The organism is Achromobacter sp. FW305-C-30-7 (assembly GCF_058783105.1).
Map to the genome: position 1 here is coordinate 1 of NZ_JBYSYI010000001.1, position 53,054 is coordinate 53,054.

General features: G+C 64.2%; 64 protein-coding genes. 47 read left to right on the forward strand and 17 right to left on the reverse strand.

The window, feature by feature from the left end:
* The 13 genes from AC3WOB_RS00005 to AC3WOB_RS00065 all read left to right on the forward strand — a co-directional run.
* Window positions 1-564, forward strand: a 564-nt coding sequence (locus tag AC3WOB_RS00005; protein WP_492273834.1) for an EF-Tu C-terminal domain-related protein, incomplete at its 5' end; no start/stop codon positions are given.
* A 75-nt stretch (window positions 565-639) separates the two neighbouring features.
* The gene (rpsJ, locus tag AC3WOB_RS00010) at window positions 640-951 is read left to right on the forward strand and encodes a 30S ribosomal protein S10 (protein ID WP_003806903.1); all 312 of its coding nucleotides are present in this window, start codon (window positions 640-642) and stop codon (window positions 949-951) included.
* Between the two features lie 446 nt (window positions 952-1,397).
* Window positions 1,398-2,087, forward strand: a complete 690-nt coding sequence (gene rplC / locus AC3WOB_RS00015; RefSeq protein ID WP_013397020.1) for a 50S ribosomal protein L3 — start codon at window positions 1,398-1,400, stop codon at window positions 2,085-2,087.
* A gap of 4 nt (window positions 2,088-2,091) precedes the next feature.
* The gene (rplD, locus tag AC3WOB_RS00020) at window positions 2,092-2,712 is read left to right on the forward strand and encodes a 50S ribosomal protein L4 (protein ID WP_013397019.1); all 621 of its coding nucleotides are present in this window, start codon (window positions 2,092-2,094) and stop codon (window positions 2,710-2,712) included.
* Window positions 2,709-3,005 (forward strand): 50S ribosomal protein L23, encoded by a 297-nt coding sequence (gene rplW / locus AC3WOB_RS00025; RefSeq protein WP_006216557.1) that lies wholly within the window; start codon window positions 2,709-2,711, stop codon window positions 3,003-3,005. The genes rplD and rplW overlap by 4 nt, the downstream gene beginning before the upstream one ends.
* On the forward strand, window positions 3,006-3,833 hold the full coding sequence (gene rplB / locus AC3WOB_RS00030; RefSeq protein ID WP_013397018.1) for a 50S ribosomal protein L2: 828 nt from the start codon (window positions 3,006-3,008) through the stop codon (window positions 3,831-3,833).
* A gap of 12 nt (window positions 3,834-3,845) precedes the next feature.
* Window positions 3,846-4,121, forward strand: coding sequence for a 30S ribosomal protein S19 (gene rpsS, locus AC3WOB_RS00035; RefSeq protein WP_006216555.1), 276 nt, complete (start codon window positions 3,846-3,848; stop codon window positions 4,119-4,121).
* A 3-nt stretch (window positions 4,122-4,124) separates the two neighbouring features.
* Complete coding sequence (rplV, locus tag AC3WOB_RS00040) at window positions 4,125-4,454, forward strand: 50S ribosomal protein L22 (protein ID WP_013397017.1); 330 nt, start codon at window positions 4,125-4,127, stop codon at window positions 4,452-4,454.
* A gap of 9 nt (window positions 4,455-4,463) precedes the next feature.
* Window positions 4,464-5,258, forward strand: coding sequence for a 30S ribosomal protein S3 (gene rpsC / locus AC3WOB_RS00045; protein ID WP_006216553.1), 795 nt, complete (start codon window positions 4,464-4,466; stop codon window positions 5,256-5,258).
* 2 nt (window positions 5,259-5,260) lie between these two features.
* Entirely contained in the window at window positions 5,261-5,677 is a 417-nt protein-coding gene (gene rplP / locus AC3WOB_RS00050) for a 50S ribosomal protein L16 (protein WP_006392071.1), read from the forward strand.
* 11 nt (window positions 5,678-5,688) lie between these two features.
* Window positions 5,689-5,880 (forward strand): 50S ribosomal protein L29, encoded by a 192-nt coding sequence (gene rpmC, locus AC3WOB_RS00055; RefSeq protein ID WP_003806912.1) that lies wholly within the window; start codon window positions 5,689-5,691, stop codon window positions 5,878-5,880.
* Window positions 5,881-5,882: 2 nt separating this feature from the next.
* Window positions 5,883-6,164, forward strand: a complete 282-nt coding sequence (gene rpsQ / locus AC3WOB_RS00060; RefSeq protein ID WP_006216549.1) for a 30S ribosomal protein S17 — start codon at window positions 5,883-5,885, stop codon at window positions 6,162-6,164.
* A gap of 112 nt (window positions 6,165-6,276) precedes the next feature.
* A complete protein-coding gene (locus AC3WOB_RS00065; RefSeq protein ID WP_492273835.1) occupies window positions 6,277-6,780 on the forward strand; it encodes a hypothetical protein in 504 nt (167 codons plus the stop codon).
* Window positions 6,781-6,792: 12 nt separating this feature from the next.
* Here the strand turns inward: AC3WOB_RS00065 and AC3WOB_RS00070 are convergent, their stop codons facing one another.
* From AC3WOB_RS00070 to AC3WOB_RS00095, 6 genes are read right to left on the reverse strand one after another with little or no spacing between them, the layout of a single operon-like run.
* The gene (locus tag AC3WOB_RS00070) at window positions 6,793-7,860 is read right to left on the reverse strand and encodes a branched-chain amino acid ABC transporter permease (protein ID WP_492273836.1); all 1,068 of its coding nucleotides are present in this window, start codon (window positions 7,858-7,860) and stop codon (window positions 6,793-6,795) included.
* A gap of 11 nt (window positions 7,861-7,871) precedes the next feature.
* A complete protein-coding gene (locus tag AC3WOB_RS00075) occupies window positions 7,872-8,882 on the reverse strand; it encodes a branched-chain amino acid ABC transporter permease (RefSeq protein WP_013397014.1) in 1,011 nt (336 codons plus the stop codon).
* Window positions 8,879-9,628 (reverse strand): ABC transporter ATP-binding protein, encoded by a 750-nt coding sequence (locus AC3WOB_RS00080; RefSeq protein ID WP_492273837.1) that lies wholly within the window; start codon window positions 9,626-9,628, stop codon window positions 8,879-8,881. Before AC3WOB_RS00080 ends, AC3WOB_RS00075 begins: the two co-directional genes overlap by 4 nt.
* Window positions 9,625-10,395 (reverse strand): ABC transporter ATP-binding protein, encoded by a 771-nt coding sequence (locus AC3WOB_RS00085; RefSeq protein WP_492273838.1) that lies wholly within the window; start codon window positions 10,393-10,395, stop codon window positions 9,625-9,627. The genes AC3WOB_RS00080 and AC3WOB_RS00085 overlap by 4 nt, the downstream gene beginning before the upstream one ends.
* A gap of 15 nt (window positions 10,396-10,410) precedes the next feature.
* Complete coding sequence (locus AC3WOB_RS00090) at window positions 10,411-11,583, reverse strand: substrate-binding domain-containing protein (protein ID WP_013397011.1); 1,173 nt, start codon at window positions 11,581-11,583, stop codon at window positions 10,411-10,413.
* 12 nt (window positions 11,584-11,595) lie between these two features.
* A complete protein-coding gene (locus AC3WOB_RS00095; protein ID WP_492273839.1) occupies window positions 11,596-12,492 on the reverse strand; it encodes an alpha/beta fold hydrolase in 897 nt (298 codons plus the stop codon).
* Window positions 12,493-12,663: 171 nt separating this feature from the next.
* Between AC3WOB_RS00095 and AC3WOB_RS00100 the strand changes: the two genes are divergently transcribed.
* Window positions 12,664-13,623 (forward strand): AraC-like ligand-binding domain-containing protein, encoded by a 960-nt coding sequence (locus AC3WOB_RS00100; RefSeq protein ID WP_013397009.1) that lies wholly within the window; start codon window positions 12,664-12,666, stop codon window positions 13,621-13,623.
* A gap of 91 nt (window positions 13,624-13,714) precedes the next feature.
* On the opposite strand, the gene AC3WOB_RS00105 is transcribed toward AC3WOB_RS00100, so the two are convergent.
* Entirely contained in the window at window positions 13,715-15,142 is a 1,428-nt protein-coding gene (locus AC3WOB_RS00105) for an NAD-dependent succinate-semialdehyde dehydrogenase (protein WP_013397008.1), read from the reverse strand.
* A gap of 192 nt (window positions 15,143-15,334) precedes the next feature.
* On the opposite strand from AC3WOB_RS00105, the gene AC3WOB_RS00110 reads away from it, so the two are divergent.
* From AC3WOB_RS00110 to rplQ, 19 genes are all read left to right on the forward strand, one after another.
* Window positions 15,335-16,087, forward strand: a complete 753-nt coding sequence (locus AC3WOB_RS00110; RefSeq protein WP_041656915.1) for an aspartyl/asparaginyl beta-hydroxylase domain-containing protein — start codon at window positions 15,335-15,337, stop codon at window positions 16,085-16,087.
* Between the two features lie 353 nt (window positions 16,088-16,440).
* On the forward strand, window positions 16,441-16,809 hold the full coding sequence (gene rplN, locus AC3WOB_RS00115) for a 50S ribosomal protein L14 (protein ID WP_006216531.1): 369 nt from the start codon (window positions 16,441-16,443) through the stop codon (window positions 16,807-16,809).
* A gap of 11 nt (window positions 16,810-16,820) precedes the next feature.
* A complete protein-coding gene (rplX, locus tag AC3WOB_RS00120; RefSeq protein WP_006389623.1) occupies window positions 16,821-17,141 on the forward strand; it encodes a 50S ribosomal protein L24 in 321 nt (106 codons plus the stop codon).
* A gap of 12 nt (window positions 17,142-17,153) precedes the next feature.
* Window positions 17,154-17,693, forward strand: a complete 540-nt coding sequence (gene rplE, locus AC3WOB_RS00125; protein WP_013397006.1) for a 50S ribosomal protein L5 — start codon at window positions 17,154-17,156, stop codon at window positions 17,691-17,693.
* A 12-nt stretch (window positions 17,694-17,705) separates the two neighbouring features.
* A complete protein-coding gene (gene rpsN, locus AC3WOB_RS00130) occupies window positions 17,706-18,011 on the forward strand; it encodes a 30S ribosomal protein S14 (protein WP_006216527.1) in 306 nt (101 codons plus the stop codon).
* 10 nt (window positions 18,012-18,021) lie between these two features.
* A complete protein-coding gene (gene rpsH / locus AC3WOB_RS00135; protein WP_006392029.1) occupies window positions 18,022-18,417 on the forward strand; it encodes a 30S ribosomal protein S8 in 396 nt (131 codons plus the stop codon).
* A 12-nt stretch (window positions 18,418-18,429) separates the two neighbouring features.
* Complete coding sequence (gene rplF / locus AC3WOB_RS00140; protein ID WP_013397005.1) at window positions 18,430-18,963, forward strand: 50S ribosomal protein L6; 534 nt, start codon at window positions 18,430-18,432, stop codon at window positions 18,961-18,963.
* A 21-nt stretch (window positions 18,964-18,984) separates the two neighbouring features.
* Window positions 18,985-19,350, forward strand: coding sequence for a 50S ribosomal protein L18 (rplR, locus tag AC3WOB_RS00145; protein ID WP_013397004.1), 366 nt, complete (start codon window positions 18,985-18,987; stop codon window positions 19,348-19,350).
* 15 nt (window positions 19,351-19,365) lie between these two features.
* Complete coding sequence (gene rpsE / locus AC3WOB_RS00150) at window positions 19,366-19,887, forward strand: 30S ribosomal protein S5 (protein ID WP_013397003.1); 522 nt, start codon at window positions 19,366-19,368, stop codon at window positions 19,885-19,887.
* 3 nt (window positions 19,888-19,890) lie between these two features.
* Window positions 19,891-20,076: a 50S ribosomal protein L30 gene (gene rpmD, locus AC3WOB_RS00155; RefSeq protein WP_006216520.1), complete on the forward strand. Its 186-nt coding sequence runs from the start codon at window positions 19,891-19,893 to the stop codon at window positions 20,074-20,076.
* Between the two features lie 9 nt (window positions 20,077-20,085).
* On the forward strand, window positions 20,086-20,526 hold the full coding sequence (gene rplO / locus AC3WOB_RS00160; RefSeq protein WP_013397002.1) for a 50S ribosomal protein L15: 441 nt from the start codon (window positions 20,086-20,088) through the stop codon (window positions 20,524-20,526).
* 14 nt (window positions 20,527-20,540) lie between these two features.
* Complete coding sequence (secY, locus tag AC3WOB_RS00165; RefSeq protein WP_013397001.1) at window positions 20,541-21,866, forward strand: preprotein translocase subunit SecY; 1,326 nt, start codon at window positions 20,541-20,543, stop codon at window positions 21,864-21,866.
* Window positions 21,867-21,874: 8 nt separating this feature from the next.
* Complete coding sequence (infA, locus tag AC3WOB_RS00170) at window positions 21,875-22,093, forward strand: translation initiation factor IF-1 (RefSeq protein ID WP_003806927.1); 219 nt, start codon at window positions 21,875-21,877, stop codon at window positions 22,091-22,093.
* Between the two features lie 34 nt (window positions 22,094-22,127).
* Complete coding sequence (gene rpmJ, locus AC3WOB_RS00175; protein ID WP_003806928.1) at window positions 22,128-22,241, forward strand: 50S ribosomal protein L36; 114 nt, start codon at window positions 22,128-22,130, stop codon at window positions 22,239-22,241.
* A gap of 43 nt (window positions 22,242-22,284) precedes the next feature.
* Window positions 22,285-22,650, forward strand: coding sequence for a 30S ribosomal protein S13 (gene rpsM / locus AC3WOB_RS00180; RefSeq protein ID WP_006216517.1), 366 nt, complete (start codon window positions 22,285-22,287; stop codon window positions 22,648-22,650).
* Window positions 22,651-22,665: 15 nt separating this feature from the next.
* Complete coding sequence (gene rpsK / locus AC3WOB_RS00185) at window positions 22,666-23,067, forward strand: 30S ribosomal protein S11 (protein ID WP_006216516.1); 402 nt, start codon at window positions 22,666-22,668, stop codon at window positions 23,065-23,067.
* An 11-nt stretch (window positions 23,068-23,078) separates the two neighbouring features.
* Complete coding sequence (gene rpsD, locus AC3WOB_RS00190; RefSeq protein ID WP_013397000.1) at window positions 23,079-23,702, forward strand: 30S ribosomal protein S4; 624 nt, start codon at window positions 23,079-23,081, stop codon at window positions 23,700-23,702.
* A 214-nt stretch (window positions 23,703-23,916) separates the two neighbouring features.
* On the forward strand, window positions 23,917-24,903 hold the full coding sequence (locus tag AC3WOB_RS00195; protein ID WP_006216514.1) for a DNA-directed RNA polymerase subunit alpha: 987 nt from the start codon (window positions 23,917-23,919) through the stop codon (window positions 24,901-24,903).
* A gap of 184 nt (window positions 24,904-25,087) precedes the next feature.
* The gene (gene rplQ / locus AC3WOB_RS00200) at window positions 25,088-25,480 is read left to right on the forward strand and encodes a 50S ribosomal protein L17 (protein ID WP_006389635.1); all 393 of its coding nucleotides are present in this window, start codon (window positions 25,088-25,090) and stop codon (window positions 25,478-25,480) included.
* Between the two features lie 73 nt (window positions 25,481-25,553).
* Here the strand turns inward: rplQ and AC3WOB_RS00205 are convergent, their stop codons facing one another.
* Window positions 25,554-25,991: an HIT family protein gene (locus AC3WOB_RS00205; RefSeq protein ID WP_013396999.1), complete on the reverse strand. Its 438-nt coding sequence runs from the start codon at window positions 25,989-25,991 to the stop codon at window positions 25,554-25,556.
* Window positions 25,992-26,104: 113 nt separating this feature from the next.
* Here AC3WOB_RS00205 and cutA point away from each other — a divergent pair, with 113 nt between their 5' ends.
* Together cutA and dsbD are read left to right on the forward strand one after the other, a co-directional pair.
* A complete protein-coding gene (gene cutA / locus AC3WOB_RS00210) occupies window positions 26,105-26,452 on the forward strand; it encodes a divalent-cation tolerance protein CutA (RefSeq protein WP_013396998.1) in 348 nt (115 codons plus the stop codon).
* An 86-nt stretch (window positions 26,453-26,538) separates the two neighbouring features.
* A complete protein-coding gene (gene dsbD, locus AC3WOB_RS00215) occupies window positions 26,539-28,353 on the forward strand; it encodes a protein-disulfide reductase DsbD (protein WP_167555711.1) in 1,815 nt (604 codons plus the stop codon).
* Between the two features lie 90 nt (window positions 28,354-28,443).
* Here dsbD and AC3WOB_RS00220 read toward each other — a convergent pair whose 3' ends face one another.
* Window positions 28,444-29,292 (reverse strand): IclR family transcriptional regulator, encoded by an 849-nt coding sequence (locus tag AC3WOB_RS00220; protein WP_013396996.1) that lies wholly within the window; start codon window positions 29,290-29,292, stop codon window positions 28,444-28,446.
* 155 nt (window positions 29,293-29,447) lie between these two features.
* On the opposite strand from AC3WOB_RS00220, the gene AC3WOB_RS00225 reads away from it, so the two are divergent.
* The 7 genes from AC3WOB_RS00225 (at window position 29,448) to AC3WOB_RS00255 (ending at window position 37,733) form a co-directional block, all read left to right on the forward strand.
* Entirely contained in the window at window positions 29,448-31,214 is a 1,767-nt protein-coding gene (locus AC3WOB_RS00225; RefSeq protein WP_013396995.1) for an FAD-dependent oxidoreductase, read from the forward strand.
* Window positions 31,211-31,978: an SDR family NAD(P)-dependent oxidoreductase gene (locus tag AC3WOB_RS00230; RefSeq protein ID WP_013396994.1), complete on the forward strand. Its 768-nt coding sequence runs from the start codon at window positions 31,211-31,213 to the stop codon at window positions 31,976-31,978. The genes AC3WOB_RS00225 and AC3WOB_RS00230 overlap by 4 nt, the downstream gene beginning before the upstream one ends.
* A 74-nt stretch (window positions 31,979-32,052) precedes the next feature.
* Entirely contained in the window at window positions 32,053-33,240 is a 1,188-nt protein-coding gene (locus AC3WOB_RS00235) for an ABC transporter substrate-binding protein (RefSeq protein ID WP_013396993.1), read from the forward strand.
* A 32-nt stretch (window positions 33,241-33,272) separates the two neighbouring features.
* Window positions 33,273-34,196 (forward strand): branched-chain amino acid ABC transporter permease, encoded by a 924-nt coding sequence (locus AC3WOB_RS00240; protein ID WP_013396992.1) that lies wholly within the window; start codon window positions 33,273-33,275, stop codon window positions 34,194-34,196.
* The gene (locus AC3WOB_RS00245; RefSeq protein ID WP_492273840.1) at window positions 34,193-35,965 is read left to right on the forward strand and encodes a branched-chain amino acid ABC transporter ATP-binding protein/permease; all 1,773 of its coding nucleotides are present in this window, start codon (window positions 34,193-34,195) and stop codon (window positions 35,963-35,965) included. The genes AC3WOB_RS00240 and AC3WOB_RS00245 overlap by 4 nt, the downstream gene beginning before the upstream one ends.
* A 35-nt stretch (window positions 35,966-36,000) precedes the next feature.
* Window positions 36,001-36,711 (forward strand): ABC transporter ATP-binding protein, encoded by a 711-nt coding sequence (locus AC3WOB_RS00250; RefSeq protein ID WP_013396990.1) that lies wholly within the window; start codon window positions 36,001-36,003, stop codon window positions 36,709-36,711.
* A 137-nt stretch (window positions 36,712-36,848) separates the two neighbouring features.
* Window positions 36,849-37,733 (forward strand): DMT family transporter, encoded by an 885-nt coding sequence (locus tag AC3WOB_RS00255; protein ID WP_013396989.1) that lies wholly within the window; start codon window positions 36,849-36,851, stop codon window positions 37,731-37,733.
* 56 nt (window positions 37,734-37,789) lie between these two features.
* Here AC3WOB_RS00255 and hemB read toward each other — a convergent pair whose 3' ends face one another.
* The 3 genes from hemB to AC3WOB_RS00270 all read right to left on the reverse strand — a co-directional run bounded on the left by hemB (window position 37,790) and on the right by AC3WOB_RS00270 (window position 39,669).
* Window positions 37,790-38,806, reverse strand: a complete 1,017-nt coding sequence (gene hemB / locus AC3WOB_RS00260; protein ID WP_013396988.1) for a porphobilinogen synthase — start codon at window positions 38,804-38,806, stop codon at window positions 37,790-37,792.
* On the reverse strand, window positions 38,803-39,426 hold the full coding sequence (gene yihA, locus AC3WOB_RS00265) for a ribosome biogenesis GTP-binding protein YihA/YsxC (RefSeq protein ID WP_013396987.1): 624 nt from the start codon (window positions 39,424-39,426) through the stop codon (window positions 38,803-38,805). Before yihA ends, hemB begins: the two co-directional genes overlap by 4 nt.
* 114 nt (window positions 39,427-39,540) lie before the next feature.
* Window positions 39,541-39,669: a hypothetical protein gene (locus AC3WOB_RS00270; protein ID WP_255509206.1), complete on the reverse strand. Its 129-nt coding sequence runs from the start codon at window positions 39,667-39,669 to the stop codon at window positions 39,541-39,543.
* On the opposite strand from AC3WOB_RS00270, the gene AC3WOB_RS00275 reads away from it, so the two are divergent.
* The 3 genes from AC3WOB_RS00275 to ccsB all read left to right on the forward strand — a co-directional run bounded on the left by AC3WOB_RS00275 (window position 39,668) and on the right by ccsB (window position 43,942).
* Window positions 39,668-40,369: a c-type cytochrome gene (locus tag AC3WOB_RS00275; protein ID WP_041656906.1), complete on the forward strand. Its 702-nt coding sequence runs from the start codon at window positions 39,668-39,670 to the stop codon at window positions 40,367-40,369. The genes AC3WOB_RS00270 and AC3WOB_RS00275 overlap by 2 nt on opposite strands.
* A gap of 118 nt (window positions 40,370-40,487) precedes the next feature.
* Window positions 40,488-42,566: a cytochrome c biogenesis protein ResB gene (locus AC3WOB_RS00280; RefSeq protein ID WP_013396985.1), complete on the forward strand. Its 2,079-nt coding sequence runs from the start codon at window positions 40,488-40,490 to the stop codon at window positions 42,564-42,566.
* 8 nt (window positions 42,567-42,574) lie between these two features.
* Window positions 42,575-43,942: a c-type cytochrome biogenesis protein CcsB gene (gene ccsB, locus AC3WOB_RS00285; RefSeq protein ID WP_492273841.1), complete on the forward strand. Its 1,368-nt coding sequence runs from the start codon at window positions 42,575-42,577 to the stop codon at window positions 43,940-43,942.
* Window positions 43,943-43,957: 15 nt separating this feature from the next.
* On the opposite strand, the gene AC3WOB_RS00290 is transcribed toward ccsB, so the two are convergent.
* The 5 genes from AC3WOB_RS00290 to AC3WOB_RS00310 are packed head-to-tail and all read right to left on the reverse strand — an operon-like array spanning window position 43,958 to window position 50,872.
* A complete protein-coding gene (locus tag AC3WOB_RS00290) occupies window positions 43,958-44,341 on the reverse strand; it encodes a DUF4150 domain-containing protein (RefSeq protein WP_013396983.1) in 384 nt (127 codons plus the stop codon).
* 46 nt (window positions 44,342-44,387) lie between these two features.
* Window positions 44,388-45,446 carry a pentapeptide repeat-containing protein gene (locus AC3WOB_RS00295; protein ID WP_013396982.1) on the reverse strand — a complete coding sequence of 353 codons (1,059 nt, stop codon included), beginning with the start codon at window positions 45,444-45,446 and terminating at the stop codon, window positions 44,388-44,390.
* A complete protein-coding gene (locus AC3WOB_RS00300; RefSeq protein ID WP_492273842.1) occupies window positions 45,443-48,070 on the reverse strand; it encodes a DUF2169 family type VI secretion system accessory protein in 2,628 nt (875 codons plus the stop codon). Before AC3WOB_RS00300 ends, AC3WOB_RS00295 begins: the two co-directional genes overlap by 4 nt.
* A gap of 2 nt (window positions 48,071-48,072) precedes the next feature.
* Window positions 48,073-48,477: a hypothetical protein gene (locus tag AC3WOB_RS00305; RefSeq protein WP_013396980.1), complete on the reverse strand. Its 405-nt coding sequence runs from the start codon at window positions 48,475-48,477 to the stop codon at window positions 48,073-48,075.
* Between the two features lie 7 nt (window positions 48,478-48,484).
* Entirely contained in the window at window positions 48,485-50,872 is a 2,388-nt protein-coding gene (locus AC3WOB_RS00310; RefSeq protein ID WP_492273843.1) for a type VI secretion system Vgr family protein, read from the reverse strand.
* Window positions 50,873-51,398: 526 nt separating this feature from the next.
* On the opposite strand from AC3WOB_RS00310, the gene tssA reads away from it, so the two are divergent.
* Window positions 51,399-52,448 (forward strand): type VI secretion system protein TssA, encoded by a 1,050-nt coding sequence (gene tssA, locus AC3WOB_RS00315; protein ID WP_492273844.1) that lies wholly within the window; start codon window positions 51,399-51,401, stop codon window positions 52,446-52,448.
* A 39-nt stretch (window positions 52,449-52,487) separates the two neighbouring features.
* Window positions 52,488-53,039 carry a type VI secretion system contractile sheath small subunit gene (tssB, locus tag AC3WOB_RS00320; protein ID WP_013396977.1) on the forward strand — a complete coding sequence of 184 codons (552 nt, stop codon included), beginning with the start codon at window positions 52,488-52,490 and terminating at the stop codon, window positions 53,037-53,039.
* Window positions 53,040-53,054 lie beyond the last annotated feature (15 nt).

The window sequence follows — 53,054 nt, forward strand, 5'->3', positions numbered from 1 at the left end:
GACGGCACGTTCCTGATGCCGGTTGAAGACGTGTTCTCGATCTCGGGTCGCGGCACCGTGGTGACCGGCCGTATCGAACGCGGCATCGTCAAGGTCGGCGAAGAAATCGAAATCGTCGGTATCGTTCCGACGGTCAAGACGACTTGCACGGGCGTGGAAATGTTCCGCAAGCTGCTGGACCAAGGTCAAGCGGGCGACAACGTGGGCATCCTGCTGCGCGGCACCAAGCGTGAAGACGTGCAGCGCGGCCAAGTGCTGGCCAAGCCGGGCTCGATCACCCCGCACACGGACTTCACGTCCGAGGTGTACATCCTGTCCAAGGAAGAAGGCGGCCGTCACACTCCGTTCTTCCAGGGCTATCGTCCCCAGTTCTACTTCCGCACGACGGACGTGACGGGCACGATCGAACTGCCGGCCGACAAGGAAATGGTTCTGCCGGGCGACAACGTGGCCATGACGGTCAAGCTGTTGGCTCCGATCGCCATGGAAGAAGGCCTGCGTTTCGCCATCCGTGAAGGCGGTCGTACCGTCGGCGCCGGCGTCGTCGCCAAGATCCTGAAGTAATCCGGATCACTTAAGCAGCAAACAACCAGCGGGGGTGGCCTCGTCGCCCCCGCCTCTCGTTCTTTAGGAAACGCCATGAAAAACCAAAAGATCCGTATCCGCTTGAAAGCCTTCGATTACAAGCTGATCGATCAATCGGCCGCTGAAATCGTCGACACCGCCAAGCGTACCGGCGCCGTTGTCCGCGGCCCGGTGCCGCTGCCCACGCGTATCCGTCGCTATGACGTCCTGCGCTCGCCGCACGTCAACAAGACGTCGCGTGACCAGTTCGAAATCCGCACGCACCAGCGCCTGATGGACATCGTTGATCCCACCGACAAGACCGTTGACGCCCTGATGCGTCTGGACCTGCCGGCCGGCGTCGACGTTGAAATCGCGCTGCAGTAAGTAAAGCGTATCGGGCCTGCTACCTTCGCCGGCAGGCACGAAAAAGATGGCCGCTTCCTTATGGATGCGGCCATTTTGTTTTTTGGCTGCGTTGCGCGCAACGTTTGCCCAGGGGCGGGCAGTAGTGTTCAACCCGCCTCCGCATGCTGGTTAGCGGGTGCTCACTGCCGCAATCAGGTCCGTCAGGCAGCGCCGCCGCTGCCCACATCCGCCGGGTGTGGCGAAATCGCCCCTTGCAGTGAGGCCAAAGCACGCTAAGTGCTTGTGCTGACTGAAAAAAACATGCTAATATGCCAAGCTTGCCATTTTGTGGCAAGAGCAACTATGGGGAAAAGGCGGGCGGACTCTGCCTGAATTTGAACCAGGTTGAACATAGTCGTAGGGCAAAGGCCGTTACCTTTTGCCTGATTAGCCCCGACCAATCGCAGTCGGGAATGGAGAAAACGATGTCGAATTCGACACCCACGCCCGCCGCTCACCGGCTGGGGCTGGTGGGTCGCAAGGTCGGCATGACCCGCATTTTTACCGAGGAAGGTGAATCCATCCCGGTGACCGTGCTGGACGTGTCGAACAACCGCGTGACCCAAGTTAAGTCGCTGGAAACCGACGGCTACGCCGCGATCCAGGTGGCTTATGGCACTCGTCGTGCCTCGCGTGTGGCTCAGCCGCAAACGGGCCACTACGCCAAAGCCGGCGCTGAAGCCGGTAGCATCCTCAAAGAATTCCGCCTTGATCCCGCTCGCGCCGCTGAATTTGCGGCCGGTTCCGTGATCGCCGTGGAATCGGTGTTCGAAGCCGGCCAACAGGTCGACGTCACGGGCACCACCATTGGTAAAGGCTTCGCCGGTACCATCAAGCGTCACAACTTCGGTTCGCAACGCGCGTCGCACGGTAACTCCCGTTCGCACCGCGTCCCGGGCTCGATTGGTCAAGCACAAGATCCGGGCCGTATTTTCCCGGGTAAGCGCATGGCCGGTCACCTGGGTGATGTCACCCGCACCGTTCAAAACCTCGACGTCGTTCGCGTTGACGTTGAGCGTGGCCTGCTGCTGGTCAAGGGCGCTGTCCCCGGCCACGCTGGCGCCGATATCATCGTGCGCCCGGCCATCAAGGCCCCGGCCAAGAAGGGAGCATAAGTAAATGGATCTCAAGCTCCTGAACGACCAAGGTCAGGCCGCTGCTACGTTCAGCGCACCCGACACCATCTTCGGCCGTGACTTCAACGAAGCGCTGATTCATCAGATCGTGGTGGCTTTCCAAGCCAACGCCCGTTCGGGTAACCGCGCTCAGAAGGATCGCACTGAAGTCAAGCACTCGACCAAGAAGCCCTGGCGCCAGAAGGGTACCGGCCGCGCTCGCGCCGGTATGACTTCGTCGCCGCTGTGGCGTGGCGGTGGTCGGATTTTCCCGAACTCGCCGGAAGAGAACTTCAGCCAGAAGGTCAACAAGAAGATGTACCGCGCCGGGATCCGTTCGATCCTGTCGCAGCTCGCTCGCGAAGACCGCATCGCTGTTGTCGAATCGTTCGATCTGGCATCGCCCAAGACCAAGGACGCAGCTGCAAAGCTGAAGAGCCTGGGCCTGGACTCGGTCCTGATCATCACCGACAGCGTTGATGAAAATGTTTACCTCGCCACCCGCAACCTGCCGCACGTTGCCGTTGTCGAGCCCCGTTATGCCGATCCGTTGTCGCTGGTCCACTACAAGAAAGTGCTGATCACCAAGCCGGCCATCGCTCAACTCGAGGAGATGCTGGGATGAACGCTGAACGCTTGATGCAAGTCATTCTGGCCCCGATCGTGACCGAAAAGGCCACCTTCGTCGCTGAGAAGAATCAGCAAGTCGCTTTCCGTGTCGTGGCTGACGCTACCAAGCCGGAAATCAAGGCTGCCGTCGAACTGCTCTTCAAGGTGCAGGTCGAGTCCGTGCAGGTCCTCAACCGTAAGGGCAAAGTCAAGCGCTTTGGCCGATTCGTTGGCCGTCGTCGCAATGAGCGCAAGGCTTACGTGTCGCTCAAGGACGGCCAGGAAATCGACTTTGCGGAGGTGAAGTAAATGGCCCTCGTAAAAGTTAAGCCGACTTCGGCTGGCCGCCGTGGCATGGTGAAGGTTGTCAGCCCGAACCTGCACAAGGGTGAGCCCTACGCGCCGCTGCTGGAAAAGAAGACCCGTGGTTCTGGCCGTAACAACAACGGTCACATCACGATCCGTCATCGTGGCGGTGGCCACAAGCAGCACTACCGCGTCGTCGACTTCCGTCGCGACAAGGACGGCATCCCGGCAAAGGTCGAGCGTCTGGAATATGACCCCAACCGTACGGCGCACATCGCTCTGCTGTGCTACGCCGACGGCGAACGTCGTTACATCATCGCTCCGCGCGGTCTGGAAGTTGGCGCCACGCTGCTGTCGGGCGTCGAAGCCCCGATCCGCGCTGGCAACACGCTGCCGATCCGCAACATCCCGGTGGGTACGACGATTCACTGCGTCGAAATGCTGCCTGGCAAGGGTGCTCAGATGGTCCGTTCGGCCGGCGCTTCCGCCGTCCTGCTGGCTCGCGAAGGCATCTACGCTCAAGTGCGTCTGCGCTCCGGTGAAGTCCGCCGTGTGCACATCGAATGCCGCGCCACCATCGGTGAAGTCGGTAACGAAGAACACAGCCTGCGCCAAATCGGCAAGGCCGGTGCAATGCGTTGGCGCGGTATCCGCCCGACGGTTCGTGGCGTTGCCATGAACCCGGTGGATCACCCGCACGGTGGCGGCGAAGGCCGTACCGGTGAAGCACGCGAACCGGTCAGCCCGTGGGGCACCCCGGCGAAGGGTTTCAAGACCCGTCGCAACAAGCGGACGAACAATATGATCGTCCAACGGCGCAAGCGCAAGTAAGAGGCGAACACTATGTCACGTTCGATCAAGAAAGGCCCGTTTGTCGATGCTCACCTGATCAAAAAGGTGGACACGGCCGTCGCGGGCAAAGACAAGAAGCCGATCAAGACCTGGTCGCGTCGCTCCACGATCCTGCCCGAGTTCATCGGTCTGACGATCGCTGTGCACAACGGCAAGCAGCACGTTCCCGTTTACATCAACGAGAACATGGTCGGTCACAAGCTGGGCGAGTTCGCGCTGACCCGTACGTTCAAGGGGCACGCCGCGGACAAGAAGGCGAAGAGGTAAGCGATGGAAACTACTGCCATTATCCGTGGGGTTCACATCTCCGCTCAAAAGACCCGACTGGTTGCGGACCTGATCCGCGGCAAGTCCGTCTCGCAAGCGCTGAACATCCTCACCTTCTCGCCGAAGAAGGCTGCCGTCATCCTGAAGAAGGCTGTCGAGTCCGCCATCGCCAACGCCGAGCACAACGACGGCGCCGACATCGACGAACTGAAAGTCACCACGATTTTTGTGGACAAGGCTCAGTCGATGAAGCGCTTCTCCGCTCGCGCCAAGGGCCGCGGCAACCGTATCGAGAAGCAGACCTGCCACATCACGGTCAAGGTCGGAGCTTAAGGAGTCACGATGGGTCAGAAAATTCACCCCACTGGGTTCCGTCTCGCGGTCACCCGTAATTGGTCCTCGCGTTGGTTCGCCGACGACAAGGCCTTCGGCACGATGCTGGCCGAAGACATTCGCGTTCGCGAGTACCTGAAGAAGAAGCTCAAGAGCGCCTCCGTCGGTCGCGTGATCATCGAGCGTCCCGCCAAGAATGCCCGCATCACTGTCTACTCGGCTCGTCCGGGCGTGGTGATCGGCAAGCGCGGCGAAGACATCGAAAGCCTGAAGGCTGATCTGCAGCGCCTGATGGGCGTGCCTGTGCACGTCAACATCGAAGAAATCCGCAAGCCGGAAACCGATGCTCAACTGATCGCCGACTCGATCTCGCAACAGCTCGAGAAGCGCATCATGTTCCGTCGCGCCATGAAGCGCGCGATGCAGAACGCCATGCGTCTGGGTGCCCAAGGCATCAAGATCATGAGCTCGGGCCGTCTGAACGGTATCGAAATTGCTCGCACCGAGTGGTATCGCGAAGGCCGTGTGCCGCTGCACACCCTCAAGGCCAACATCGACTACGGCACCTCCGAAGCCCACACGACCTATGGCGTGATCGGCATCAAGGTCTGGGTCTACAAGGGCGACATGCTGGCTAACGGCGAATTGCCGCCGGAAACCGCTGCCCCGCGCGAAGAAGAACGTCGTCCGCGCCGCGCTCCGCGTGGTGATCGTCCGGACGGTGCTCGCACCGGTCGTCCGGGTGGTCGTGGTCGTGGTGGTCCCCGCAAGGCGGACGCTGCTCCGGCGCCTGAAGGAGAATAACCATGCTGCAACCCTCTCGCAGAAAGTATCGCAAAGAGCAGAAGGGCCGCAACACCGGTCTGGCGACCCGTGGTACCCACGTGTCGTTCGGCGAATACGGTCTGAAGGCCACCGGCCGTGGCCGTCTGACCGCTCGCCAGATCGAAGCTGCTCGTCGTGCCATCAATCGTCACATCAAGCGTGGCGGCCGTATCTGGATCCGCATTTTCCCGGATAAGCCCATCTCGCAGAAGCCTGCCGAAGTCCGTATGGGTAACGGTAAGGGCAACCCGGAGTACTGGGTCGCTGAAATTCAGCCCGGCAAGGTGCTCTACGAAATGGAAGGGGTTAGCGAAGAGCTCGCGCGTGAAGCTTTCCGCCTGGCCGCTGCCAAGCTGCCGATTTCGACCACGTTCGTCGCGCGTCATATCGGTGCTTAAGGAGTACTAACATGAAAGCTAGCGAACTCCGTTCGAAAGACGCCGCCGAGCTCGGCAAAGAGCTCGAAAGCCTGCTGAAGGCACAATTCGGTCTGCGTATGCAGAAGGCCACGCAGCAACTGGCCAACACCAGCCAGCTGCGCAACGTGCGTCGCGACATTGCGCGCGTTCGTACCTTGCTGACCGAGAAGGCAGGGAAATAAAGATGAGCGAAACTCAAAACACCCAAGTGGCCAAGCGCCAGCGCACGCTGGTTGGCAAGGTCGTCAGCAACAAGATGGACAAGACTGTCGTCGTGCTCGTTGAGCGCCGCGTCAAGCACCCCATCTTCGGCAAGATCATCATGCGTTCCGCGAAGTACAAGGCGCACGATGAATCGAACCAGTACAACGAAGGCGATACGGTTGAAATCGCTGAAGGCCGTCCCATCTCGCGCTCGAAGTCGTGGCGCGTGGTGCGTCTGGTTGAAGCCGCACGTATCATCTAAGTAAAGCAGTCCATTGGAACGGTCCGCCGTTCTGATATAAGACGGCAAGGGATAAAACCCTTGCCGTTTTTTTTCGCCCGAACTTTTTGTGTCGAACCCAGGAATCAGGACAATGCGCGGTTTCATGAACGCGGCCCGGCTTGGCTTGTTGATGGCGTGCGCCTGGATGGCGGCGCCTCCGCTTGGCGCGCAAACGCGGCAGGAGTCACCGCCGGCGCAGGATCCCGCGGCCTTGGGCCGGGCCTTGCTCGATGCCGGTCCCGATGCGCGGGTGCGCCTGGACGGGTTGTCGCGTGATCATGCGGCGATCTTTGGTACAGAGGATGCGAATGAGCAAGCGTTGGTGGACCAGGAACGCGCCATCGGGGAACGCAGGGAGCAGATGCGAGTGCTGGAAAAGCTGCTCAGCGAGAAACCTGCGGCTGACCCGCATCCGCCCGCGATGATCCCTTTGAATCCTGGCGCAAACATGACCATGCCGAGCTTGGCGCCGACCCCGTCCGGCTCGCAGCTGAACCGGGGTTCCCTGGACACGCGCCGCAGCCTGGACGAAATGCAGCGGCGAGTTGACGGTTTGCGGCGCGACGCGGATGCGCTGAGTCAACGCGGCCGTTGATGACGGCAGGCTTCAGTGGCGCCCGGCCAGTTCCCGCAGCCGCCCCGCGATGCCCGTAGGGAAGTAGTACACCGACACCACGAACAGGATCCCCAGCCACAGCAGCCACCGATCCGGCTCGAACAACAGCGCCAAGGGCGCCACGCCCGACACCGCATCGTGGATAACGTGCAGGCCGTCCTGCAGATAGCTCTGCGCGAAGACGAACAGGCTGGCGCCCACCACGGCGCCATACATGGTGCCCATGCCGCCTATCACCAGCATCAGCAGGATGTTGAGCATGATCTCGAACGACAGCGAGGTATCCGGGCCGTTGTAGCGCAACCAGAGCGCATACATGGCGCCCGCCAGCGTGGCGAAGGCCGCCGCCAGCAGGTTGGACAGGCTGCGGTACAGCACGGTGCGGTAGCCGATGGCTTCCGCACGGAACGGGTTTTCGCGGATAGCCTGCAGTACGCGGCCGAACGGCGAATTCACGATGCGCAGCAACAGCAGGAACAGCACCACGCAGACCGCGGCGATCAGGTAATAGGTGATGATGCGGCCGTCCACCGTCACGCCGAAGATCTGTTCGGAGAAGGGCCGAAAGGCCGGCCGCAGCATCTGCGGCACCTTGAAATTCAGGCCGTCCTCGCCGCCCGTCAGGTCGGACAACTGCGACACCAATGTCTGAAACGCCGCGGCCACCGCCAGCGTGATCATGGCGTAGAAGATGGCGCGCACGCGCAGGCTGGCCAGGCCGATCAGCAGGGCGAACGCGAGCGATACCACCAGTCCGCCGCCCAGGCCCACGAATACCGCGGCCCAGCCCGGTTCCATGCGTATGCTGGCGATCGCCACGCCATACGCGCCGATGCCGAAGAACATGGTGTGCGCGAAGCTGACGATGCCGGTGTATCCCAGCAGCAGGTCGTAGCTGGCCACGAGGATCACGAACACCAGGATCTTGGCGGCCACCGCCAGCGACTTGGGACCGGGAAAGAGAAAGGGCGCGGCGGCAAGCAGGGCGACGATGGCGATCAGCGCCAGGGCCAGCAGCGTGCTGCGGGGGGGATCGCCGGAGAGCAGGCGTACGGACATGTCGGCGATTCCTAGCGATTCGTGACCGGGTACACGCCCTGCGGACGCCACAACAAGATGGCGACCATCAGCGCAATATTCGAGAACAGGGCGGCCTTGGGCAGCAGGAAGCCGGTGTAGTTGGCCATCAGCCCGACCAGCAGCGCGCCGATCAGGCAGCCCACGGTGGAGCCCAGGCCGCCGATCATGATGACGATGAAGATCAGCACGTTCACCTGCGCGCCCAGTTGCGGCACGATCGATTGCTGATACATGCCCCACAGCACGCCGCCCAGTCCCGCCAGCATCGAGCCGGCGACGAACACGCCCACGAACAGATGGCGGATGCGGTAGCCCAGGCTTTCCACCATTTCGCGGTCCTCGACGCCTGCGCGGATCAAGAGGCCCAGCTTGGTGCGGTTGAGCAGCCACAGCATGCCGCCCAGCACCAGCAGCCCCGTCAACAGGGCGACGATGCGGAATTTCTCGATGGCGGCATCGCCCAGCAGGAAGGCCCCGCGCAGCGCTTCGGGCAGCGGCAGCGAAATCGTCTGTGGGCCCCACAGCATCTTGATGATCTCTTCGCCGATGATCATGCCGCCCATGGTGATCAGGATCTGTTTCAGATGCTGCCCATAGACGGGGCGCACGATCACGCGCTCGAACGCCAGGCCCACGGCGCCCGCGACCAGCATGCCGACGATCATCGCAGGCAGCACGGCGCCCAGGTTGATCCACAGGCTGCCGGATTGCGTCCAATCGGCCATGGCGCCCAGCACCGTGGCAGCCATATAGGCGCCGATGGCGATGAACAATCCATGCCCGAAGTTCAGCACGTCCATCAGGCCGAACACCAGCGTCATGCCGGAGGCCACGATGAAGATGATCATGCCCATGGCCAGCCCCGCCAGGGTCAGGGTGACCCAGGTGGAGAGGGAACCCACCAGGGGCAGGGCCAGCGCGGCCAGGGCCAGCACCAGCAGGACCGGGCGCAGGTCCGCGCGCACGCGCGGCAGCGGGGTATCGATTTCGAGCGTGCTCATTGGTGGCTTCCCAGCGACAGGCCCAGGAGGCGCGTCTGTAGTTCGTCGTCCGAGGCCAGCTCGGCCATGCCGCCCGCGTGGACGACGCGACCGTTGTCCATCACGGCGACGTGATCGCCGACCAGGCGCGCGAAGTTGAAGTTCTGCTCGACCAGCAGGATGGTGGTGGACGCCTGCTTCAGTTCGATGAAGGCGTCGATCATGTTCTGGATGATGGCGGGCGCCAGGCCCTTGCTGGGTTCATCCACCAGCAGCAGCCGGCGCGGCTCGATGATGGCGCGCGCGACCGCCAGCATCTGCTTCTGTCCGCCCGAGAGCTTGCCGGCGGGATGCAGCCAGAACTTCCTCAGCGCCGGAAAGAATCCGAAGATCCACTCCAGCCTTGCGGTATCCAGCTGGCTGGCGTTGCGGGCCTGGCGCGCCGCCAGCAGGATGTTTTCCTTCACCGACAGGTCGGCGAAGATGCCCATGTTCTCCGGCACGTAAGCCATGCCCATGCGCGCCATGTCGGGCGGCGAGGTGCGCGTGCCCGGGCCGCCGACGGGCGCGCCGTCGAAGTTCACCTGGCCTTGCGACGCGCGCCACAATCCCATGATGGTGCGCAGCGTGGTGGTCTTGCCGGCGCCATTGCGGCCCAGCAGCATGGTCACGGCCGCGGGCGGAACGGCGAGATCCACGCCGTGCAGGATGTGGTACGCGCCGATGTGCGTGTGCACGTCCTTCAGTTCCAGCAGCGCTTGCGTCATGCCGGCTTCTCCGTCGGGGTGACGCCCAGATAGGCCTGCTGCACAATGGGCGAGGCGATCACCGTAGCAGGGGCGCCATCGGCCATCAGCTGGCCGTTGTGCAGCACCACGATGCGGTCCGCCAATTCGCGCACCACGTCCATCTTGTGCTCCACCAGCAGAATCGTTTTGCTCGGGTCGTTCTTGATTTCGCGGATCAGCTCCAGCACCACGGGCACATCGTCCACGCTCATGCCTGCCGTCGGCTCGTCGAACATGAATACCTGCGGCTCCAGGGCGATCAGCATGGCGATCTCCAGCTTGCGCTGGTCGCCATGCGGCAGGTCGGCGGCGGACTGGTCGCGGCGCGCGGACAGGCGGGTGCGTTCGAGCAGGGTATCGGCGCGTTCGATCAGGCCGCGATCGTCGCTCCAGGTGCGCCAGAACCGGATCTGGCGCCAGCCCATGCCTTGCTGGCGGGACTGCAAAGCCAGCCGCACGTTCTCGTGCACGCTCAGGCGTGGGAACAGCTGGGTCAGCTGAAAGGCGCGGCCCAGCCCCGCATGCATGCGTGCGGGCGCGGCCAGCGAGGTCAGGTCGCGCCCGTTCAGGCGCACCGTCCCGGCGCTGGCGCGCAGCTGGCCGGAGATCAAGTTGAAGTAGGTGGTCTTGCCCGCACCGTTCGGGCCGACAATGGCGGTCAGGGTGCCAGGCGCATAACTGCAGCTGACTTCGTTGACGGCCACATGTCCGCCGAAACGGATCGTGAGCGATTGGGTTTCCAGCATGGATGGGCAGCGGGATCAGCGTTTGTTCTGGATCGGCACCGACATCTGGTCCGGCGTGATTTCCTTGACCAGGTCCTGCACCGCCCAAGGCACCGACGGATCGTTCTTGATGCGGAAGTGGTACATGGACTGCATGGCCTGGTGGTCCTCGGGGCGGAAGGTCATCTTGCCCTTGGGCGTATCGAAGCTCATGCCTTCCATGGCCTTGATCAGCGTGTCGGTATCGGAGTCGCCCTTGGTCTTGGCCAGCGCGGTCGCGATCGCGATGCCCGAGGCCATGCCGCCCGCGGTGAAGAAGTCCGGCGGCTGGCCATAGCGCTTCTGGTGTTCCGCCACCAGCCAGTCATTGATCGGATTCTTGGGAATGCCGTAGTAGTAATAGGTGGCGCCTTCCATGCCGGCCAGCGACTTCAGCGGCGTCATGGCGGCCAGCGTGTTGCCGCCCGTGGCGATCTCGATGCCGAAGCGCTTGGGATCCAGGTCGGCGATCTTGAACGGATTGCCCGCGCCCGCCCACAGGATGAAGATGATCTTGCGGCCTGGCTTGTCTTTCAGCGCATCGAACAGGCGTTGGGCGCCGGCGGTGAAGTCGGTGGCGTTGGCCGGCAGGTATTCCTCATGCACGATCTTGGCGTTCTTCAAGGCGCCCTTGAATGCCTTCACGCCATCGCGGCCGAAGGCATAGTCCTGCGCCAGCATGGCAATCGAGGTGCCGGCCTGGTCGAAGGCGACTGCGTTGGCGATGGCGTCCTGCGACGAATTACGGCCAGTGCGGAAGATGTACTTGTTCCACTTGTCGCCGGTGATCGAATCCGCCACGGCGGGTTCGACCAGCAGGATCTTCTCGTATTCCTCGGCGATGGGCAGCATGGCCAGCGCGACGCCGGACGAGGTCGGGCCCACGGCGATGTCGGCGTTGTCGTCGGCGTAGGCCGAGGCCAGCTGGGCGCGCGCCACGTCGGGCTTGCCCTGGTTGTCCTTTTCAATGACGCGGATCTTGCGGCCGGCGACCGTCATGGTGCCTTGCGTCGCATATTCCAGCCCCAGCATCAGGCCGTTCTGGGTCTGTTTGGCATAGGCTTCGAGGGGGCCGGTCTTGTCGTAGACGTGGGCCACGACGAAGTCTTTTGCCGCTATCGCGGAATTCATGCAGAGGCCGGCGAGCGCGGCGAGCAGGACGCGTTTCATGGGAGTCTCCTGTTATTGGGGGCGGTGATCCGCCGTGTGGTCCGGCGTGGCAAGGAATAGTCGGATGGCGTCGATCTGGGGGGCGACGTTCAGAGCAGGGGCATGGCCGCAATCGGGGAAGTCGATGCGCTGCGCGCAGGGTCCGCGGCGGGTCATGGCATCGGCAACCTCGGGCAGCAGCAGGTCCGAATCGGCGCCGCGCAGCAGCAACAGCGGCATGCGCAGCGAGTCATAGCCGCTCCAGCGGTCGTAGTCGGCGGGATGGTTGCTGAACTGGCCGACGATGGCCGGATCGTAGTGCAGGGTGATGCGTCCGTCCGGCAGCCGGCGCACCGAGGTTTCGGCCATCCGGCGCCATTGCTCGTCGCTCTGCCAGCCGTAGGGCTTGTAGGCGACGCGCAGCCAGGCTTCCAGTTCCGTGACCGTGTCAAAAGCCGGCGGCGCGCCGACGTAGGCCACGATGCGGTCGATGGCGGCTTGCGGCAGCTCCGGGCCGATGTCATTGACGACCAGATGCGAGATCCGGTCGCGCAAGGTGGTGGCGGCGGCGTGCATGCCGGTGGCGCCGCCCATGGACGTTCCCACCCAGCGCACGCGCGCCAGCGACAACCCGTCCACCAGGGCGCGGGCCAGCGTGGCATAGAAATCCAGCTGGTACTCGGCAACCGGGTCGGGGCTCCATTGCGACAGGCCGCGGCCGATCGCATCCGGGCAGATGATGCGGTAGTCATCCGCCAGCGCCTGGGCCAGGTCGTCAAAGTCGCGGCCGGTGCGGGCCAGCCCATGCCACATGATGACGGGGGGCGCGTCGGCGGCGCCCCATTCGGTGTAGTGCAGCTCGCGGCCTGCGCAGCGCAGGTAGCGCGAAGCCGGCGCGTGGCGGCCGGCCGCTGTGGGCGCTGGTGCCATGAGTCTCCTCCTCCCGGGTTGTCCAGGTTGTGTGCTTATCGGGCTGAATATAGACTTGCGCCAAGCGCGCCTTCAAGGCGCCGGACGCCCCGCAGCAGGGTGAGTCAAGAATATGTAGACGCAGGATCACGAGCGCCCGGCCGCGGCGCCGGCGTCCAAGGAGACCGAGCCATGTCCGATACGGAATTCGCCATTTCGGCCAGCGCCAGCGCTGACCGGCGCGACGAATGGCGCGCGGCGTTGTCGCACGCGTTCGGTCCGTTCGAGGTGCATCGCGGCCGGCCCGACAGTTTCGCCGGACATGTGCGCTACGCGCGCCGGGGCAGCCTGCAGTTCAACGACCTGCATTACCAGGGCCAGAAGCTGGAGCGCACCACCGGCAACGTGTCGCGCCTGGACCAGGAGTTCTATACCTTCGGCCTGCCGCTGGCAGGACCTCTGGCCGTGCAGCAGCAGGGGCGGGAATTCCAGGTTGAACCTGGCTGCGTCTACCTGATGAACCAGAGCCTGCCTTATCAGGCCACGGCGCAGGGTGCGTCGGGTTACCGCAGCCTGAGCGTATCGTTTCCGCGTAGCGCATTGCTGCAGCGCGATTCCCGCATCGGCGCTTTCTACAAGCTGCGCGTCGATGACGGCTCGCCGCGCGGCGCCTTGCTGGCCAGCTACATGGACCACCTGTTCAAGGGCGTGGACGGCTGGTCGGACCTTGAAGCCTCGGAACTCGGCGAGCGCCTGATCGACTTGATCGTGTTGTTCCTGGTGCAGTCGGGTCAGGGGCACGCGTCGGAGTCGGACAGCAGCGTCACGCTGGCGCACCGCCAGCGCGTGCTGGCCTACATCCGCCAGCATCTGGCGGATCCGGCGCTGTCGCCGCAACAGGTGGCGCAGGGCTGCGGCTTGTCCGTGGCTTACCTGCATCGCATCCTGCGCGCGGGCGGCCTGTCGGTGGAATCCTTCATTTTCGATCAGCGGCTCGACAAGTGCCGCGCACTGCTGCTGAATCCGCAGCATAGCCACCGCAGCATCGCCGAACTGGCCTACCAGGTGGGCTTCTCGCATCCCTCGCATTTCAGCCGGCTGTTCAAGCGCCGCTTCGGCATGACGCCGCGCGATCTGCGGGCGAGTTCCTGACGAGCCCTCTGTCGGCTCCGCTTGGCGTTCTAGATGCCAGACAAGAAAAAGCCCCGCAGGGTTGCTGCGGGGCTTTGTGTTGCCGTCAGGGTCAGATGTGCGTGATGAACTTCGTGACCAGGTAGCCGTCGAACGTTTCCAGGCCGCCTTCGCTGCCGATGCCGCTGTCCTTGATGCCGCCGAAGGGCGTCTCGGCCAGCGCGCTGCCGAAATGGTTGATGTTGACCATGCCGGCTTCCAGGCCGTTGGAGACCTTGGTGGCCGTCTGCAGCGAGTTCGTGAACACGTAGGACGACAGGCCGAAGGGCAGGCTGTTGGCGCGGCGCAGCACTTCATCGGTATCCGTGAAGCGGACCACCGGCGCGACCGGGCCGAAGGGCTCTTCGGTCATCAGCATGGAGTTGTCGGGCAGATCGGTCACGACCGTGGGGGCGAAGAAGAAGCCCTTGCGGTCCAGCGGGCCGCCGCCGACCACGACCTTGCCGCCATGCTTCTTGGCGTCGTCGATGAAGGCGCTCATGGCGGGGACGCGGCGCTCGTGCGCCAGCGGGCCCATGTCGGTGCCTTCTTCCAGGCCGTCGCCGACCTTGATGTTCTTCAGCACTTCGGAGAAGCGCGCAAGGAACTGTTCGTAGGCGCCGTTCTGGACGTAGAAGCGGGTGGGCGACACGCACACCTGGCCAGCGTTGCGGACCTTGAACTTGGCCAGCATGGTGGCGGCGCGGTCGATGTCGGCGTCGTCGAACACCAGCACGGGCGAGTGGCCGCCCAGTTCCATCGTGACGCGCTTCATGTGGGCGCCAGCCAGCGCGGCCAGCTGCTTGCCCACCGGCACGGAGCCGGTGAACGACACCTTGCGCACGATCGGCGAACGGATCAGGTAGTCCGAGATCTTGGCGGGCTCGCCCCAGACGATGTTCAGGCAGCCCTTGGGCAGGCCGGCATCATGGAACATGCGGGCAATCGCCATGACAGCGCTGGGCGAGTCTTCAGGACCCTTCAGCACCACCGTGCAGCCGGCGCCGAGCGCGGCGGCGATCTTGCGGATGGCCTGGTTGTACGGGAAGTTCCAGGGCGTGAACGCGGCGCAGACGCCGATGGGTTCGCGCACCACGAACTGGCGCACGTCGGGATTACGCGGCGGGACCACGCGGCCGTAGATGCGGCGGCATTCCTCGGCGTGCCAGTCGGCGTGTTCGGCGCAGGAGGTGACTTCGCCCACGGCTTCGGCCAGCGGCTTGCCCTGGTCCAGCGTCATGTTGCGGCCGATTTCCTTGGCGCGCTCGCGCGACAGCGTCGCGACCTTGCGCAGGATGGCCGAACGGTCCATGGGAGAGGATTTCTTCCACGACTCGAACGCGCGCTGGGCGGCGGCTAGCGCGCGATCCAGATCCGCTTCGGTGGCGTGGGGCAACTGGCCGAGAACTTCCAGCGTGGCCGGGTTGATGACGTCCTGGGTGCGCCTGCCCTCTCCGGCGACGAATTCGCCGTCGATATACAGCGCCAACTGTTCATACATGCCTGTCTTCCCTTGCGAAATAGGAGTGGATAGCGATCACTGTCGCCCATGCCAGTCTAAACCAGCTTGTCCGTGGCGGGGAGGGCCAATGGCCGGCGGCGCATTGGAGCCAATCTGCCGGCGCAAGTCTTGCGTGCCCGCGCCGGCATGGACAAAATGGTGCATCTTTGGCTGTCTATCCGGCTACTCATTGTGCAACCCGTCGATGCGCGTCCGCCCAGCAAGCCCAGTTTCTACTCGCGCGTCTTTTTCCGCTTCATAGATTGGTTGCGCAATCGCATCGCCCAGGCCTCGCTGGTCGGCGACCGTCCCATTTTCGACAACGGCCAGTTTCCCTGGGTAGCCGCGCTCGAGGCCCAGGCGCCTGCCATCCGCACTGAACTGGCGGGCCTGCTCTCCGAGCGCCAGCACCTGCCCGCGTTTCACGAAATCTCGCCCGATGTGGGCCAGATCACCTCGGACGACCAATGGAAGACCTTTGTCTTCATGGGTTACGGCCTGCGTTCCGAACGTAATCTGGCCCGGTGTCCCGCCACGGCCCGGGCGCTGCAGGGGATCCCGGGCATCCGCACGGCATTCTTCTCCATCCTGGAGGCCGGCAAGCGCATCCCCCTGCACACGGGTCCGTACAACGGGGTCCTGCGCCTGCATCTGGGGCTGGTGGTGCCGGAACCGGCCGAGCAATGCTGGATCGAGGTCGGGGGCGAGCGCTACAGCTGGCGCGAAGGCCGGGCGGTGGTGTTCGACGACCTGTACCCGCACCAAGTGCACAACGACACTGCCGGCTTGCGCGCCGTGCTCTTCGTGGACTTCGAGCGCCCCTGCCGCGCTCCGGTAAAATGGCTGAACCGCCTGGTGCTCATGGCCGCGCCGTTCACGGACGAGATCCGTCGCGGCAAGGCCAATCATGACGCCTGGGAGAAGGGCTACTACCGCCAGAAATAGGGGGCGGATAGCCTCGGTCCACCCCTTTCCCAGGGGGAGCGTGGCTTTTGTGGGTTATCCACACAAAGTGCTTGCGCTCAAAAACTAACCACGTTAGAATTATCAGCTTTCCCAGATTGTCGATCGAGTTGGCCCGCGCCTATGCAGGTTAGCCCGACGTGTTGGGGGAATACCCGCAGGATTTCAACCCAGGGTCGTTGCGTTGCCAACCAGTTGCGTGAGTAGGGCGAAAGCTCAAGACATGCCAACACAAAAGCAGGGCGGCAGACCTGACGGGACCAAAACTGGCAGGAATTGCAGTGTTCCCTTGTTGGGAAAACCGTATTTCCAGTTAAGTTGGAACAGGAAAAATCATGATCCAAATGCAGACCACGCTGGATGTGGCCGATAACACTGGTGCGCGTCATGTCATGTGCATTAAGGTGCTCGGTGGCTCCAAGCGCCGTTATGCCGGTATCGGCGACATCATCAAGGTGAGCGTCAAAGATGCGGCTCCGCGCGGACGCGTCAAGAAAGGCGAAATTTACAATGCCGTGGTGGTTCGTACCGCCAAGGGCGTGCGCCGTAAAGACGGTTCGCTGATTCGTTTCGGTGGCAATGCCGCCGTGTTGCTCAACGCCAAGCTGGAGCCCATCGGCACCCGCATCTTCGGACCCGTTACGCGCGAACTGCGTACCGAGAAGTTCATGAAGATCGTGTCGTTGGCCCCGGAAGTGCTGTAAGGAGCCCTACGATGAACAACATTCGTAAAGGCGACGAAGTCATCGTCCTGACCGGCCGCGACAAGAAGCGTCGCGGTACCGTGCTGGCGCGCGTCGATGCCGACCACGTTCTGGTCGAAGGCGTCAACGTCGTCAAGAAGCACGTGAAAGCCAACCCGATGGCTAACAACCCGGGCGGGATTGTCGAAAAGACCATGCCGATTCACATCTCGAACGTCGCGCTGTTCAACCCGGCCACCGGCCGTGGCGATCGCGTGGGCGTGCAAGAAGTCGAAGGCCGCAAGGTTCGCGTGTTCCGTTCCAATGGTGCCGTTGTCGGCGCCAAGGCGTAAGGGGCGATAGACATGTCTCGTTTGCAAGATCTCTACAAGAGCAAGGTCGCTGCCGACCTGCAAGCCAAGTTTGGCTACAAGAGCACGATGGAAGTGCCGCGCATCACCAAGATCACCCTGAACATGGGTGTGTCGGAAGCGGTGTCGGACAAGAAAGTCATCGAGCACGCTGTTGGTGACCTGACCAAGATCGCCGGCCAGAAGCCCGTCGTGACGAAGACCAAGAAGGCTATCGCCGGGTTCAAGATCCGCGAAAACTACCCGATCGGTTGCATGGTCACGCTGCGCGGTCAACGCATGTACGAATTCCTGGATCGCCTGGTGGCGGTTGCGCTGCCTCGCGTGCGCGACTTCCGCGGTATCTCGGGTCGTGCGTTCGACGGCCGTGGCAACTACAACATCGGGGTGAAGGAGCAGATCATTTTCCCCGAAATCGAGTACGACAAGATCGACGCGCTGCGTGGGCTGAACATCAGCATCACCACCTCCGCGAAGACCGACGAAGAAGCCAAGGCGCTGTTGACGGCCTTCAGCTTCCCGTTCCGTAACTAAGGGGCTGATGACGTGGCTAAACTTTCCCTCATCAATCGCGACATCAAGCGCGCCAAGCTGGCTGACAAGTTCGCTGCCAAGCGCGCTGAGTTGAAGGCGATCATCGACGACCAGTCGAAGACCGACGAAGAACGTTACCAAGCTCGGCTCAAGCTGCAACAGCTGCCGCGCAATGCCAACCCGACGCGTCAACGTAACCGTTGCGTGGTCACCGGTCGTCCGCGCGGTGTGTTCCGCAAGTTCGGCCTGACGCGCCACAAACTGCGTGAAATGGCGATGAAGGGTGAAATCCCCGGCATCACCAAGGCCAGCTGGTAGGAGAAACAATATGAGCATGAGCGATCCCATCGCCGATATGCTGACCCGCATTCGCAATGCGCAGCAAGTGGACAAAGTTACGGTGAACATGCCCTCCTCGAAGCTGAAGGCGGCCATTGCCGCTGTGCTGAAGGACGAAGGCTACATCGACAGCTTTGAAATCAAGGGCACCCAGGCCAAGCCTGAGCTCGAGATCACCCTGAAGTACTACGCTGGCCGTCCGGTTATCGAGCGCATTGAACGCGTGTCGCGCCCCGGTCTGCGTATCTACAAGGGCCGTACCAGCATTCCTCAGGTCATGAACGGCCTGGGCGTGGCTATCGTTTCGACCTCGCGCGGCGTCATGACCGACCGTAAGGCTCGCGCCAACGGCGTCGGCGGCGAAGTGCTGTGCTACGTGGCCTAAGGAGAAATTCGAATGTCACGTATCGCTAAGTATCCGGTCGAACTGCCCAAGGGTGTCGAAGCTGACATCAAGCAGGATCAGATCACCGTCAAGGGCCCGCTGGGCAGCTTGACCCAAGCCCTGACTGGCGACGTCACGGTTGCGTTGGACAACGGCAAACTCACGTTTGTCGCCGCCAACGAAAGCCGTCACGCCAACGCCATGTCGGGTACCGTGCGCGCTCTGGTGGCCAACATGGTCACCGGCGTGAGCAAGGGCTTCGAGCGCAAGCTGACCCTGGTTGGCGTGGGTTACCGCGCCTCGATCCAAGGCGATGCCGTTAAGCTGCAGCTCGGTTTCTCGCACGACGTTTTGCACCAGTTGCCGGCCGGCATCAAGGCCGAGTGCCCGACCCAGACGGAAATCGTCATCAAGGGCGCCAACAAGCAAGTCGTCGGTCAGATGGCCGCTGAAATCCGCGCGTACCGCGAACCCGAACCCTACAAGGGCAAGGGCGTGCGTTACTCGGACGAACGCGTCGTCATCAAAGAAACCAAGAAGAAATAACGGCGCACGCAAGGACGAATCATGGACAAAAAAGTTTCCCGTTTGCGTCGTGCGGTTCCGACCCGCCGGAAGATCAACGAGCTGCGCGTTCATCGCCTCTCGATTTTCCGCTCGAACCAGCACATCTACGCCAACATCATTTCGCCGGAAGGCGATCGCGTTCTGGTCAGCGCCTCGACGGTCGAAGCCGAAGTGCGCGCGCAACTGGCCGGCCAAACCGGTCAGGGCGGCAACAAAGCCGCTGCGTCGCTGGTTGGCAAGCGCGTGGCCGAAAAGGCCAAGGCTGCCGGTATCGAACTGGTCGCTTTCGATCGCTCGGGCTTTCGTTACCATGGCCGCGTGAAAGCGCTGGCCGATGCCGCGCGTGAAGCCGGCCTGAAGTTCTAAGCGAGGATCTGTCAAATGGCTAAAGTACAAGGCAAGAACGCCGCGGAAAAAGAGAACGATGACGGCCTCCGCGAAAAGATGATCGCGGTCAACCGCGTGAGCAAAGTGGTCAAGGGTGGTCGCACCATGAGCTTTGCCGCGCTGACCGTGGTTGGCGATGGCGATGGCCGCATCGGCATGGGTAAGGGCAAGGCGCGTGAAGTGCCGGTGTCCGTTCAGAAGGCTATGGAACAAGCCCGCCGCGGCATGTTCAAGGTCGCTCTGAAGAACGGCACGCTGCACCACACCGTGGTTGGCAAGCATGGCGCCGCTACCGTGCTGATCTCGCCCGCTGCTGAAGGTACCGGCGTTATCGCTGGCGGCCCGATGCGCGCTATTTTTGATGTGATGGGTGTGCGTAACGTGGTTGCCAAGAGCCTGGGCTCGAGCAACCCCTACAACATGGTTCGCGCCACGTTGAACGGCCTGCGCGCCTCCATGACCCCGGCTGATGTTGCTGCCAAGCGCGGCAAGTCGGTCGAAGAAATCCTGGGGTAAATCATGGCTCAGAAGCAGATCAAAGTGACCCTCGTGCGCTCGGTGATCGGTACCAAGCAATCGCACCGTGATACGGTTCGCGGTTTGGGCTTGGGTCGCATCAACAGCAGCCGCGTGTTGGTCGATACGCCCGAGGTGCGTGGGATGATCCGTAAGGTGGATTATCTCGTTTCCGTCTCGGAAGCCTAAGGAATCACCATGTCGGATATGCAACTTAATTCGCTGAAGCCCGCTGAGGGCAGCAAGCACGCCAAGCGCCGCGTCGGCCGTGGCATCGGTTCGGGTCTGGGTAAGACCGCCGGCCGTGGTCACAAGGGTCAGAAGTCGCGCTCGGGCGGTTTCCATAAGGTTGGCTTCGAAGGCGGTCAAATGCCGCTGCAGCGTCGTCTGCCCAAGCGTGGTTTCACCCCGCTCGGCCAGCACCTGTACGCCGAAGTCCGTCTGTCGGACCTGCAAGCCCTGCCCATCGACGAAGTCGACGTGCAAGTGCTGAAGGCCGCTGGCGTGATTGGCCAGGCGGTTCGTTACGCCAAGGTCATCAAGTCGGGTGAACTCTCGCGCAAGGTCGTGCTCAAGGGCATTACCGCGACGGCCGGCGCTCGCGCCGCCATCGAAGGCGCGGGCGGCTCGCTTGCTTGATCACGAGGTGACGAGTGGCTAACGCGCAGGCATTGGGCAAAACCGGAGCACGGTACGGCGATCTGAAGCGCCGCCTCGTGTTCCTGGTGCTCGCCCTGGTGGTTTACCGTTTGGGTACACACATCCCCGTACCGGGCATCAACCCGGATGCGCTGGCGGACTTGTTCCGTCAGAACCAGGGCGGGATCCTGGGCCTGTTCAACATGTTCTCGGGCGGGGCGCTCTCGCGCTTCTCGATTTTTGCCCTGGGGATCATGCCGTACATTTCGGCATCCATCATCATGCAGCTGATGTCTGTGGTGGTGCCGTCGCTGGAATCGCTCAAGAAAGAGGGCGAAGCCGGCCGTCGGAAGATCACCCAATACACCCGCTACGGCACGGTCGTGCTGGCGCTGGTGCAGGCTGTGGGCATTTCGGTAGCGTTGGAGTCCCAGCAGGGACTGGTGATCGATCCGGGCATGCTGTTCCGCTTCACGACCGTCGTGACCTTGGTCACCGGCACCATGTTCGTCATGTGGCTGGGTGAGCAAATCACGGAACGTGGTCTGGGCAACGGGATTTCCATCCTGATCTTCGCAGGTATCGTTGCGGGTCTGCCCGCGGCGCTGGCTGCACTGTTGGACCTGGTCCGCACCAACTCGATGTCCGTGCTTTCCGCACTGTTCATCGTGGCTCTGGTGGTGCTGGTTACCGCTTTTGTGGTGTTCGTGGAACGCGGACAGCGCAAGATCACGGTGAACTACGCCAAGCGTCAGGTCGGCAACAAGGTCTACGGTGGTCAAAGCTCGCATTTGCCGCTGAAGCTGAACATGGCAGGGGTGATTCCGCCGATCTTCGCGTCGTCGATCATTCTGTTCCCGGCCACGATCACGAGCTGGTTCTCCAGCAGTGAGAACATGCGCTGGCTTAGCGACCTGGCTGCGGCCCTGTCGCCTCGTCAACCGCTCTACATCACGCTGTACTCGGTCGCGATTATTTTCTTCTGCTTTTTCTACACGGCTCTGGTGTTCAACAGCCGCGAAACGGCGGACAACCTGAAGAAGAGTGGTGCGTTTGTTCCGGGCATCCGTCCGGGCGAACAAACAGCGCGCTACATCGACAAGATCCTGATGCGTCTGACGCTCGCAGGTGCCATCTACATCACGTTGGTGTGCCTGTTGCCGGAATTCTTGGTGATGCGCTGGAACGTTCCTTTCTACTTCGGTGGTACGTCCCTGTTGATTATTGTGGTGGTGACGATGGATTTCATGGCACAGGTTCAGGCCTACATGATGTCTCACCAGTACGACTCGTTGCTCAAGAAGGCTAACTTCAAGGGCGCGGGTTTGCCGATGCGGTAAGCAAAAGAATGTCCAAGGACGACGTCATTCAGATGCAAGGCGAGGTTCTTGAGAACCTCCCGAACGCGACATTTCGCGTCAAGCTCGAAAACGGCCACGTGGTGTTGGGCCATATTTCCGGCAAGATGCGTATGCATTACATCCGGATCCTGCCGGGTGACAAGGTCACAGTGGAGCTCACGCCCTATGATCTGACGCGAGCCAGGATAGTTTTCCGCTCCAAATGAGCGGAACCGGATTACGGAAAATTAGGAGTCAACCATGAAAGTAATGGCATCGGTTAAGCGGATCTGCCGCAACTGCAAAGTTATCAAACGTCACGGCGTGGTGCGCGTTATCTGCACCGACCCGCGTCACAAGCAGCGTCAAGGCTAACTCGGGTTAGCGACTACGCAACAGATTTATTCAAGGAATAGTCATGGCCCGTATTGCTGGCATTAACATCCCGCCGCAACAGCACGCCGAGATCGGACTGACCGCCATTTTTGGCATTGGTCGTACGCGCGCTCGCAAGATTTGCGAAGCGGCAAACGTACCCTTTGACAAAAAGGTCAAGGATCTGAACGACGCTGAATTGGAACGCGTCCGCGAACATGTTGGTCTGTTCACGGTTGAAGGCGACCTGCGTCGTGAAGTACAGCTCTCGATCAAGCGTTTGATCGACCTGGGAACCTACCGCGGTATGCGTCACAAGCGCGGTTTGCCCGTGCGCGGCCAGCGCACTCGCACCAACGCCCGGACCCGCAAGGGCCCGCGTCGTGCTGCTGCGTCCCTGAAGAAATAATCGAGGAACTGGATTATGGCGAAAGCTTCCACCAGCGGCGCTTCGCGCGTGCGCAAAAAGGTCAAGAAGAACGTCTCGGACGGCATCGCGCACGTTCACGCTTCGTTCAACAACACCATCATCACCATCACCGACCGTCAGGGCAACGCACTGTCGTGGGCCACGTCGGGCGGTGCTGGCTTCAAGGGCTCGCGCAAGTCGACCCCGTTCGCCGCGCAGGTCGCTGCTGAAACGGCTGGCCGCGTCGCGCTGGAGTACGGCATCAAGACGCTGGAAGTGCGCATCAAGGGCCCCGGCCCCGGTCGCGAATCGTCGGTCCGCGCTCTGAACGCGCTGGGCATCAAGATTTCGTCCATCGCCGACATCACGCCCGTTCCGCACAACGGCTGCCGTCCGCCGAAGCGTCGTCGTATCTAAAGGGAATCCACATGGCACGTTATATTGGACCCAAATGCAAGCTCTCGCGCCGCGAGGGTACTGACCTGTTCCTGAAGAGCGCCCGTCGCTCGCTGGATTCCAAGTGCAAGCTGGATTCCAAGCCTGGCCAACACGGCCGCACTTCGGGTGCCCGCACTTCCGACTACGGCCTGCAGCTGCGCGAAAAGCAAAAGCTGAAGCGCATGTACGGCGTGCTGGAAAAGCAATTCCGCAAGTACTTCGCTGAAGCCGAGCGCCGCCGTGGCAACACCGGCGAAACGCTGATCCAGCTGCTGGAATCGCGCCTGGACAACGTCGTCTACCGCATGGGCTTCGGCTCGACGCGCGCCGAAGCTCGCCAGCTGGTGAGCCACCGCGCCATCGAACTGAACGGCCACACGGCTGACATCGCTTCGATGCTGGTCAAGGCTGGCGACGTCGTGTCGATCCGCGAAAAGGCCAAGAAGCAAGGCCGCATCAAGGAATCGCTCGATCTGGCCACCAGCATCGGCATCCCCCAGTGGGTGGAAGTCGATACGACCAAGTTGACCGGTACGTTCAAGTCGGCCCCCGATCGCGCTGACGTCGCTCGCGACATCAACGAATCGATGGTCGTCGAACTGTACTCGCGTTAATCAGGCCTGCCGGCGCTACCTTCGCAGTGCGCCGGCGAGCTGGTCTCGCGACCCGTTTGCACGCTCCGCAGCAGCCCGCTTTCCGCTTTTTGGCGGAGCGGGCTTTGCGGTAAGTATCGGCCGGTGTTTTGGCGCCGTCCGCGTTTCAAGTTTCACCCTGTCCATCAGCCTTATCGGTGTAACGAGCCGAGGGTATTGAAAAGGAACACAGTAAATGTCCACTCAAGGTTTCCTGAAGCCGCGCTCCATTGAAGTCGAACCGGTCGGCACGCACCATGCCAAGATCGTGATGGAGCCGTTCGAGCGTGGCTACGGTCACACGCTGGGCAACGCCCTGCGCCGCATCCTGCTGTCTTCGATGACCGGCTACGCGCCGACCGAAGTCCAGATGACGGGCGTGGTGCACGAATACTCGACCATCCCGGGCGTTCGCGAAGATGTCGTCGACATCCTGCTGAACCTGAAGGGCGTGGTCTTCAAGCTGCACAACCGCGACGAAGTGACCCTGGTCCTGCGCAAGACTGGCGCGGGCACCGTGCTGGCCAGCGACATCGAGCTGCCGCACGACGTCGAGATCATCAACCCCGGCCATGCCATCTGCAACCTGACGGACGCAGGCAAGCTGGAAATGCAGATCAAGGTCGAAAAGGGCCGCGGCTACGTGCCGGGCAACGTGCGCGCGCTGTCGGAAGACCGCACCCACACCATCGGCCGCATCGTTCTGGACGCCTCGTTCAGCCCGGTCCGCCGCGTCAGCTACGCCGTTGAAAGCGCCCGCGTGGAACAGCGTACCGACCTGGACAAGCTGGTCCTGGACATCGAAACCAACGGCGTGATCTCGCCCGAGGAAGCGGTGCGCCAGTCGGCCCGCATCCTGATGGACCAGATCTCGGTCTTCGCCGCCCTGGAAGGCGCAGGCGATTCGTACGAAGCCCCGGTCCGCGGCACGCCGCAGATCGATCCGGTGCTGCTGCGCCCGGTCGACGACCTGGAACTGACCGTGCGTTCGGCCAACTGCTTGAAGGCCGAAAACATCTACTACATCGGCGACCTGATCCAGCGTACCGAAAACGAGCTGCTCAAGACCCCGAACCTGGGTCGCAAGTCGCTCAACGAGATCAAGGAAGTCCTGGCCGCACGCGGCCTGACGCTGGGCATGAAGCTCGAAAACTGGCCCCCGCTGGGCCTGGAGCGTCCCTAAGTCTTGCAAGGGTGCCGCGCCTGAAAAGGGGCGGTTCCCGCGGGCAGCCGGCCTTGCGCCGGCTGGTTTGCGAAATCGTCGTAAAATGCACCGTTTTCTACCGGACCGCGGCCTGATTGCAGGTTGATAGAAGAGCCGGCAACCCGATGGCGACAGCCATCTTTAGATTCAAAGGAAACTTATCATGCGTCACGGTAATGGCTTGCGTAAGCTCAACCGCACCAGCAGTCACCGTCTTGCCATGTTCCGCAACATGGCCGTTTCGTTGATCACCCACGAAGCCATCAAGACCACGCTGCCGAAGGCGAAAGAATTGCGCCGCGTCATCGAACCCCTGATCACGCTGGGCAAGGAGCCCACCCTCGCGAACAAGCGTCTGGCTTTTGCCCGTCTGCGCGATCGCGATGCCGTGGTGAAGCTGTTCGCCGAAATCGGCCCGCGCTACGCGGCCCGTAACGGCGGCTACACCCGCGTGCTGAAGATGGGCTTCCGTCAAGGCGACAACGCTCCCATGGCTTTCATGGAACTGGTTGACCGTCCGGAAGTTGATGAAGCCGCTGAGGACAGCGCCGAATAACTTCGGTAGCTCGATAAGCGACAAGGGCGGGTCTTCGGACCCGCCCTTGTTTTTTTTGTGCAGCCGCCGCGCGCTACGAGGCGTGCAGTTCGCCCCGCAATTGCGCCGCCGTTGCGACCAGCGCTGCCGCGTCGGGCTGGGGCGGCATCTTGAAAGTCAGGTCCTGCTGCTCGATGTATTGGGTGGACGTGACGTCCTGCGGATGATGCATGGGGATGACGTGCGCATGCGCGTGCGCCACGTGGATGCCAGTGAAGGCGAAGCCCACGCGCTCCACGTCATACAGGCGCTTCATGTGACGCCCGAGCCTCTGTCCCAGGTTGAGGATGCTGCCCGCCAGGTCGGCCGGCATGTCTTCGTAATAGGGATAGTGCTGCTTCGGGATGATGAGCGTGTGCCCGGGGCGCACCGGATGGATATCGAGAAACGCCAGCAGGCGCTCGTCTTCGTGGATCACGTGCGCAGGGATTTCGTGGCGGGCGATGCGGCAGAACAGGCAGTTATCGGACATGCGTGCCTCGGTGGGAGCGGCGGCGCGTTCAGGCCCGGCGGATCCGGTCGATGGCCGCAATACCGATAAAATACCCTGAGTTATGTCCCATACGGGTATCCCGAGGAGCTTCCATGTTGCGAGATGACGACGTTGTGCTGGTCATCAGCAATGCGCCCGACCTGCTGCTGGCCAAGCGGATTGCGCATATCCTGGTTGAAGACGGCCTGGCCGCTTGCGTGAACCTTGGCGCGCCGGGCCTGTCCATCTACATGTGGAAAGGAGAGGTCGAAGGGGCGGAAGAAATCCCCATCCACATCAAGACCACATACGCGCGCCACCAGGCTGTAGTGCAGGCCCTGGCGCAGATGCATCCCTACGATGTGCCCGAGATCATCGTGCTGCCCGTCATCGGCGGCGCCGCGCCCTATCTGGACTGGGTGCGTGAGCAGACGGCCGTCACGCAGAACAAGAGAGACTGATGTTGCAACTAGCCGGTATCGGCGCGCCCCGGCGCGAGTCCTGCGCGTCACGCGCCTTCTTCAGGCATCTTGCAGCCTTGCTGGCCATGATGCTGCTGTTGCTGGGCTGGCAGGCGGCCGCGCGCGCCGAGGCCGAGTTCCTGGATCCTGAGAAGGCCTTCGCGTTCAGCGCCCAGATGGTGGCGCCCGATACGCTGGAAATGCGCTACCGCGTCGCGCCCGGCTATTACATGTACCGGGAACGCTTCGGCATCACCATCAGTCCCATGGGCGCCGCCACCCTGGGCGAAGCCGTCTATCCCAAGGGTGAGGTCAAGTACGACCCGACCTTTGAAAAGGACATGGAGGTCTTTCACCAGGACGTGGTGATCCGCGTGCCGGTGACCGCAGGCGGACAGCCTTTCACCCTGACCCTGACCGCGCAGGGCTGCGCGGACGCGGGCCTGTGCTATCCACCCATGGACAGCAGTGTGAAATTGACCCCGGTGGCTGGCGGCTACGCGCTGGCTGGTCCGGGAGGAAGCCCCGCGGCTGCATCGGGTACCTCGGGCGGCCTGGGCGCGCTGGTCAATGCCGGCGATACCGGCCTGGCCGACGCGCTGGGCGGGCTGGGCTGGGTCAAGACCGCTGGCGTGTTCCTGGTGCTGGGCCTGCTGCTGGCCTTCACGCCCTGCGTGCTCCCCATGATTCCCATCCTCTCGTCCATCGTGCTGGGCGGCGCGGCGCAGGCCAAACCGTCGCGCGGCCGCGGCCTGGCGCTGGCCGCGACCTACGTGCTCGGCATGTCGGTCGTTTACACGGCCCTGGGCGTGGCCGCAGGACTGAGCGGAGCGGGACTCGCTGCCTGGCTGCAGACGCCGTGGATCCTCACGCTCTTCGCGATACTGCTGGCCGTGCTGGCGCTGGCCATGTTCGATGCCTTCACGTTCCAAATGCCGGCCGGCGTTCAGGGTTGGCTGTCGCAACGCTCGGCGCGCATCCCGGGCGGGCGTTACACCGGGGCGCTGGTGATGGGCGCCTTGTCGGCGCTGATCGTCGGGCCCTGCGTGGCCGCGCCGCTGGCCGGCGCGCTGCTGTACATCTCGCAGACCGGCGACGTGGTGCTGGGCGGATCGGCCCTGTTCGCGATGGCGTGGGGCATGGGCGTGCCGCTGTTGATCGTGGGCGCGTCCTCGGGCGTCTTGCTGCCCAAGGCCGGTCCCTGGATGGACGGCGTGAAGCGTCTGTTCGGCATGCTGTTGCTGGCGACCGCCTGGTGGATGCTGATCCCGGTGGTGCCGACCTGGGTGCAGATGACGGGCTGGGCCTTCCTGGCCGTGGTGGGCGCCGTGATGCTGCGGGCTTTCGATGCCTTGCCGGAAGGCGCGGGTTCGGCACGCATGTTCGGCAAGGGCGTGGGCTTGTTGCTGGCGCTGGCGGCGGCGGCCTGGCTCATCGGTGCGGCCAGCGGCGGGCGCGACGTGCTGCAACCCCTGTCGCACCTGGCAGCGCGTGCCGGTGCGCCTGCTGGCGCGAGTGCCGCCACGGCGGCCAACAATGGCGAGGTGCATTTCACCCGCGTGCGCAACAACGCCGAACTGGACGCCTTGCTGGCGCAAAGCAGCCAGCCTGTGATGCTGGATTTCTACGCCGACTGGTGCGTGTCGTGCCGCGAGATGGAGCGCTTTACGTTCACCGATCCGGGCGTCGCGCAGCGCATGTCGGGCATGTTGCTGGTGCAGGCCGACGTGACCGCGAACAACGCCGACGACCGCGCGCTGCTCAAGCGCTTCCGCCTGTTCGGCCCGCCGGGCATCATGTTTTTCGAACCGGGAGGCAAGGAATTGCCCGAGGCGCGCGTGGTGGGCTTCCAGGACGCCAAGCGCTTCACCGAATCGCTGGACAAGGTGCTGGTGCGCTGAAGCGCCGCGCGCTTGCCGCAAGGCTGATCTGCAATACATGAAGGCCGCTGCACGGATGCATCCGCGCAGCGGCCTTTTGCTTTGCCGGTTCTAGTCCTGGCGCGTCGCGCGCGCGTCGCGGTTCTGCCAACCCAGCTCCGCCGAGATGGCGTCGGCGCAGCGCTTGATGTCGTCGATCAGCGGACTGCTCCAGCGCACGTCGAACACGCCGGCCGCGCCGATCGCGGTGATCGCGAGCACGACGTTGCCGTTCGAATCGAACACGGGCGCGCTCAGGCCATTGATGCCGGGGATGGGATCGCCGACGGCGCGGGCCACCCCTCGCTGACGGACTTCACGCAGGGTCCGTTCGAATTTCTCGGTCTGGCCCAATGAAGGCACCGCGCCCAGGCGCAGATGGTCTTCGTGCAGCAGGCTTTCGATCTTCTTCGGCGGCAGCAGCGCCGCGAATACCTTGCCCGTCGCGGTGTTGGTCAGCGACATGACCGTGCCGGTGCGCATGTTGACGTGGATGGGGTAGTTGGATTCGTGCAGATGCACGATGACCGGCCCGAGGTTGCCGAGCACCGCGATAGCGATGGTCTGGCCGGTTCTTTCGGCGAATTCGCGCGTCATCGGGATGGCGATCTTGATGGGATCGAGCCGGTGCAACGCAGCCAGGCCCAGCTGCAGCGCGAGCGGACCCAGTTCATATTCGCCGCTGTTCGGGTCCTGTCTGACCAGGCCCAGATTGCCATAGCTGACGAGATAGGCGTGGGCATTGGCGCCAGACATGCCGGCGGCCTTGGCCAGCGCGCCCAAGGGCAGCGAGGACGAATGTTCCAGCAGCGCCAGCAGGATCTTGCCGCCGACTTCGATGGACTGGATGCCGCGCCTGCGCGGCGGCGAGGCGGGCGTGCGATCGGCAGTGCGCTTGCCGGAGCTGGGTCTGGTGGCCATTTTCTTTTATCGAATGTGATTGCCTATGTTAGTACTTTCGCTAATCGTGAACCATATTGACATTATCAAATGCGTTCTCTACAGTCGAAAGAATAAGAAGGCCGCCCCGGTTTCGCGATCGGGAGCAGGCCACCCCCCAAGGGTATGGAGACAACGTGGAAGATTCTCGTCAATACGACTGCGACGTGTTGGTGGTCGGGTCGGGCGCGTCGGGCATGGCTGCCGCAATCACCGCGGCGACGTCAGGCCTGAAGGTCCTTATCGTTGAAAAAGAGCCGCGCTTTGGCGGCTCCACCGCGCGTTCGGGCGGCTGGCTGTGGATACCGGGCACATCGCTGGCCAAGGTGCAGGGCATCCATGAAACACCGGACGAGGGGCGCGCTTATCTGCGCCACGAAGCCGGCAGCAGCTACAACGCCGAACGCGTCGACGCGTTTCTCGAACATGGCCCGCGTGCCGTGGATTTCTTCACATCCAACACCGAAGTGCAGTTCGACATGCCGCTGGTGTTTCCCGACTATCACGCGGAAGCGCCCGGCGGAAAGCAGGGCGGCCGCTCGATGGTGGCGCGGCCTTACGATGGCCGCAAGCTCGGCGCGCACGTACGGGACCTGGCGCCCGCGCTGCCCGAACTGACGGTGTTCGGCATGATGCTGGGCTCGGGCAAGGAGATCGTGCATTTCATGCGCGCCACCCGCTCGCTGGCTTCGGCCTGGTACGTGGCCAAGCGCCTGACGCGGCATTTCCTGGACGTGGCCAAGCATGGGCGCGGCATGACGCTGACCAACGGCAATGCGCTGGCGGGACGCCTGGCCGCTTCCGCGTTCAAGCTGGGCGTTCCCCTGTGGCTGAATGCGCCGGCCAGGTCGCTCATCATCGAGGATGGCGCCGTGCGCGGCGCGGTGGTGCAGCGCGACGGCGCGACCGTGCGCGTGCGCGCCGCGCGCGGCGTGGTGCTGGCATCCGGCGGTTTTCCGTATGACATCGAACGCCGCAAGCAGTTGTACGCGCACGCGCCCAACGGCACGGAGCACTACTCGCCATCGCCCGCGGGCAACACCGGCGACGGGCTGCGCCTGGCCGAGAGCGCGGGCGGGCAGGTGAATACGACGCTGCCCAATGCGGCCGCATGGGTGCCGGTGTCCGTCGTCACGCGTAAGGACGGCAGTCCGGGCTACATGCCGCACTTCATCGACCGCGCCAAGCCGGGCGTCATTGCCGTTACGCGCAACGGCCGCCGCTTCGCCAACGAGGGCAGTTCGTATCATGACTTCGTGCAGGAGATGGTGCGCGCATGCGAGGGGCAGGGCGATACCTGCGCCTGGCTGATCTGCGACCACAAGACCCTGCGCAAATACGGCCTGGGCAGCGTCGCGCCATTCCCGCTGCCCATCAAGCGCTATCTGGATACGGGCTATCTGACGCGCGCCGCGTCGGTGGCGGAACTGGCGCAGAAGACCGGCATCGATGCCGGCTGCCTGCGCCAGACGGTCGAAGCGTACAACCGCGAGGCCGCGCTGGGACGCGATCCGCAATTCGGCAAGGGTAGCAAGGCCTACAACCGCTATCAGGGCGATGCGCTGCACGGTCCGAACCCGTGCGTGGCGCCGATAGTGAAGGGACCGTACTACGCGATCAAGGTCATGATCGGCGATATCGGCACGTTCGCCGGCCTGAAGGTGGATGGCCAAGGCCGCGCTTTGAACGAACTTGGCGCCGTCATCCCCGGCCTGTACGCCGTGGGCAACGATGCCTGCAGCATCATGGGCGGCAACTATCCCGGCGCCGGCATCACCCTGGGGCCGGCGCTGACCTTCGGCTACATCGCGGGACAGAGCATCGCCGCCGCCGGCAAAGCCGCGTCGGGCAGACCGGCAGCGGGCGTGCCGGCTGCAGACGCCTCCGCGCAGGCGGCTGCATGAGCGCCGCGCCGGCGGGGCTGCTGCAGGGCAAGCTGGCCCTGGTGACGGGAGCGGGGCAGGGCAACGGACGAGCCCTGGCGCTGGGCCTGGCGGCCGCGGGTGCGCGCGTGGTGACGACCGACGTGCAGGCCGACAACGCCATGCAGACGGCAAGCGCCATCATCGCCGGGGGCGGCGAGGCCTGGAGCCATGCGCTCGACGTGACGGACCCCGAGGCCTGCGCGGCGGTGGCGGCGCAGGTCCAGCTGGAAGTGGGGCCGATCGATGTGCTCGTCAACAATGCCGGCATCTTGATCCGCGAAGGCATAGACAGTCCGCGCGCCGCCGAGAACTGGCGCCGCGTGCTGGACGTGAACCTGAACGGCAGCTTCAACATGATCCATGCCTTCCTGGGAGCGCTGCGCGCCACGCGCGGCGTCATCATCAACGTGGGCTCGATCGCGTCATTCGCGGGGGTGGGCGCTACCCTGGGCTACTCGCCCTCCAAGGGCGGCGTGAAGATGATGACGCAGGCCATGGCGCGCGATCTTGCGCCCGACGGCATACGGGTCAACGCGATCGCGCCGGGCGTCATCGAAACGCCGATGACGCAGTACACGCGGGACGACCCGGCCCGGCTGGCGAATTTCATGCAGCGCATACCGCTGGGACGGGTGGGACAGCCCGAGGACCTGGTGGGCCCCGCTGTATTCCTGGCTTCGCCGATGGCGCGGTACGTGACAGGCGTGTCGCTGCCGGTGGATGGCGGCTACCTCGCGGTATAGCGGCGGACGCCGTGCGCCAAGCAGGCGGAAGAATCATCGACGTGCAGCACATCTGAAAAACACTGGAGACAACGATGAAAGCAACGGGGATTTTTTCCACCTTGTCCAAGGCGGCCGTCTTGTGCGCGCTGGCTGTGGGTGCGCAGGCCTACGCCCAGGACATCAAGATCGGCTTTAACGGCGACCTGTCGGCCTCGCCGTCCGCGCAAAGCGGACAGGCCGCGGTGCTGGGCCTGCGCACGGCCATCGACGACATCAATGCCAACGGCGGCCTGCTCGGGCGCAAGCTGGTACTGGTGGTGCGCGACGACCTGTCGCAGCCGCCCAAGTCGATCCAGAACATGACCGACCTGATCGATAACGAGAAGGTCGTGGCCATCGTCGGCCCCACCAATTCGGGCAATGCGCTGGCCTGGAAGCACATCCCGAACCAGAAGAAGATTCCCGTCATGGGCGCCATCGGTTCCGGCACCGACATCACCAAGCCCATGCGCGCTGGCGCCGACAACTACATGTTCCGCGTCGGCATGGTGGATCGAGAACAAGTGGACGGCGTGATCGGCTACCTGAAGAAAAATCCCAAGGTCAAGAACGTGGGCTTCATGATCGAGACCACTGGCTACGGCCAGAGCGCGCTCAAGGACCTGGAGGAAGTCGGCGCGGCGCAGGGCGTCAAGGCCGTGGCGGTCGAGAAGTTCGGCGTGGCCGATACCGACATGACGTCGCAGTTGAACAAGCTGAAGGCCGCAGGCGTGGATACGGTGGTGATCTGGGCGCAGAGCACGCCTATCGCCCACGTGTTCCGCAGCATGGAGAAGATCAACTGGTTTCCGTTGACGCTGACCTCTTGGGCCGCGGACAACATCGCCTTCTACGACACGGCGGGCAAGACCTTGTCGGAGAAGCCCTTCTTCCTGCGCACCATCACCGACAACCGCACGCCCGCGCAGCAGAAGCTGTATGACCGCGTATCGGCCAAGATGACCTCGCCCACCGCGTTCGGCTTCCTGGCGCATGCGTATGACGGGATGAACCTGCTGGGCATGGCGATCAAGCAGGCGAACTCTACCGATGGCGACAAGGTGCGCCTGGCGCTGGAGAACCTGGATGGCACCTATGAAGGCGCGATGAAGACCTACACCAAGCCGTTCTCGGCCACGACGCATGACGCGCTGCTGGTGAGCGACTACAAGTGGGCACATTGGCAGGACGGCAAGCTGGTGCCCTATGCGGACGACGTGACCGTCGCCGTTGCCAAGTAGAAGCAGGACAGCGACAGGGATAGGGAGCCGTCATGTTGGCGACATTGTTGCAGGCGCTCGTCAGCGGGCTGGCCGTGGGAGGCGCGTATGCGCTGGTGGCGCTGGGTTTCAGTATCACGTTCACCACCACGCGCACGCTCAATTTCGGACATGGGGAGTTCGTGTCCGTGGGCGCGTTCATCGGGGTCGGTGCCTTGTTCCTGTTGGCCGGCAAGCCGGTCACCACCGCGGCCTTCACGGGCCTGGCGCTGAGCGGCTGGGAGTATCTGCTGGCCGGGCTGGCGGCGGTGCTGGTGATGGGCTTGTTGGGCGTGTTGCTGTACGTGTTCGGTGTGCGGCCATTCGCTTCGCGGCCGGGCATGGCGTGGGTCATGAGCACGCTTGGCTTCGGCATACTCCTGCAGAGCGCCGCGTTCGCGGTTTGGGGGCCGGCGCCCGTCACGGTGCCCGCGCCCTTTGGCGATGAGGTGATCCGCGTGTTCGGCGCAGGCGTGCGCAGCCAGGAGCTGCTGCTGCTCGCGGTGGCGGTGGCCGTGATGGTGTTGTTCGACCGGATCATGAACCGGACCATGCTGGGCAAGGCGATGCGGGCGGTGGCCGCCAATCCCGCGGTGGCCAACCTGATGGGCATCAATGTGAACGCGGTAATGACCGGGGCCTTCTTCGCCAGCTCGGCGCTGGCCGGGTTGGCGGGGTTTCTGGTTGCGCCGATCACGTCGGCCTCGATTTTCATGGGCCTGGCGATTGGCCTCAAAGGCTTTTCCGGCGCGATGATAGGCGGCCTGTCGAATCCGCGCGGCTGCGTGCTGGGGGGATTTGTGCTGGGGCTGCTGGAGTCCTATGTCAACCTCTGGCAGTCGCAATGGCGCGAGGTAGCGATTTTCGGGCTGGTGATCCTGGTGCTGGCGGTCAGGCCTACCGGCCTGTTCGGCAAGCGCCTGGTGGAGAAGGTATGAACCGGCACGGGCAGTCCTTGATTACCGTGGCGTTGGCGGCGGCGCTGGCCGCATTCGCGGCTCTCGTGGACAACGACTACTACCTGCGCATCGTGTTCATGGCCTGCGTGTACTACCTGTGCGCGGCGGGCGTGAACGTGCTGGTGGGCTATGCGGGGCAGAAGTCGTTGGGCCAGGCGGGACTGTTTGCCGCCGGCGCCTACACGGCGGCCTTGTTGACCTCGCGCTGGCAGGTCGATCCCTGGCTGGCCTTGGCGGTGGCGCCCGTGGTGGCTGGGGTGTTCGGCGTATTGATCGCCTTGCCGTCGCTGCGCGTGAAGGGGCCTTACCTGGCCATGGTGACGCTGGCCTTCGGTATCGTGATGGAGAAGATCGTCACCGAATGGGTGGACGTGTTCGGCGGCCCTTCGGGCCTGTTCGGCATCATGCCGCTGACCTGGGGCGGGAACGCATTCACCAATCAGCAGTGGGTGTGGTTCGCGCTGGTGCTGTGCGTGGCGACGCAGCTGTTGTTGCGCAACGTGCTGGATGGGCGCTTCGGGCGTGCGCTGCTGTCGGTGCAGGCCGACGAGATCGCCTCGTCCTCCGTCGGGGTGCGCGTGTATCGCGCCAAGGTCATCGCGTTCGTGGTGGCGGCGGTGACTTGCGGCATCGCGGGCGCGCTGGTGGCGCAGCAGAACCAGTACATCAACTCGGATTTCATCGGCTTCAACCTGTCGATCTTCATCCTGCTGCTGGTGCTGTTCGGCGGGGCGGGATCGAAGGCGGGGCCGGCAGTGGGCGCGATCGCGCTGACCATTATCGACGCGCTGCTGGCACGCTGGCCGTCGGTGCAACACTTCTTCTACGGTGCGTTGCTGTTGTTCGCGCTGTACTTCATGCCGGGCGGCGTGATGGGGCTGTTCTCGCGCCGCGCGCGGCGGGTGGCGGACGCACGGCCGCAAGGAGCGGGCGAGGCCGCGACGCCGGCCGTGGCCAAGCCGGCGGCCCCAGCGCAGGAGGATCTGCTGCTGGTGGTGGAGAGCCTGTGCAAGGCCTATGGCGGCGTGAAGCCGGCGCAGGACATTTCCTTCTGCCTGCGGCGCGGCCACGTGCACGCACTGATCGGGCCGAACGGCGCGGGCAAGAGCACGCTCATCAACATGCTCAGCGGCGTGGTGCTGCCGGACGCGGGCGTGGTCCGCTTCCAGGGCACGGACATCGCGGGCGAGCGGCCGCACGTCATCTGCAAGCTGGGCATAGGCCGCAGCTTCCAGAACCTGCGCCTGTTCGGCGAGCTGTCGGTGCTGGACAACGTGCTGCTGGGCCGCCACAGCCGCATGAAGAACGGTTTCTGGGCGTCGCTGCTGGGACTGCCCGGCGCGCGCGCCGAGGAGCGCCGCGCGCGCGAACACGCCTACCGGCTGGTGCGCATGGTAGGGCTGGAGCATCTGGCCGATACGCCGGCGGGCAGCCTGCCCTACGGCTTGCAACGGCGCGTGGAACTGGCGCGCGCCTTGGCGACCGAGCCGACCCTGCTGCTGCTGGATGAGCCGGCGGCGGGCCTGAATCCGCAGGAGACTGCGGAGCTGGGCGAACTGCTGGTGCGCGTCGGCGCGTCCTGCGGCATCACGCTGTTGATGGTCGAGCATCACATGGACCTGGTGATGGCGATCTCGGACCACGTGATCGTGCTTGACTACGGCATCAAGATCGCCGAGGGCAAGCCCGCGCAGGTGCAGGCGGACAAGCGCGTGATCGAGGCGTATCTCGGAACCGGCATGGCCTGAGGCCAGGCCATTTGCGTATGAACAGGCCGTAGACGATGCTGAAACTAGAATCCGTGCAGATTTCGTATGGCGCCATCCAGGCGGTGCGCGACGTGTCGCTGGAGATCCGCGCGGGCGAGATCGTGACCATCATCGGCGCCAATGGCGCGGGCAAGAGCACGCTGTTGAAGGGTGTGGCGGGCCTGGAGCCCTTGCAGGGCGGACGCGTGACCTTCGACGGACGCGACATCACGCAGGTGGCGGCGCATCAGCGCGTGGGCCTGGGTCTGGCGCTGTCGCCGGAAGGGCGGGGCGTGTTCGCGGACCAGACGGTCTACGACAACCTGGTGCTAGGCGGCTATACGCGGCGTAGGGACTCCGCAGCCGTGGCCGCGGGCGTGGAGCGCGGCTACCGGCTGTTTCCGCGGCTGCGCGAACGGCGTGAGCAACTGGCCGGCACGCTGTCCGGCGGCGAGCAGCAGATGCTGGCGATGGCGCGCGCCCTGATGAGCGAACCGCGCCTGCTGTGCCTGGACGAACCGTCACTGGGGCTGGCGCCCCTGATCGTGCAGGACATTTTCGCGGCCATCCGCAAGCTGCGCGACGACGGCCTGACCATCGTCCTGGTGGAGCAGATGGCCAACCAGGCGCTGGGCGTGGCGGACCGGGCCTATGTGCTGGAGACCGGGCGCATCACATTGAGCGGTACGGGCGCGGAACTGCTGCGCGATCCCAACGTGCGTGCGGCCTACCTCGGCGCGCATTGAGTCCGGCACGCAGGCGCGATACCATGTCCGCAGCGCCGCGTGGGCGGCGCACTCCACTCCCTTCCAGGCCGGCGCCCGTGACGTCCCCGACAGTTGATGCAAGCCAGGACCGCACAGGTCTTATCTATCTTCAATTGATGTTCGTCATGGCCACTTGGGGCCTGAACATCGTCTCGGTCAAGTACCTGACGCTGCACATGGATGTGCAGGCCCTGGCCGCCGTGCGCATCGTCATTGCGTTCATCACCGTCACCCTCATCATCAAGGCCCGCCGTGGCCGCATCCCCAGGCTGGGCCGTGCTGAACTGGGCTGGGTCGCGCTGGCGGGATTCCTGGTCGTGTATGCCCACCAGATGGCGCTGGTGACAGGCCTGCGGGTGTCGTCGGCGGCGAACGGTACGCTCATCATGGCGACCAGCCCCTTGCTGTCGGCGCTGCTGGCCGCCATCTTCTATCGCGAGAGACTGACGCTGGTGCGTATCGCCGGCGCCTTGCTGGGCCTCTTGGGCGTGGGCATGGTGGTGGTCGGCAGCGGCGCGCAGATCGGCCTGACGGGCTGGGGCGACGCCATCGTGTTCGTGGCGGTGCTGGTGTTCGTGTGCGGCGGGCTGGTGATCCAGCGCATGTCGCGCAGCATGGATCCGCTGGGCATGCTCTGGTACATGTACCTGGCCGGCGGCCTGATGCTGGTGGTGCACGCGGCGCTGACGCCCGCGTCTTACCAAGGCGATACCTGGCAGATGACGTGGTGGCCGTGGCTGGTGCTGCTGTTCTCGGCGGTGATCGCCTCGGGCGTCAGCAACATCGTCTGGAATGCCGGGATTGCGCGGCTGGGCATCAGCCGCGCCGCCTTGTTCGTGAACTGGCTGCCGATCTTCGGCCTGCTGTTCGCGGCCCTGTTCCTGGACGAGCACGTCACGCCCACGCACGTCGCGGGGCTGGCCTGCGTGCTGGCGGGAACCTGGCTGGGATTGCGGCGCGGGGCGCCGGTGGCGGGCCGCAGTGCGGCCGCAAAGACCTGAATGCAGCGGGCGTCGCGGGCGGCCTGCGTTGGCCGCGCCCGCGATGCCGTCAGCGCTTAGCGCTGGCTTTTCAACAGCTTCGCGGCTTCGATCGCGAAGTACGTCAGGATGCCGTCGGCGCCGGCGCGCTTGAACGCCAGCAGCGCTTCCATCATGACCTTGTCGTGGTCCAGCCAGCCGTTGGCGGCGGCGGCCTTGATCATGGCGTATTCGCCGCTGACCTGGTAGGCGAAGGTCGGCACGCGGAACGTGTCCTTGACCCGGCGCAGCACATCCAGATACGGCATGCCGGGCTTGACCATGACCATGTCGGCGCCTTCCTGCAGGTCGGCCGCGACTTCGCGCAGCGCTTCGTCGAGGTTGCCCGGGTCCATCTGGTAAGCCATCTTGTTGGACTTGCCCAGATTCGTGGCCGAGCCCACGGCATCGCGGAACGGGCCGTAGAAGGCGCTGGCGTACTTGGCGGAGTAGGCCATGATCTGCGTGTGGATGTGGCCCTTGGCTTCCAGCGCGCGGCGCACGGCGCCGATGCGGCCATCCATCATGTCGCTGGGGGCGACCATGTCGACGCCGGCCTCGGCCTGCGTGAGCGCCTGCTTGACCAGGATTTCCACCGTGGCTTCGTTGATGACGTAGCCGTTCTCGTCGATGACGCCATCCTGGCCATGGCTGGTGTACGGGTCCAGCGCCACGTCGCACAGGATGCCCAGTTCGGGGACCTGCTTCTTCAGTTCGCGCACCACGCGCGGGATCAAGCCATTGGGGTTGGTGGCTTCGATGCCGTCAGGCGTCTTGAGCGAGGGATCGATGGCGGGGAACAGCGCCAGCACGGGAATGCCCAGTTCCACACATTCCCGGGCCACGGGCAGCAGCGTGTCCAGCGAGTAGCGGACCACGCCCGGCAGGGACGGCACGGCTTGCTGCAGGCCGGTGCCTTCGGCCACGAACACGGGATAGATCAGATCGTTGACCGTCAGCGCGTTCTCGCGCACCAGGCGGCGGGTGAAGTCGTCGCGGCGCAGGCGGCGCGGGCGGGATACCGGGAATTCAGGGGAGATGATCTGCGGGTTCATGGTACGACCTTGGGAGAAATCCAGTTTTCTATATGCGCGCCCGCCTCTTCGAGGCCGATGCGTTCCGGCGCCGAGAAGGGGATGGTGTGCAAGGCGCCGATGTCGGCCAGGTCCTTGCGCACGGAGAACACGGTGCGCATGCGCTGGCCGTAAGGCAGCTTGTCAGCCTTGGTCAGCAATGCCAGCACCGGGCGTCCGGTGGGCGCGATGAAATTGGCGAGGCGGCGGTCCAGTTCGGTGACGCCGCGGCGGATGTCGATAAGCAGCACGATGCCGACCAGCGATTCGCGGTCGCGCAGATAGCCGCCCAGGATGTCGGCCCACTTTTCTTTCTCGTTGCGGGCCACGGACGCGTAGCCGTAGCCAGGCAGGTCGACAAGAAAACCGATGTGGCCTTCCGGATCCAAGGGGTCGGGCAGGCCGAACATATTGATCAAGCGCGTGCGGCCCGGCGTCTTGCTGGAGAAGGCAAGGCGGCGCTGGTTGCACAGCACGTTGATGGCCGTGGATTTACCGGCGTTGGAGCGGCCGACAAAGCAGACCTCGGGAGCGCCGGCGGCCGGCAACTGGTCGAGGCGAGCCGCGGAAGTGAGGAAAGAGGCGCGATGTAGGAGGGACACGGGTGGCTTTGGATACGGTTGGTTTCGAGCCCTATTGTATAATCCGGCGTTTGCAACAGTGGTCCCCGTGCGCGGAGCCGTCTTTTTTGCTTACTGTTTCGCTTGCTGAATGCTTTATCCGGCAAGTTCGCAGCAACATCGCAGGCAGGAAGGCAAAACAGGTTCGATACGGTATTCCAGGGTGTGCGGGCAGGCGTGGGCGCCTTTTTGCGCCTTGATCGATGCGATCGTCGAGGTCTTCATGAAGCGTGTGCTGTCCCGGATGTTGGTTGCGAGCGGGCTGTTGCTCGGCGCCTCCGCCTTATCTACTACGAGTTTCGCCGCCGAAGGCGCTGCGGGCCCGGTAAAACCAGATGCCGCCAAGGGCGGACAGCTGTTTGACCAGGGCGATGCGGCCAGGGGCATCATCGCCTGTGCGTCCTGTCATGGCGCGGCGGGCAATAGCACCATACCGGTGAACCCCAACCTGGCCGCGCAGTCCCACGAGTACCTGGCCAAGCAATTGGCGGACTTCCAGATCAAGCCTGGCGCCAAGCTGCCGGTGCGCAACGGCGCGGGCGGCAATCCCACCCCGATGACGGCCATGGCGCAGAATCTGACGCCCGCCGACATGCAGAACATCGCGCTGTACCTGGCGCAGCAGCCGCTCAAGGAGCCCGCCACGGCCGGCCAGGAGAAGCTGGTTGATCTGGGTCAAAAGATCTGGCGCGGCGGTTTGCCGGATCGCAAGGTTCCGGCGTGCGCCTCGTGCCATTCTGCCAATGGCGCAGGCATTCCCAGCCAGTACCCCCGGCTGTCGGGCCAGTTCCCCATGTACATCGAAGAGCAGCTGAAGCTGTTCCGCAGCGGCGACCGCAAGAACGACGTCATGTTCGCCATCGCGGACCGCATGTCGGACGCGGACATCAAGGCCGTGTCGGATTACGCCGCCGGCCTGCGGTAGGCGTCAGCCCGCCACGCGCGCGGCTGGTCCGCGTTCTGCAAACCTGGCGCAGCGGAACCTCGTTCCGCCGCGCGCTGTCTATGAGGGGGGTAGCCGATAGCGCGGCCCCCCTTTTTTCATGAATTCGACACGTACACACTCCCGTCCCTCCCTGCGCAGCCTGCCCGGCGATTTCTTCGAATTGCTGGGCTCGATGCGTTTTGCCGTCAGCTTGCTGATGTTTATCTGCGTGGCGAGCCTGGTGGGGACCGTGCTGCAGCAGAACCGCTCGTCGAACAACTACATCGACCAGTTCGGGCCGTTCTGGTTTGAAGTGTTCGACAAGTTTTCCATCTGGCACGTCTACAACAGCTGGTGGTTCCTGCTGATCATGGGCTTTCTGGTCGTGTCGACCTCGGTCTGCCTGATCCGCAATGCGCCCAAGATGCTGCGCGATGCGCGCTCGTTCCGCGAGCATGTGCGCGCCAGCAGCCTGCGCGCCTTCCCGCACCGCGTCGAAACCGAAGAACCCACCGACGTGCCGCAGACCGCTGCGGGCCTGAAATCCCTGCTGGGCCGGCTGGGCTATGCCGTGCGCGAACGCCAGGATGCGGATGGGGTGCTGCTGGCGGCCAAGAAGGGCAGCGCCAACCGGCTGGGCTATGTGTTCGCCCACGCCGCCATGGTCATCATCTGCATCGGCGGCCTGCTGGACAGCGAATTGCCGGTGCGCCTGCAGGTCATGTTCGGCGACAAGAAACCCATCGTCGAAAACATGCTGATCTCGGAAGTGCCGGAAAGCGGTCGCCTGTCGGTCGACAACCCGAGCTTCCGCGCCAGCGTGCTGGTGCCCGAGGGCGGCCAGGCCAGCACCGCGGTCGTGATGGTGGGCGACGGCGCCCTGGTGCAGCCCATGCCCTTCACGCTGAAGCTCAAGAAGTTCGTGGTCGACTATTACTCCACCGGCATGCCCAGCCGCTTCGCCAGCGAGGTCGAGGTCACCGACCCGGATACCGGCAAGAGCTTTGATTCCACCATCGAGGTCAATGAGCCGCTGCGCTTCAAGGGCATGACGGTCTACCAGTCCAGCTTCGACGACGGCGGCAGCACGGTGGTGCTGAAAGGCTACCCGCTAGTAGGATCTGACCCCGCTACCTTTGCCGTTGACGGTACGGTGGGCAAGACCAGCGAAGTAACCGCTCACACTGCTCGTGGCGCGCGTAGCATGGGCGTTGAAATCACCGCCCTGCGGCCCATCAACGTGGAAGACCTGACTCGCGGCGACCCCAAGGGCGGCAACCAGAGCTTCGCCGAACACGTCGCGTCGGTGTCCGGCAGCGCCGCGGGCAAGAAGAACGAAAACCTGCGCAACGTCGGCCCCAGCGTCGAATACAAGCTGATCGACGACGCCGGCCAGGCCCACGAATTCCAGAATTACATGCTGCCCGTGGAACTGGACGGCGCCGCCGTGTTCCTGGCCGGGGTGCGCAACAACGCCTCCGAACCCTTCCGCTATCTGCGCATTCCGGCGGATGACGACAGCTCGATCGCCGAATTCATGCGACTGCGCGCGACCCTGGCCGACCCCGCGGCGCGCCAGGAAGCCGCGCGCCGCTTCGCGGAACGCAACAGCCCGGCGGGGATGGATCGCCAGCCGCTGCAGACGGCTGCCGAGCGCGCCCTGGAAACCTTTGCCTCCGGCGGTCTGCAGGCCGTGGCGGCGTTCCTGCAGGCCAACACGCCGCCGCAGGACTTGGAACGAGCGGCCGACGTGGTGATCCGCCTGATCGGCGCCAGCATGAATGAATTGCGTGCCATCGAGCGCGAGCGCGCCGGCTTGCCGGCGGTGGCCGTCGAGGGCCCGGACGCGGAACGCGCCGCGGTGTGGTCGCGGCTGGCGGTGGCGGCGCTGTCGGACCTGACCGTCTACCCGGCGCCGGTGTTCCTGTCGCTGGCGGATTTCCAGCATGTACAAGCCAGCGTGTTCCAAGTCAGCCGCACGCCGGGCAAGAACACCGTGTACCTGGGCAGCCTGCTGCTGGTCCTGGGTGTGTTCTCGATGTTCTATATTCGAGACCGCCGCATCTGGATCTGGGTCAAGCCGCAAGGCAACGGCAGCAGCGTCCTGGCGGCCATGACGTCCCAGAAGCGTACACTCGACTTCAACCAGGAGTTCGAACGCTTCAAGCAGGCGCTGCTGCGCCAGAAGAGGTCTTAAGGTTTCCTATGTCCACTACGACCACTACGCATCCCTCCTCGCCGCAAGCGCGGGCCGCCTCGCCCGATCAGCTCTGGCAGGACGCCTTGTCCGAAACCGGCGACAGCCGCGCGCAGCGCGGCAGGCCTGACTGGACCGACGCCGTCTTCTTCCTGCTGCTGTCGGTGGGCGCGGGCTTCGCGCTGACCCGCTACAGCAACGCGATGGACTACTACGAGAAGATCATCCTGTGCGGCACCGTGCCGGTGCTGGCCTGGATGGGCTGGCTGTGGCGCCCGCTGCGCCACCTGATGATCGCCTGTGCGATTGCGGCCGGACTGGCGTTGATGCTGTACGGCAACGACCTGGCCCGGGCCGAGCAGGTGTTCTTCCTGAAGTACCTGTTCTCCTCGCAATCGGCGATCCTGTGGATGTGCGCGCTGTTCGCGCTGGCCATGGTCTGCTACTGGATCGGCTTCTTCAGTCTCACCGCCGCCTGGCTCGGCACGGCACTGAGCTGGGGCGCGGTGTTCGCCGGCGTCACCGGCCTCTTGGTGCGCTGGCGCGAGGGGCACTTGATGGGGCCGGACCTGGGCCACATCCCGGTCAGCAACCTGTACGAAGTGTTCGTGCTGTTCGCGCTGATCACGGCGTTGTTCTACCTCTACTACGAACGCAAGTACGCCACGCGCGCGCTGGGCGGCTTCGTGATGCTGGTGGTGACGTCGGCCGTGGTGTTCCTGCTGTGGTACTCGTTCACGCGCGACGCCGGGCAGATCCAGCCGCTGGTACCGGCGCTCAAGAGCTGGTGGATGAAACTGCACGTTCCCGCCAACTTCATCGGCTACGGCACGTTCTCGCTGGCGGCGATGGTGGGCTTTGCCTACCTGGTCAAGCAGCATGGGCAGACTACGTCCTGGGCCAAGCTGGCGCCGTTGTTCGTGCTGGGCGTGCTGCTGTGCGCCGAGCCCATGGTGTTCCGCACCGACGGCCTGTCGGCCACCTGGATGCTGTATTTCGGCGTGGGGGCGGTGATCGTGGGCGCCATCCTGCTGGGCCGCCGCCGCATCGCCGCGGCGCTGCCGTCGCTGGAGGTGCTGGACGACATCATGTATCGCGCCATCGCGATCGGTTTCGCGTTCTTCACGGTCGCCACCATCCTGGGCGCGCTGTGGGCGGCCGACGCCTGGGGCGCGTACTGGCAGTGGGACCCCAAGGAAACCTGGGCGCTGATCGTCTGGCTCAACTACGCGGCCTGGCTGCACATGCGCTTGATCAAGGGCCTGCGCGGCACCATGGCGGCCTATTGGGCGCTGATGGGGCTGCTGATCACCGGCTTCGCTTTCCTGGGCGTGAACATGTTCCTGTCGGGGCTGCATTCCTACGGCGAACTGTAGGCGGGCGCGGCCTGTTCAGGCCGTCAGCACGACCATCACAGGCTGCGGCGAGTACACCTTGAAGCCGGGCGCATTGATGGTGTTCTGCAAGGTCAGGCTGGTCATGCGGACGATGGGCGCGCCACGCACCAGCATGGTGAACGCGCCCGTCATGTAGCGCGACTGCCCCATGAAGGTCTGCGAGATCAGGCCGCCGCCCACGCCGGCGGTATCACCCAGCGTGACGGGTATCAGGGTCGCCATGTTGTGCACGGGCGCGGCCATCAACCATACGTTCCAGACCACCGGGATCCCCATGGACGATGTGGCCGTATCGATATGCGGCACCGGCGGCACGGGCGTCTTGCAGACATCCGGCACGCCCACGGCCAGGCTGGGCAACTGGCAGACTGCGAGCATATTTATCTCCTTGTGCGATGAGTGGGCGGCGATGCCGCACGCGGGGTCAAGTGGTGGCGCGCCCGGCCGACCAGAGTTCGGCTTCCAGCAGGGGCCCGTCGTTTTCGATGATGCCGCGGCGTTGCGTCCAGCGAGTGCCTTGCGTCAATGCGCGATGCATGCGCGTGCGCAGGAAGGTGGCATCGCGCAGGTCGGCCTGGCCCAGGTCGGCCAGCGAGAAATCGGCGTCGGTCAGATTGGCGCCGCGGAAATCGGCGTTGGCGCAACGCGCGCGCTGGAAGACACACAAGGAAAGGCTGGCGCCACGCAAGGAGGCGCCGTCCAACGTCGCCTCGGCCCAGATGGCGCCGTCGAAGCGGCCGCCTTGCAGGTCAGCGCCGCTCAGATCCGCCTGAGGGAACAAGCCTTGGGGCGCAGATGCTCCAGCGAAGCGCGCGTCGCGCAGTGATGCGCCCTTGAAGCCGGCCTGGCGCAGATCGGTATTGCGGAAATCCGCGGCATCCAGCTGGCAGTCGGTGAAATGGCAGAGCGGGTAGGCTTGCGAGGCGAAATCCTGGCCTGCCAGATTGCATTCGATGAACATGGTGCTTTCCGCGCTGGCGCCCGCCAGCGCGATGCTGCGCAGGTCCAGCTGGTGGAACAGGGTGAAGCTCATCCAGGCCTGCGACAGGTCGGCGCGTGCCAACGTGCTGCGCGAGAAGATCGAGCGTTCCAGGCGGGCAGACCGGAAGGAGGCGGCTTCGAGCGAGGTGGAGTTGAAGGAAGCCTCCCTCAGCTCGGCCTGTTCCAGGCTGGCCTGGCCCAGATCGCATTCGGTAAAACTGACGCCATGGGCGTGACTGCGGTCCAGCACCAGGCCGCGGGCCTGGCAGCGGAACAGCCGCGCTGTATCCAGATTGGCGCCGGCGGCGTTCAGGCCGGTCAGCACGCAGTTGATGAACTGGCTGTCCTGCAACTGGCAATCGCTCATCGTGGCGCCGCTCAAATCCACCTGGTCGAAAAATGCGCCGGCCAGATCCAGGCCGCGCAGGTCCTGGCCGGCCAGGCTGAGGTGCGCTATCGGTTCGCCATGGCGCACTTGGTCCAGCAATTGATCCAGGTTCATGCGGCGTTCTCCGGCTGCCGGGCGGGCCAGGGCTTGGCGCCCTGGGTATAGGCGTCGTCCAGTCCGGTGCTGCCGTCGATCAGCGCCTGCGCGACATCCGCGCGAAAGAGGTTGGCGCCTGTCAGATCGGCGCGCAACAGGATGGCCTTGCCGAGCAGGCTGTTGATCAGATTGGCGTTGCGCAGGCGCGCGCCAGTGAAATCGGCGCGTACGAAGTGTGTATCGGGGGCGGTGACGCTGCTGAGGTCCGCTTCCCGCAGGCTGCAGTTCGAAAAATCGCTGGCGGCAAGCTGCGCGCCGCGCATGTCGGCCCGGTCGAGCATGGCGCCGCGCGCGCTGCCCACTTTGAACTGCATTCCGCGCAGGCAGGCGCCGGCAAGCTCCACACGGCCGGCGAAGGCGCAGCCATCGAGCGTGCCGCTCTCCAGGCTGAAGCGGCCGGAAAACGCCACGTCCATGAAGCTGACGCGCTGCAGGTCCGCGCGGGAAAAATCGGCGTTCGCCATTGTTCCTTGCATGAACACGCATTGATTCAGCCGCGCGCCGTGAAAGCGGCAGTCTTCGAAATTGGCATTTATCGTGGCCCATTGCTCGAACGAAGCGCCGCTCAGGTCGCAGCCGCGCAGGCGAGCCTGATGCAGGCGTCCCAGCAGCCAGGTGCTGCCGGCAAAGCGGCATTCTTCGCAGTTCGCATGGTCCCAGGTAGTGTCCTGGATCCGGCTGTCCGTGAAATCCGTCTGCACGCATTGCGTGCGGCCCAGGTTCGCGCGCGACATATCGGCGCCGCGCATGCTGGCGCGTGTCAGGTCGGCGCCGGCAAGCACGGCGTCGGTCAAGTTGCAGCCATCCAGGCGCGCGTCGGCGAGCTTGGCGCCGGCCAGTATGGCGCGCTGGAAGTCGACACCGGAAAGATCCATTCCGCTCAGATCCGCGCCGGTCAGGTTCATATCCCGGCAATCGCGGTTGCCTTTCAGGCGCGCTTCCAGCTTCATGCGCGTGCGCCGCGCGCGCAACGGCGGCATGGGCGGGGGCGGCGCAAACTGATGCGCCGATTGTTGATATGCCTGATGCACCTGCGGACCCAGGGTCTGGCCGAGCGGCGGCGGCGAACCCGGGGCGTCCTGCGCGCCACGTCCGGCCTGCGTGTGAGGGTTGGCGTCGAAGTCGGCGATATGCCGCTTCACCACGCGCGGATCGAAGCCGGCCGGCAGCTTGCCGTCATCGTCCAGCTTGCGCAGCGCGTCCATGTCGACGCCCGCGACTGCAACCATGGACGGCAGGTTGGGGTCGGCCAGGGCACGCGCCGCGGGGCCGCTGGACAAGCGTTTGGCCTCCTCCAGCTCCTGCTGCATGCGCAGTATCGTCTGCGGCAGATCGGACAGGCTTGGCGCTTGCGGTGGCGGCTCCAGGGGAACCATGTACAAATCGGGATCCAGGCCTTGGGCGAGCAGCGATTCGCGTTCGCGGGCATGGCGCCGGGCTGCGCCGGCATAGATGTTGCGATTCGACGGCCGCTGTGCGGTAGCCTCCATTGCGGCTTGCGGCAGTTCGCCGCAGATGTCTTCCGGTACCAGCTGTGCATCGAGCAAGGCGTAGACGGCGCCGAGCTCCGCATCGAGGCGCTGCCCCACCACGGCCTGATAATGGGCCATATCGCGGGCCTGGCCGGCGTGTTCGAGCGCGGGCATGAGGTGCAGGATATCGGCCGCGTCGTCTTCGCGCACCGGCAGCGCGCCATGCCAGATCAGCGCAAGTTGTGCGCGGTCGGGGAAGAACCAGGCCGTAGTCAGGCGCAACGCGACTTCTTCAAGTGCGTTGCCATCGGCATGGCGGCTGACGAAGCAGCGGGCGCGCCAATCGGGCAAGCGGCCCCGCTGCACCGGTTGGTCCGGGTGCATGTTCCATAGCTCGTACTCCGTGCCGCCGGCCAAGGCCGCGTTGGGAGCGCCCCATTGGTCGGCCGGGGCGGCGTTGAAGAAGCGCCAGTCCATGTCGGATGCGAAGCCGGGGAAGTCATGCTCCAGCCACTGTTGGCCATATTGGCGGCCCAGCAGCGCGGCCCGTTGGGGCCAGTCCATGGGCATGGCTGTGAAACCGGCGGGCGCCACGCGCTGGGAGGGCGATGCGATGCGCTCTTGCGGGTGTTCGATGTTGGGGAGCCTGCGCACGCGCACGCCGTTGATGTCTTCTTCCTGCGCGCCTAGGCCCAGCGGGTTTTCCGCGCAGCCTGGACCGCCATAGGCATGGCTCCAGTCCAGACGCATGCGTTCGAATGGCTGGGGGGCGGTGGCCTTGCCGTCCAGCCAATAGCGGTCGCCGAACACCAGCAGCGACTTGTCGATCGCTCCGACCTTCAGGCGCACGGCGCAGGCACCAGGGCTTGCCGGATCGTGCGGATAGGCGTGGCCCGCAACCAGCACCTCCGGACACAGCTTGGGCGTGGCCAGGTCCAGCAGGCCGCCGGCTTCGGCGCCCGCCAGTTTCCACAGTTCCTGGTCCATGAGCAACGTGGGTGTTTGCCTGATGTCGACCAGCGCGAAAACAGCGACGCCCAACATGTCGCGGCGCTGCCAGCGGTAGGGGCGGGTAAGCAGGCCCAGGCGTAGCGGCTTGATGGTTTTCATGGCTATCCGGTGGCCTGGTCCACGACGACCTCGCGGGTCGCGGGATCGACGCGCACCTGTATGGTTTTGCCAGCGCTGAAATCGCCCAGGTGCAGCGGCGACAGCGGCACGCTGAGTGTGCGTGACAGGGCAGGCGTGGCACCGGTGGCGAAGACTTCCAGGTCCAGTTCGACGATGAAGTACAAGGTGTCGCCGATGCGGCGGCGCGTGTCGCGCGCGGCGGTCACCCGCGCGGTGCCGGGCAGCCCGCTGGCGCGCAAGCCGTCCTGCCGCTGTACCTCCCTGCGCCCCGCCGCGCGGCGCTGGCGCTCGCGCCACAGCATGTATGCGGCCTGCGCCAGCGACAGCAGCAGGCCCAGCCACACCCACTTGGCCCAACTGGGCCAGGCGTTCAGGAAGTCGGACATGGCGGCCTCAGATGATGCTCCAGAGGCCCATCATCGAGGCGCCCAAGCCGACTTTTTCCGCGGCAACGGCGTCGAACTGATAGCTGGAGCCCGTGGTGCGGTAGGAAACCAGCTGGCCGATGCTGCTGACCAGGGCGTAGTTGGTGAAGGAACCGTTCAGCATGACCGTGGTGCGGAACAGGGCTACGCGATGCATGCCGAATTCCGCCTTTGCCACCGCCAGGCCGATGGAGAATGGCGTGGCCTGCAGCCAGCTCTCCTTGGAAAGGTCCTTGACGTTAGCGGCGTCCAGAACGACGTCGGCAGGGGTCTTCAACGTGATGTTGCCATCGGCCTTGACCAGCACGGTCGATCCCGTCGACTCCATGTCTATCTTGCCCTTGGCCTTCAGATCCATGGTGGAAGTCTCGGACTCCACCCGCATCGCGGTCTTGGCCTTGACGTCCATGTTCGCGTCGGTGGAAAGCAGTTCGACCTTGCCCTTGGCTTTCTCCGTGAGCGCGCCGGTCTTCACGTGATGCAGCGAGTCGCCTTCGTTCACGTAGACCTGCTCGCCGTTCTTCAACGTCTCCTTGAAGAGACCAGTGATCTCGCGTTCCTCGCCCTTGGCCGCGACAGTCGTCTTCAAGCCGTTGTCGAACTTCTCGTCCATCAGGCCGTCTTTCACATTGACCGTGCGCGACGCCTTGACGGTGTATTCCTCATGTCCCTTTACGAACACATCTCGGGTCTTTTCGACGCGCAGGTTGTCGGTGCCGGTGACCTTGATGTCGCGGTTGCCGCCGATCTTGGTGGTGTCGTTTTCGCCGATGGTGGTCGTGCGATTTACATCCGTCGTATGGAATTCGTTGGCTTCCACCTCGGTGCAGAGTTCGCGCTCCGCGTGCAGCCAGATGCGTTCGCTACCGCTCTTGTCCTCGAACATGAGCGCGTTCGCCGTCGCCGGCGTGCCGCTCTTGGAGCGGCTCAGGAAGCCGCTTTGCGTGGCATTGTCCGGCAGGTCCCAGGGCGGCAGATTGTTGGCGTTGAAGACGCGGCCGATCACGATGGGGCGGTCGGGCTGGCCGCCGATGAAGTCTACGATCACCTCATCGCGCACGCGCGGCAGCTGGATGCCGCCAAAGCCGCCGCCGGCCCAGGGGCTGGATACGCGCACCCAGCAGGAGCTGTTCTCGTCCTTCTTGCCGTAGCGGTCCCAATGGAACTGCACCTTGATGCGGCCCATCTTGTCCGTCCAGATTTCCTCTCCTTCCTTGCCCACCACCGTGGCGGTCTGCGGCCCATGGGTACGGGGAACTGGCGTGACACGGGGTGCGCGGAATTGCGTGCTGGACGGCAGCACGACGAACTCCAGGTCGAAACTGCCGGGGTCGGGCTGGCCGCTGGCATAGCCCGTTTCGCGGATACGGTAGTACGTGCTGACCACGAGATATTCGCGGTTCTCGGCCTGGCGCGGATGATTGCGCAGCGTGAAGAGATGGCCCGTGGCCAGCCCGCGCGCGTTGGATGCGCCGGCGCTCTGCTCTTTTCTGCATTGCAGATCTTCGAGTCGCACGCGCGTGTAGTGTTCCGCGTCGTCGGGGTTGGTGTAGCCGCCTTGCCATTCGTACATCTCCAGGTCGCCGTGGTCGTGGGCGCCGGGATTATTGCGGCGCGCCTCCAGGCTGGCGGCGGGCGTGAGCGGGTGGTAGTCCGTGGTGGCGAAGGCGCCGGGGGTGATCTGCTCGGCCACTTCCCATTTGTGGACATGGTCTTCGCGCGGGACGGTGATGCGGTCCGGCCCGTAGTAGGGGATCTGCTCGTAGTCCGCGACGGGTTCGTGCTGCGTGATGTCGTCGGTAAGCACCAGGGTGTGCTTGCCCTTGTCATGCTTGAACCAGAAGTAGATGCCTTCGTGCTCCATCAGGCGGCTGATGAAGGCGTAGTCGGTTTCCTGATACTGGACGCAATATTCCCAGTTGCGGTAGCTGTCCACCAGCTTGAACTCGACAGGATAGTCATAGTCCTTCAGCACTTCGCGGATGACGTCGGGCACGCTCTTGTTCTGGAAGATCTTGTTGTCCGAGGTCTGGGTCAGGTACCAGAGCCACGGGCGCACCGTGGCGCGATAGATGGTGTAGCGCGAGGTGTTGTTCTCGCGACCGACGAGGGCGCAGCGCGTGACGTGTCCGCCGAGATAGCGCGGCGCGGATGATCCGGTCTCGATCTCCAGCGTCAAAGGCTTACCCAGTAGCGACTTCATGTCCAACGAGTACGACTCGGAGACCAGCTCGACCTCCAGCTCGAACAGTTGCGAAAGACTTTCGGCGCCATGCATGGCGCGGAACTTCAGCTGTTCCGGCGGCAGGGGCGTATGCGCCTTGACGACACGATCGCTGGGCACGTTGCGGTCCATCTCACCGTCTCCTTATGAGAATGCTGCGCCTGTTGTTGCGTGTGCTGCTTTGGATTTTTTCGCGGGCGCGCACAAGGCGCGTCACGAGGACTGCAATGGGATGACCGGCCACGGGATGGGGCCGCTTGCAAAGGACGGGCATGGCTCACGATGAGCGGGCATGCGACCGGGGAAATCTGTCTCTGAGTCTTCTTGAAGCGCGCCGGTCTTGCCGCCAGCGTGAGCGCCGATTGTAGGCAGGGGCCAAAGCGCCCGAGAAGCGCTATCACATGCTTTTGTGTTTTTTACGCTTCGGTAACAGTCCTTCCGTGTGCCGGCCAATTCCGTAAGGTCTGTGTCTAAAAATCAGTGCTGCTGGGAGATAAGTGTTCAATTTTTTACTCGGGTGTTAGTTATCTGTAAGAAAAATCTGTAGTTGTTAGGTTGCCGTTGCATGCGGAAAGAGATGCCTAGAATTCACCCTTCCGTGGAGCAGCGCGGAGCGTAGTGGTTGTATCCAGGCAGCATCCCAGCAGGCATTTAAGTGATGACTATGGAATTCGCCGACATCCTCAATACACTCGATTCACGTCTGCCCTGCGGGGAAGACCTCGAATACGACGCTGACTTTCTGCAACTGCAGCAAGCCGCGGCGGGTCGCGACGAACAGCAGTTCGGTTCGACCATCATCGCCGCGCAGCCGCCTGATTGGCGCGAAGTCGAACGCCTGGCGCGCGCGCTGCTGGAACGCACCCGCGACCTGCGCATCATCGGCCTGTTGACCTCGGCCTGGACTGAAATCCGCGGACTGCCCGGCTACAGCGACGGCCTGGCGCTGGCCGTCGACACCCTGGAACGCTATTGGGAGCCGGTGCATCCCCGGCTCGACAGCGTCGGTGAAAACGATCCCATGCCCCGTATGAATGCGCTGGCGGCCTTTGGCGACATGCAGGGCTGCGCGCGCAGCGTGCGTTCGGCCAGCCTGGTCAGCGGCGTGCACGGACAACTGACTTTGCGCGATACCGAGGCGCTGCTCGATGGCAGCCGACAGGACGCGGACGCCTATCCGGGCGGGCGTCCGCGACTTGTCGAGCGCCTGCGCCAGGCCTGGGCGCAAGGCAATGCCGACGCGCAGGCGCTGCAGTCCGCGGCCGACGCGCTGCGGCGCATGCAGAAACTCGTGGCGGACAAGCTGGGTGATGCCTGGACGCCCGATTACGCCGCCATGCTTCGCACCCTGGACCTGGTACTGGAGGCGACGCGGGACCTTCAATCCGCGCCGCAGGCCGAAATTCTGGCGGACGATGCACCCGCTGCTGCGGCCCCTTCCGCCGCCACGCATCTCGCCGCCGACGGCGCGGCGTGCAGGCAGGACCTGCCCATCCAGTCGCGCGACGAAGCGCTGGCGATGCTCTCCAAGGTATGTGCGTACTTCGAGGCCAACGAGCCCGGCCATCCCGCGCCTTATCTCATCCGCCGCGCCCAGCAGCTTATCCCGATGAGCTTTCACGACATCATCAAGAATCTGGCCCCCCAGGGGTTGGAGCAATTCGAGGCATGGCTGCCGCGGTCCGAGGCAAACCGGCAGGAACCGTAAGGCGGGCCAGCCGCCGCACCAACAAGAGGAGACGACACCATGGCGACCAGCCTGAAGGGAAGCGGCCAGAAGTTCATCGCAAGAAACCGCGCGCCGCGGGTGCAGATCGAGTACGACGTGGAGATTTACGGCGCGGAGCGCAAGATCCAGCTGCCGTTCGTGATGGGCGTGCTGGCGGATCTGGCCGGCAAGTCCGAAACGCCGCAGCCGGAGGTGGGCGAGCGCAAGTTCCTGGACATCGATATCGACAACTTCGATGAACGCATGCGCTCCATCCAGCCGCGCGTGGCGTTCCAGGTACCCAACACGCTGACGGGCGAAGGCAATCTGAACGTGGACGTCACGTTCGAGAGCATCGATGATTTCTCGCCGGCGACCGTCGCTCGAAAAGTCGGCGCGCTGAACGAATTGCTGAGCGCGCGCACGCAGTTGGCAAACCTGTTGACGTACATGGACGGCAAGACCGGCGCCGAGGAACTGATCGGCAGCGTGCTCAAGAACCCGGCGCTGATGAACGCGTTGGCGGCGGCGCCGAAGCCGCAAGAGGAGCCGCGCGCATCCGACGCCCCTGCCACGGATCCCGCCGCCTGATTTCCGCACGAATCG

Excerpts from the sequence above, each read along its gene's own strand:
- hemB (WP_013396988.1), bottom strand. The coding sequence starts at position 38,806 with ATGAACCCGCAGATCATCTCCCCTGAATTCCCGGTATCCCGCCCGCGC.
- AC3WOB_RS00095 (WP_492273839.1), bottom strand. The coding sequence starts at position 12,492 with ATGGCACCAGCGCCCACAGCGGCCGGCCGCCACGCGCCGGCTTCGCGC.
- ccsB (WP_492273841.1), top strand. The coding sequence starts at position 42,575 with ATGTCCACTACGACCACTACGCATCCCTCCTCGCCGCAAGCGCGGGCC.
- AC3WOB_RS00280 (WP_013396985.1), top strand. The coding sequence starts at position 40,488 with ATGAATTCGACACGTACACACTCCCGTCCCTCCCTGCGCAGCCTGCCC.
- AC3WOB_RS00275 (WP_041656906.1), top strand. The coding sequence starts at position 39,668 with ATGAAGCGTGTGCTGTCCCGGATGTTGGTTGCGAGCGGGCTGTTGCTC.
- rplB (WP_013397018.1), top strand. The coding sequence starts at position 3,006 with ATGGCCCTCGTAAAAGTTAAGCCGACTTCGGCTGGCCGCCGTGGCATG.
- AC3WOB_RS00240 (WP_013396992.1), top strand. The coding sequence starts at position 33,273 with ATGTTGGCGACATTGTTGCAGGCGCTCGTCAGCGGGCTGGCCGTGGGA.
- AC3WOB_RS00245 (WP_492273840.1), top strand. The coding sequence starts at position 34,193 with ATGAACCGGCACGGGCAGTCCTTGATTACCGTGGCGTTGGCGGCGGCG.
- rplQ (WP_006389635.1), top strand. The coding sequence starts at position 25,088 with ATGCGTCACGGTAATGGCTTGCGTAAGCTCAACCGCACCAGCAGTCAC.
- rplP (WP_006392071.1), top strand. The coding sequence starts at position 5,261 with ATGCTGCAACCCTCTCGCAGAAAGTATCGCAAAGAGCAGAAGGGCCGC.
- rplV (WP_013397017.1), top strand. The coding sequence starts at position 4,125 with ATGGAAACTACTGCCATTATCCGTGGGGTTCACATCTCCGCTCAAAAG.
- AC3WOB_RS00255 (WP_013396989.1), top strand. The coding sequence starts at position 36,849 with ATGTTCGTCATGGCCACTTGGGGCCTGAACATCGTCTCGGTCAAGTAC.
- rplE (WP_013397006.1), top strand. The coding sequence starts at position 17,154 with ATGTCTCGTTTGCAAGATCTCTACAAGAGCAAGGTCGCTGCCGACCTG.
- rplD (WP_013397019.1), top strand. The coding sequence starts at position 2,092 with ATGGATCTCAAGCTCCTGAACGACCAAGGTCAGGCCGCTGCTACGTTC.
- rpsC (WP_006216553.1), top strand. The coding sequence starts at position 4,464 with ATGGGTCAGAAAATTCACCCCACTGGGTTCCGTCTCGCGGTCACCCGT.
- AC3WOB_RS00205 (WP_013396999.1), bottom strand. The coding sequence starts at position 25,991 with ATGTCCGATAACTGCCTGTTCTGCCGCATCGCCCGCCACGAAATCCCT.
- AC3WOB_RS00310 (WP_492273843.1), bottom strand. The coding sequence starts at position 50,872 with ATGGACCGCAACGTGCCCAGCGATCGTGTCGTCAAGGCGCATACGCCC.
- AC3WOB_RS00220 (WP_013396996.1), bottom strand. The coding sequence starts at position 29,292 with ATGGCCACCAGACCCAGCTCCGGCAAGCGCACTGCCGATCGCACGCCC.
- rplW (WP_006216557.1), top strand. The coding sequence starts at position 2,709 with ATGAACGCTGAACGCTTGATGCAAGTCATTCTGGCCCCGATCGTGACC.
- rplC (WP_013397020.1), top strand. The coding sequence starts at position 1,398 with ATGTCGAATTCGACACCCACGCCCGCCGCTCACCGGCTGGGGCTGGTG.
- rplX (WP_006389623.1), top strand. The coding sequence starts at position 16,821 with ATGAACAACATTCGTAAAGGCGACGAAGTCATCGTCCTGACCGGCCGC.
- AC3WOB_RS00085 (WP_492273838.1), bottom strand. The coding sequence starts at position 10,395 with ATGCTGGAAACCCAATCGCTCACGATCCGTTTCGGCGGACATGTGGCC.
- AC3WOB_RS00090 (WP_013397011.1), bottom strand. The coding sequence starts at position 11,583 with ATGAAACGCGTCCTGCTCGCCGCGCTCGCCGGCCTCTGCATGAATTCC.
- AC3WOB_RS00100 (WP_013397009.1), top strand. The coding sequence starts at position 12,664 with ATGTCCGATACGGAATTCGCCATTTCGGCCAGCGCCAGCGCTGACCGG.
- rpmJ (WP_003806928.1), top strand. The coding sequence starts at position 22,128 with ATGAAAGTAATGGCATCGGTTAAGCGGATCTGCCGCAACTGCAAAGTT.
- AC3WOB_RS00230 (WP_013396994.1), top strand. The coding sequence starts at position 31,211 with ATGAGCGCCGCGCCGGCGGGGCTGCTGCAGGGCAAGCTGGCCCTGGTG.
- rpmD (WP_006216520.1), top strand. The coding sequence starts at position 19,891 with ATGGCTCAGAAGCAGATCAAAGTGACCCTCGTGCGCTCGGTGATCGGT.
- AC3WOB_RS00305 (WP_013396980.1), bottom strand. The coding sequence starts at position 48,477 with ATGTCCGACTTCCTGAACGCCTGGCCCAGTTGGGCCAAGTGGGTGTGG.
- rpsM (WP_006216517.1), top strand. The coding sequence starts at position 22,285 with ATGGCCCGTATTGCTGGCATTAACATCCCGCCGCAACAGCACGCCGAG.
- AC3WOB_RS00075 (WP_013397014.1), bottom strand. The coding sequence starts at position 8,882 with ATGAGCACGCTCGAAATCGATACCCCGCTGCCGCGCGTGCGCGCGGAC.
- AC3WOB_RS00070 (WP_492273836.1), bottom strand. The coding sequence starts at position 7,860 with ATGTCCGTACGCCTGCTCTCCGGCGATCCCCCCCGCAGCACGCTGCTG.
- rpmC (WP_003806912.1), top strand. The coding sequence starts at position 5,689 with ATGAAAGCTAGCGAACTCCGTTCGAAAGACGCCGCCGAGCTCGGCAAA.
- rplF (WP_013397005.1), top strand. The coding sequence starts at position 18,430 with ATGTCACGTATCGCTAAGTATCCGGTCGAACTGCCCAAGGGTGTCGAA.
- AC3WOB_RS00295 (WP_013396982.1), bottom strand. The coding sequence starts at position 45,446 with ATGAACCTGGATCAATTGCTGGACCAAGTGCGCCATGGCGAACCGATA.
- AC3WOB_RS00080 (WP_492273837.1), bottom strand. The coding sequence starts at position 9,628 with ATGACGCAAGCGCTGCTGGAACTGAAGGACGTGCACACGCACATCGGC.
- AC3WOB_RS00270 (WP_255509206.1), bottom strand. The coding sequence starts at position 39,669 with ATGAAGACCTCGACGATCGCATCGATCAAGGCGCAAAAAGGCGCCCAC.
- rpsE (WP_013397003.1), top strand. The coding sequence starts at position 19,366 with ATGGCTAAAGTACAAGGCAAGAACGCCGCGGAAAAAGAGAACGATGAC.
- AC3WOB_RS00290 (WP_013396983.1), bottom strand. The coding sequence starts at position 44,341 with ATGCTCGCAGTCTGCCAGTTGCCCAGCCTGGCCGTGGGCGTGCCGGAT.
- rplO (WP_013397002.1), top strand. The coding sequence starts at position 20,086 with ATGTCGGATATGCAACTTAATTCGCTGAAGCCCGCTGAGGGCAGCAAG.
- rpsK (WP_006216516.1), top strand. The coding sequence starts at position 22,666 with ATGGCGAAAGCTTCCACCAGCGGCGCTTCGCGCGTGCGCAAAAAGGTC.
- AC3WOB_RS00105 (WP_013397008.1), bottom strand. The coding sequence starts at position 15,142 with ATGTATGAACAGTTGGCGCTGTATATCGACGGCGAATTCGTCGCCGGA.
- AC3WOB_RS00065 (WP_492273835.1), top strand. The coding sequence starts at position 6,277 with ATGCGCGGTTTCATGAACGCGGCCCGGCTTGGCTTGTTGATGGCGTGC.
- AC3WOB_RS00235 (WP_013396993.1), top strand. The coding sequence starts at position 32,053 with ATGAAAGCAACGGGGATTTTTTCCACCTTGTCCAAGGCGGCCGTCTTG.
- dsbD (WP_167555711.1), top strand. The coding sequence starts at position 26,539 with ATGATGCTGCTGTTGCTGGGCTGGCAGGCGGCCGCGCGCGCCGAGGCC.
- rplN (WP_006216531.1), top strand. The coding sequence starts at position 16,441 with ATGATCCAAATGCAGACCACGCTGGATGTGGCCGATAACACTGGTGCG.
- tssB (WP_013396977.1), top strand. The coding sequence starts at position 52,488 with ATGGCGACCAGCCTGAAGGGAAGCGGCCAGAAGTTCATCGCAAGAAAC.
- rpsD (WP_013397000.1), top strand. The coding sequence starts at position 23,079 with ATGGCACGTTATATTGGACCCAAATGCAAGCTCTCGCGCCGCGAGGGT.
- tssA (WP_492273844.1), top strand. The coding sequence starts at position 51,399 with ATGACTATGGAATTCGCCGACATCCTCAATACACTCGATTCACGTCTG.
- rpsQ (WP_006216549.1), top strand. The coding sequence starts at position 5,883 with ATGAGCGAAACTCAAAACACCCAAGTGGCCAAGCGCCAGCGCACGCTG.
- cutA (WP_013396998.1), top strand. The coding sequence starts at position 26,105 with ATGTTGCGAGATGACGACGTTGTGCTGGTCATCAGCAATGCGCCCGAC.
- infA (WP_003806927.1), top strand. The coding sequence starts at position 21,875 with ATGTCCAAGGACGACGTCATTCAGATGCAAGGCGAGGTTCTTGAGAAC.
- rplR (WP_013397004.1), top strand. The coding sequence starts at position 18,985 with ATGGACAAAAAAGTTTCCCGTTTGCGTCGTGCGGTTCCGACCCGCCGG.
- AC3WOB_RS00300 (WP_492273842.1), bottom strand. The coding sequence starts at position 48,070 with ATGAAAACCATCAAGCCGCTACGCCTGGGCCTGCTTACCCGCCCCTAC.
- rpsH (WP_006392029.1), top strand. The coding sequence starts at position 18,022 with ATGAGCATGAGCGATCCCATCGCCGATATGCTGACCCGCATTCGCAAT.
- AC3WOB_RS00250 (WP_013396990.1), top strand. The coding sequence starts at position 36,001 with ATGCTGAAACTAGAATCCGTGCAGATTTCGTATGGCGCCATCCAGGCG.
- AC3WOB_RS00195 (WP_006216514.1), top strand. The coding sequence starts at position 23,917 with ATGTCCACTCAAGGTTTCCTGAAGCCGCGCTCCATTGAAGTCGAACCG.
- rpsS (WP_006216555.1), top strand. The coding sequence starts at position 3,846 with ATGTCACGTTCGATCAAGAAAGGCCCGTTTGTCGATGCTCACCTGATC.
- rpsJ (WP_003806903.1), top strand. The coding sequence starts at position 640 with ATGAAAAACCAAAAGATCCGTATCCGCTTGAAAGCCTTCGATTACAAG.